The organism is Rahnella sp. PCH160 (assembly GCF_047784855.1).
In the GTDB taxonomy this organism is placed as follows: Bacteria; Pseudomonadota; Gammaproteobacteria; order Enterobacterales; family Enterobacteriaceae; genus Rahnella.
Genome location: NZ_JBLOGT010000003.1, coordinates 1 through 57671 on the forward strand (window position 1 = coordinate 1; position 57671 = coordinate 57671).

The 57671-nt window shown below is 44.9% G+C and carries 46 protein-coding genes and 19 pseudogenes; 39 read left to right on the top strand and 26 right to left on the bottom strand.

Going from position 1 to position 57671, the window contains the following annotated elements:
* The coding region (locus ACM5QY_RS25475; protein WP_416123440.1) for a hypothetical protein at nt 1-183 on the top strand (183 nt) is incomplete at its 5' end.
* Nucleotides 184-250: 67 nt separating this feature from the next.
* Nucleotides 251-802: a hypothetical protein gene (locus ACM5QY_RS25480; RefSeq protein ID WP_416123441.1), complete on the top strand. Its 552-nt coding sequence runs from the start codon at nt 251-253 to the stop codon at nt 800-802.
* Nucleotides 803-909: 107 nt separating this feature from the next.
* On the opposite strand, the pseudogene ACM5QY_RS25485 reads toward ACM5QY_RS25480, so the two are convergent.
* Nucleotides 910-1873 (bottom strand): annotated as a pseudogene (locus tag ACM5QY_RS25485) (ParB family protein).
* A gap of 8 nt (nt 1874-1881) precedes the next feature.
* Nucleotides 1882-3072: pseudogene (locus ACM5QY_RS25490) on the bottom strand (AAA family ATPase).
* Nucleotides 3073-3352: 280 nt separating this feature from the next.
* Between ACM5QY_RS25490 and ACM5QY_RS25495 the strand changes: the two are divergent.
* Nucleotides 3353-4958: pseudogene (locus ACM5QY_RS25495) on the top strand (ISL3 family transposase).
* 209 nt (nt 4959-5167) lie between these two features.
* Here ACM5QY_RS25495 and ACM5QY_RS25500 read toward each other — a convergent pair.
* The 4 genes and pseudogenes from ACM5QY_RS25500 to ACM5QY_RS25515 form a co-directional block, all read right to left on the bottom strand.
* Nucleotides 5168-5428, bottom strand: a complete 261-nt coding sequence (locus ACM5QY_RS25500) for a Txe/YoeB family addiction module toxin (RefSeq protein ID WP_416123442.1) — start codon at nt 5426-5428, stop codon at nt 5168-5170.
* Nucleotides 5425-5670: a type II toxin-antitoxin system Phd/YefM family antitoxin gene (locus tag ACM5QY_RS25505; RefSeq protein ID WP_416123443.1), complete on the bottom strand. Its 246-nt coding sequence runs from the start codon at nt 5668-5670 to the stop codon at nt 5425-5427. The genes ACM5QY_RS25500 and ACM5QY_RS25505 overlap by 4 nt, the downstream gene beginning before the upstream one ends.
* Before the next feature lie 257 nt (nt 5671-5927).
* Nucleotides 5928-6398, bottom strand: a complete 471-nt coding sequence (locus ACM5QY_RS25510; protein ID WP_416123575.1) for a hypothetical protein — start codon at nt 6396-6398, stop codon at nt 5928-5930.
* Nucleotides 6399-6533: 135 nt separating this feature from the next.
* Nucleotides 6534-6952 (bottom strand): annotated as a pseudogene (locus tag ACM5QY_RS25515) (replication initiation protein); the annotation flags it as partial.
* Nucleotides 6953-7875: 923 nt separating this feature from the next.
* Here ACM5QY_RS25515 and ACM5QY_RS25520 point away from each other — a divergent pair.
* Together ACM5QY_RS25520 and ACM5QY_RS25525 are read left to right on the top strand one after the other, a co-directional pair.
* Nucleotides 7876-8511: an AAA family ATPase gene (locus ACM5QY_RS25520; protein ID WP_416123444.1), complete on the top strand. Its 636-nt coding sequence runs from the start codon at nt 7876-7878 to the stop codon at nt 8509-8511.
* Entirely contained in the window at nt 8505-8771 is a 267-nt protein-coding gene (locus tag ACM5QY_RS25525) for a ribbon-helix-helix domain-containing protein (RefSeq protein WP_416123445.1), read from the top strand. Before ACM5QY_RS25520 ends, ACM5QY_RS25525 begins: the two co-directional genes overlap by 7 nt.
* Before the next feature lie 238 nt (nt 8772-9009).
* On the opposite strand, the gene ACM5QY_RS25530 is transcribed toward ACM5QY_RS25525, so the two are convergent.
* The 4 genes from ACM5QY_RS25530 to ACM5QY_RS25545 form a co-directional block, all read right to left on the bottom strand.
* The gene (locus ACM5QY_RS25530) at nt 9010-9801 is read right to left on the bottom strand and encodes a tyrosine-type recombinase/integrase (protein ID WP_416123446.1); all 792 of its coding nucleotides are present in this window, start codon (nt 9799-9801) and stop codon (nt 9010-9012) included.
* Between the two features lie 1036 nt (nt 9802-10837).
* The gene (locus tag ACM5QY_RS25535) at nt 10838-11293 is read right to left on the bottom strand and encodes a hypothetical protein (protein ID WP_416123447.1); all 456 of its coding nucleotides are present in this window, start codon (nt 11291-11293) and stop codon (nt 10838-10840) included.
* A protein-coding gene (locus ACM5QY_RS25540) for an IS3 family transposase (protein WP_416120170.1) occupies nt 11280-12391 on the bottom strand; the annotation gives its coding sequence in 2 pieces (ribosomal slippage) (nt 11280-12130 and nt 12130-12391; 1113 coding nt in all). The genes ACM5QY_RS25535 and ACM5QY_RS25540 overlap by 14 nt, the downstream gene beginning before the upstream one ends.
* Complete coding sequence (locus ACM5QY_RS25545) at nt 12318-15401, bottom strand: YobI family P-loop NTPase (protein ID WP_416123448.1); 3084 nt, start codon at nt 15399-15401, stop codon at nt 12318-12320. Before ACM5QY_RS25545 ends, ACM5QY_RS25540 begins: the two co-directional genes overlap by 74 nt.
* 149 nt (nt 15402-15550) lie before the next feature.
* Between ACM5QY_RS25545 and ACM5QY_RS25550 the strand changes: the two are divergent.
* From ACM5QY_RS25550 to ACM5QY_RS25600, 11 genes and pseudogenes are all read left to right on the top strand, one after another.
* Nucleotides 15551-15646 (top strand): annotated as a pseudogene (locus ACM5QY_RS25550) (Rpn family recombination-promoting nuclease/putative transposase); the annotation flags it as partial.
* 270 nt (nt 15647-15916) lie between these two features.
* Entirely contained in the window at nt 15917-16138 is a 222-nt protein-coding gene (locus ACM5QY_RS25555) for a hypothetical protein (protein ID WP_416123449.1), read from the top strand.
* Nucleotides 16139-16415: 277 nt separating this feature from the next.
* Nucleotides 16416-16985 (top strand): transposase, encoded by a 570-nt coding sequence (locus ACM5QY_RS25560; protein WP_416123450.1) that lies wholly within the window; start codon nt 16416-16418, stop codon nt 16983-16985.
* A gap of 7 nt (nt 16986-16992) precedes the next feature.
* Nucleotides 16993-17178 (top strand): annotated as a pseudogene (locus ACM5QY_RS25565) (IS3 family transposase); the annotation flags it as partial.
* A gap of 35 nt (nt 17179-17213) precedes the next feature.
* Nucleotides 17214-17321 (top strand): annotated as a pseudogene (locus tag ACM5QY_RS25570) (hypothetical protein); the annotation flags it as partial.
* Between the two features lie 496 nt (nt 17322-17817).
* The gene (locus ACM5QY_RS25575) at nt 17818-18546 is read left to right on the top strand and encodes an SDR family oxidoreductase (RefSeq protein ID WP_416123451.1); all 729 of its coding nucleotides are present in this window, start codon (nt 17818-17820) and stop codon (nt 18544-18546) included.
* A gap of 100 nt (nt 18547-18646) precedes the next feature.
* A pseudogene (locus tag ACM5QY_RS25580) lies at nt 18647-19766 on the top strand (IS3 family transposase).
* A 279-nt stretch (nt 19767-20045) separates the two neighbouring features.
* Nucleotides 20046-20432 carry a helix-turn-helix domain-containing protein gene (locus tag ACM5QY_RS25585; protein ID WP_416123452.1) on the top strand — a complete coding sequence of 129 codons (387 nt, stop codon included), beginning with the start codon at nt 20046-20048 and terminating at the stop codon, nt 20430-20432.
* A gap of 19 nt (nt 20433-20451) precedes the next feature.
* Nucleotides 20452-21621, top strand: coding sequence for an efflux RND transporter periplasmic adaptor subunit (locus ACM5QY_RS25590; RefSeq protein ID WP_416123453.1), 1170 nt, complete (start codon nt 20452-20454; stop codon nt 21619-21621).
* 22 nt (nt 21622-21643) lie between these two features.
* Nucleotides 21644-24771 (top strand): annotated as a pseudogene (locus tag ACM5QY_RS25595) (efflux RND transporter permease subunit).
* Between the two features lie 210 nt (nt 24772-24981).
* Entirely contained in the window at nt 24982-25743 is a 762-nt protein-coding gene (locus ACM5QY_RS25600; RefSeq protein WP_416123454.1) for an NADPH-dependent F420 reductase, read from the top strand.
* A gap of 145 nt (nt 25744-25888) precedes the next feature.
* On the opposite strand, the gene ACM5QY_RS25605 is transcribed toward ACM5QY_RS25600, so the two are convergent.
* The gene (locus ACM5QY_RS25605; RefSeq protein WP_416123455.1) at nt 25889-26800 is read right to left on the bottom strand and encodes a LysR family transcriptional regulator; all 912 of its coding nucleotides are present in this window, start codon (nt 26798-26800) and stop codon (nt 25889-25891) included.
* A gap of 269 nt (nt 26801-27069) precedes the next feature.
* On the opposite strand from ACM5QY_RS25605, the pseudogene ACM5QY_RS25610 reads away from it, so the two are divergent.
* The 9 genes and pseudogenes from ACM5QY_RS25610 to ACM5QY_RS25650 form a co-directional block, all read left to right on the top strand.
* Nucleotides 27070-27440, top strand: a pseudogene (locus tag ACM5QY_RS25610) (GlcG/HbpS family heme-binding protein).
* A 501-nt stretch (nt 27441-27941) separates the two neighbouring features.
* The gene (locus ACM5QY_RS25615) at nt 27942-28055 is read left to right on the top strand and encodes a YdgH/BhsA/McbA family protein (protein WP_416123456.1); all 114 of its coding nucleotides are present in this window, start codon (nt 27942-27944) and stop codon (nt 28053-28055) included.
* A 427-nt stretch (nt 28056-28482) separates the two neighbouring features.
* The gene (locus ACM5QY_RS25620; protein ID WP_416123457.1) at nt 28483-29139 is read left to right on the top strand and encodes an SDR family NAD(P)-dependent oxidoreductase; all 657 of its coding nucleotides are present in this window, start codon (nt 28483-28485) and stop codon (nt 29137-29139) included.
* A 32-nt stretch (nt 29140-29171) separates the two neighbouring features.
* A complete protein-coding gene (locus tag ACM5QY_RS25625; protein ID WP_416123458.1) occupies nt 29172-29627 on the top strand; it encodes an SDR family NAD(P)-dependent oxidoreductase in 456 nt (151 codons plus the stop codon).
* Nucleotides 29627-29938 carry a muconolactone Delta-isomerase family protein gene (locus ACM5QY_RS25630; RefSeq protein WP_416123459.1) on the top strand — a complete coding sequence of 104 codons (312 nt, stop codon included), beginning with the start codon at nt 29627-29629 and terminating at the stop codon, nt 29936-29938. Before ACM5QY_RS25625 ends, ACM5QY_RS25630 begins: the two co-directional genes overlap by 1 nt.
* 43 nt (nt 29939-29981) lie before the next feature.
* Complete coding sequence (locus ACM5QY_RS25635) at nt 29982-30404, top strand: MBL fold metallo-hydrolase (RefSeq protein WP_416123460.1); 423 nt, start codon at nt 29982-29984, stop codon at nt 30402-30404.
* Between the two features lie 372 nt (nt 30405-30776).
* Entirely contained in the window at nt 30777-31679 is a 903-nt protein-coding gene (locus tag ACM5QY_RS25640; RefSeq protein WP_416123461.1) for an alpha/beta hydrolase, read from the top strand.
* A 391-nt stretch (nt 31680-32070) separates the two neighbouring features.
* Nucleotides 32071-32232, top strand: coding sequence for a hypothetical protein (locus ACM5QY_RS25645; RefSeq protein WP_416123462.1), 162 nt, complete (start codon nt 32071-32073; stop codon nt 32230-32232).
* Nucleotides 32233-32297: 65 nt separating this feature from the next.
* Nucleotides 32298-32634 (top strand): annotated as a pseudogene (locus ACM5QY_RS25650) (integrase core domain-containing protein); the annotation flags it as partial.
* A gap of 265 nt (nt 32635-32899) precedes the next feature.
* On the opposite strand, the pseudogene ACM5QY_RS25655 reads toward ACM5QY_RS25650, so the two are convergent.
* A pseudogene (locus ACM5QY_RS25655) lies at nt 32900-33183 on the bottom strand (helix-turn-helix domain-containing protein).
* Nucleotides 33184-33292: 109 nt separating this feature from the next.
* A complete protein-coding gene (locus ACM5QY_RS25660; RefSeq protein WP_416123463.1) occupies nt 33293-33544 on the bottom strand; it encodes a YdgH/BhsA/McbA family protein in 252 nt (83 codons plus the stop codon).
* Nucleotides 33545-34087: 543 nt separating this feature from the next.
* Here ACM5QY_RS25660 and ACM5QY_RS25665 point away from each other — a divergent pair.
* The 3 genes from ACM5QY_RS25665 (at nt 34088) to ACM5QY_RS25675 (ending at nt 36706) form a co-directional block, all read left to right on the top strand.
* Nucleotides 34088-34795: a heavy metal response regulator transcription factor gene (locus ACM5QY_RS25665; RefSeq protein WP_416123464.1), complete on the top strand. Its 708-nt coding sequence runs from the start codon at nt 34088-34090 to the stop codon at nt 34793-34795.
* A complete protein-coding gene (locus ACM5QY_RS25670) occupies nt 34788-36164 on the top strand; it encodes a heavy metal sensor histidine kinase (RefSeq protein WP_416123576.1) in 1377 nt (458 codons plus the stop codon). The genes ACM5QY_RS25665 and ACM5QY_RS25670 overlap by 8 nt, the downstream gene beginning before the upstream one ends.
* 152 nt (nt 36165-36316) lie before the next feature.
* Nucleotides 36317-36706, top strand: coding sequence for a DoxX family protein (locus tag ACM5QY_RS25675; RefSeq protein ID WP_416123465.1), 390 nt, complete (start codon nt 36317-36319; stop codon nt 36704-36706).
* Nucleotides 36707-37022: 316 nt separating this feature from the next.
* Here the strand turns inward: ACM5QY_RS25675 and ACM5QY_RS25680 are convergent, their stop codons facing one another.
* Entirely contained in the window at nt 37023-37865 is an 843-nt protein-coding gene (locus tag ACM5QY_RS25680; RefSeq protein WP_416123466.1) for an IS3 family transposase, read from the bottom strand.
* A complete protein-coding gene (locus tag ACM5QY_RS25685) occupies nt 37862-38194 on the bottom strand; it encodes a transposase (protein ID WP_416123467.1) in 333 nt (110 codons plus the stop codon). The genes ACM5QY_RS25680 and ACM5QY_RS25685 overlap by 4 nt, the downstream gene beginning before the upstream one ends.
* Before the next feature lie 43 nt (nt 38195-38237).
* Between ACM5QY_RS25685 and ACM5QY_RS25690 the strand changes: the two are divergent.
* Nucleotides 38238-38723: pseudogene (locus ACM5QY_RS25690) on the top strand (recombinase family protein); the annotation flags it as partial.
* 182 nt (nt 38724-38905) lie between these two features.
* Here the strand turns inward: ACM5QY_RS25690 and ACM5QY_RS25695 are convergent.
* Both ACM5QY_RS25695 and ACM5QY_RS25700 read right to left on the bottom strand, forming a co-directional pair.
* Nucleotides 38906-39151, bottom strand: a pseudogene (locus ACM5QY_RS25695) (transposase); the annotation flags it as partial.
* Between the two features lie 667 nt (nt 39152-39818).
* Nucleotides 39819-41099 carry a colicin-like pore-forming protein gene (locus tag ACM5QY_RS25700; protein WP_416123468.1) on the bottom strand — a complete coding sequence of 427 codons (1281 nt, stop codon included), beginning with the start codon at nt 41097-41099 and terminating at the stop codon, nt 39819-39821.
* A gap of 307 nt (nt 41100-41406) precedes the next feature.
* Here ACM5QY_RS25700 and ACM5QY_RS25705 point away from each other — a divergent pair.
* Nucleotides 41407-42438, top strand: a pseudogene (locus ACM5QY_RS25705) (IS630 family transposase).
* A gap of 828 nt (nt 42439-43266) precedes the next feature.
* Here the strand turns inward: ACM5QY_RS25705 and ACM5QY_RS25710 are convergent.
* From ACM5QY_RS25710 to ACM5QY_RS25720, 3 genes and pseudogenes are all read right to left on the bottom strand, one after another.
* The gene (locus ACM5QY_RS25710) at nt 43267-43557 is read right to left on the bottom strand and encodes a hypothetical protein (protein ID WP_416123469.1); all 291 of its coding nucleotides are present in this window, start codon (nt 43555-43557) and stop codon (nt 43267-43269) included.
* 9 nt (nt 43558-43566) lie between these two features.
* Entirely contained in the window at nt 43567-44604 is a 1038-nt protein-coding gene (locus ACM5QY_RS25715; protein ID WP_416123470.1) for a hypothetical protein, read from the bottom strand.
* Nucleotides 44605-44869: 265 nt separating this feature from the next.
* Nucleotides 44870-46217, bottom strand: a pseudogene (locus ACM5QY_RS25720) (ISNCY family transposase).
* Between the two features lie 292 nt (nt 46218-46509).
* On the opposite strand from ACM5QY_RS25720, the gene ACM5QY_RS25725 reads away from it, so the two are divergent.
* The gene (locus tag ACM5QY_RS25725) at nt 46510-47127 is read left to right on the top strand and encodes a hypothetical protein (RefSeq protein ID WP_416123471.1); all 618 of its coding nucleotides are present in this window, start codon (nt 46510-46512) and stop codon (nt 47125-47127) included.
* Between the two features lie 84 nt (nt 47128-47211).
* Here ACM5QY_RS25725 and ACM5QY_RS25730 read toward each other — a convergent pair.
* Nucleotides 47212-47526: pseudogene (locus tag ACM5QY_RS25730) on the bottom strand (integrase core domain-containing protein); the annotation flags it as partial.
* A gap of 8 nt (nt 47527-47534) precedes the next feature.
* Between ACM5QY_RS25730 and ACM5QY_RS25735 the strand changes: the two are divergent.
* A pseudogene (locus tag ACM5QY_RS25735) lies at nt 47535-47804 on the top strand (GNAT family protein); the annotation flags it as partial.
* A 58-nt stretch (nt 47805-47862) separates the two neighbouring features.
* Here ACM5QY_RS25735 and ACM5QY_RS25740 read toward each other — a convergent pair.
* Nucleotides 47863-48031, bottom strand: a pseudogene (locus ACM5QY_RS25740) (IS3 family transposase); the annotation flags it as partial.
* A gap of 114 nt (nt 48032-48145) precedes the next feature.
* Here ACM5QY_RS25740 and ACM5QY_RS25745 point away from each other — a divergent pair.
* Nucleotides 48146-48772: a recombinase family protein gene (locus ACM5QY_RS25745; RefSeq protein ID WP_208952507.1), complete on the top strand. Its 627-nt coding sequence runs from the start codon at nt 48146-48148 to the stop codon at nt 48770-48772.
* 60 nt (nt 48773-48832) lie between these two features.
* Nucleotides 48833-49540 (top strand): TraX family protein, encoded by a 708-nt coding sequence (locus ACM5QY_RS25750; protein ID WP_416123472.1) that lies wholly within the window; start codon nt 48833-48835, stop codon nt 49538-49540.
* A gap of 275 nt (nt 49541-49815) precedes the next feature.
* Here ACM5QY_RS25750 and ACM5QY_RS25755 read toward each other — a convergent pair whose 3' ends face one another.
* The gene (locus tag ACM5QY_RS25755) at nt 49816-50937 is read right to left on the bottom strand and encodes a hypothetical protein (RefSeq protein WP_416123473.1); all 1122 of its coding nucleotides are present in this window, start codon (nt 50935-50937) and stop codon (nt 49816-49818) included.
* Nucleotides 50938-51317: 380 nt separating this feature from the next.
* Between ACM5QY_RS25755 and ACM5QY_RS25760 the strand changes: the two genes are divergently transcribed.
* Complete coding sequence (locus ACM5QY_RS25760) at nt 51318-51458, top strand: hypothetical protein (protein WP_416123474.1); 141 nt, start codon at nt 51318-51320, stop codon at nt 51456-51458.
* Between the two features lie 29 nt (nt 51459-51487).
* On the opposite strand, the gene ACM5QY_RS25765 is transcribed toward ACM5QY_RS25760, so the two are convergent.
* Nucleotides 51488-51817 (bottom strand): hypothetical protein, encoded by a 330-nt coding sequence (locus tag ACM5QY_RS25765; RefSeq protein WP_416123475.1) that lies wholly within the window; start codon nt 51815-51817, stop codon nt 51488-51490.
* A gap of 778 nt (nt 51818-52595) precedes the next feature.
* Here ACM5QY_RS25765 and istA point away from each other — a divergent pair.
* From istA to ACM5QY_RS25785, 4 genes are all read left to right on the top strand, one after another.
* Nucleotides 52596-54140, top strand: a complete 1545-nt coding sequence (gene istA, locus ACM5QY_RS25770; RefSeq protein ID WP_416121155.1) for an IS21 family transposase — start codon at nt 52596-52598, stop codon at nt 54138-54140.
* Nucleotides 54141-54153: 13 nt separating this feature from the next.
* Complete coding sequence (istB, locus tag ACM5QY_RS25775; RefSeq protein WP_416122809.1) at nt 54154-54894, top strand: IS21-like element helper ATPase IstB; 741 nt, start codon at nt 54154-54156, stop codon at nt 54892-54894.
* Nucleotides 54895-55031: 137 nt separating this feature from the next.
* The gene (locus tag ACM5QY_RS25780) at nt 55032-55421 is read left to right on the top strand and encodes a phosphoribosyltransferase (RefSeq protein ID WP_416123476.1); all 390 of its coding nucleotides are present in this window, start codon (nt 55032-55034) and stop codon (nt 55419-55421) included.
* Nucleotides 55421-55975 carry a hypothetical protein gene (locus ACM5QY_RS25785; protein WP_416123477.1) on the top strand — a complete coding sequence of 185 codons (555 nt, stop codon included), beginning with the start codon at nt 55421-55423 and terminating at the stop codon, nt 55973-55975. Before ACM5QY_RS25780 ends, ACM5QY_RS25785 begins: the two co-directional genes overlap by 1 nt.
* A gap of 25 nt (nt 55976-56000) precedes the next feature.
* On the opposite strand, the gene ACM5QY_RS25790 is transcribed toward ACM5QY_RS25785, so the two are convergent.
* Both ACM5QY_RS25790 and ACM5QY_RS25795 read right to left on the bottom strand, forming a co-directional pair.
* Nucleotides 56001-56645, bottom strand: a complete 645-nt coding sequence (locus ACM5QY_RS25790) for a hypothetical protein (protein ID WP_416123478.1) — start codon at nt 56643-56645, stop codon at nt 56001-56003.
* A gap of 43 nt (nt 56646-56688) precedes the next feature.
* Entirely contained in the window at nt 56689-57321 is a 633-nt protein-coding gene (locus ACM5QY_RS25795; RefSeq protein ID WP_416123479.1) for a hypothetical protein, read from the bottom strand.
* Nucleotides 57322-57671 lie beyond the last annotated feature (350 nt).

The window sequence follows — 57671 nt, forward strand, 5'->3', positions numbered from 1 at the left end:
CTCTCTGGGAAAACGGGAATTAATGACCATTTCATGTCTCCGGCGGAGTTAAACGCTCCCCTTATCATGCGTCCGGGTTCTGATGCCGTCCAGCACGACCGGGCAGTCGTCTTGAGAATGTCGAAAAAGGGTAAAAAAATCCATCCCGTAAAAACCCGCAACGCTCGCCGCAGACTCGGCTGAGGCGTACCGCAGCACCGCGAGGAACTAACAGCCGCGACGAGGAAGCGTCATATCGTCTGCAGCCGATGTGAAAACCGCACACTCCCGGCCTGATGTAGCCATAAAAAAACCGGCACGCAGGCCGGCGGAAAGCGATGATCGGTTTTACTTACGGTTTTTCTTCCAGGTTTCAGACGCCAGAAACGCCGAGCGTACTACCACGATCGCCCAGCACAACTGCAGGAGTATCTTCAGGGGCACACTAAATCCGTCAAATATCAGCAGCGGCACGATAAACAGGCAGCTGATGAGAAAACACCACTCCGCCGCGCTTTTGCGTGCCCTGCCCGTCAACGTCTCCAGTCCGATTATCCCTTTGCATAACAGCATAAATGATATGGTTCTCTCCACAAATCTTCCGGCACGCCGGAGGGCTTCAGTCTTTTTTCAGCATGCGTTTGAAGCATCGTACTTAACGATTTCCGCAACCGGTTCGGATAAATATTTTCATATTTATGGGAAATGGTCGCCAACGGCCTTATCGTCTATTCACTCCGCTAAAAGGCCTGAAACGCTTGGCGATTTCAGGGTGAAATTCAACAAAAAAAATAATAATTATTCTTTAAAATCAAATCATTAAACTTTAAATTGCTGTGGAGAAATATACTAAGTACCATGGCAACTATCTGTTGCTAATTGTCCTCTCCCTTGGGAAATTTCAGGATGAAATCGCCAAAGGGAGAACTTTTAGACTTTGAAGTGCTTTTCGATTGTGTTTTGGATAACCAAATCAAGTTCATCTTGCACCTCTTTAGGTAGCCGGTTGAACTCGTAGCTGAGTAGTCGCCCTTTTGTTTTTCTCCGGGCAAACTTATCCTTAACCCCAAAGTTCCAAAGGGATGTAGTGATGATTTTTTGTTTTTCTGGGTTCTCTAACATCATGGTTGTTACAGACTTGAAGAGCTGAATTATCGCAGACTTCACTTCATCGGTGGCTAAACTGTCAGACAAAGTGGCTTTTGATTCGTTAATTTTTTCAACCACATCATCCACACTAATTTGCTTCGTCATCAGTTGCTGATATATATCCAGCAACAGCTTAAAATCAGGATAGGCGAGTTCCGACTGAACGGGGAAGGGAGCTAACATTCTGGTGGAACGGAGGCCGCCTGTATTGCACGTGTGACTTTCGCCTCAGACAACATTTCCGATTGAGCAATTTCCTTTTGAGTCATACCATTTTCACGCAGGATTAGTAAGCGCAGGCCTATCTCTCGCAGGTTATGCTCTTTAGCTGTTTGTAAATCGGCAGCAAGTTGCCGGCATCGGATGCACTGATATCTGACTCAGTCACCAGAACATTAAAACCCACTTTCTCAATGATAGCTCCGGCACGGCGACGCGAGCCGTCGAGGATCTCAATCCCCTGAGGTAAGCGTCTGCCAATTGCAGGGAAAAACTGCTGCAACTTAAGAGTTCTGGTTATGTCTCTTAAAGATTCAGGAGTAAGCGCAGACTGATCGCGCCCGTTCGTTTCAAGCGTAACGAAAGTACCAGTTTCTACGTTATCAGCTTCAACTCTTAACAATTTAAAGGATGCCGTTTTTCCTGACGCCAGCGTAAAGCGCTGCGTATAGCCTTCAACCTCAGTGTTGTCTTTATGCAATGACTGAGTAAATGTTCTGCCGATGGTGGTTCTTTTGGAGCTCATGATTTTCCTCAGTTCATTCTGATAAATTCAATACGATCAAATACGGCTTTGGAAAAATCTTCTGCCGCTGTGCGCGCATTTTTCAATGCTTCGCTACTTCCAACATACGTGGGTTTGCCGAAATGACCGTGTCGAAGGACTCACCACAGCGCTCAAAACCATCCAGGCGAGGCAAAGCCACATCAAGCATGTCACCGCCGAAAATTTCTTTAGCCAGACTGTGACACAGCTTGTGGTCGGCTTTGTTAAGTAGCTTGGACATAAAACCAATATTGCCAAGCAGGCGTGTTTTCATCCCTGAGTCTTCAATCAGGCTGATAAGCTCGGGCAAGCGGGTGAGGTACTTCAATGTCGAATGGAAGTCGACCTGCGCGGCGGCACCGGAGTCATTAGTAAATCAGCAGCAGCAATGGCATTTGTTAAGAAAGAATCCAGGTGGGGTCCGCTATCAATGAAAATAAAATCGTAGTCCCCGGAAATTTTATCAATGACATTTTCTCTCAGGACAGCAAAAGGGTTTTGTCCTGGAAGATGTTCAGCGCAAAGACTCTCCCATTTCGAGGCAATGAAGGCATCTTCAATAGAAGCGGGTAAAACATCCACCAGGGACGATGGAAGAAACGATAAATTCTTCCAATAATTCTTCTCTGGTGACATTTTGCAACATGGCCTGCGCTGCTGTGGTATCCACGGATCCGACAGAGCGCGTGTGGTTAAGGAACATTGTCGCTGATGACTGAGGATCGAGATCAATGACTAACACACGCAAGTCTTCCAGTAACAGATGCGGGTGTGCCGCAGACCATGAGCCAGAGAGACTGAGCTGACCGTTTTGGAGACTCCACCTTTGAGGTTACCCAAAAAAACAGTAAAGGCTTTGTTATGACGATCTCGATACTTAGGTACGCCACGGTAGTGATAAATATCAATGATATTCTGAATGCTCATGGCATATTTGGTAGAAAGTGCCGGCGGGTTTCTTTTCGAAGTTATAACCGGACTGCTCCATTTCACTTACAGCATAATCAACGCTGGCTCTGGTTAGTTTAGGTAGTTTAGCCAGTGCGGCTTTTGCATAAACCTGATAAAAAGAGGTTTCTTCAAGCTCTTCCTTCTGTGCTTTTATCTGTTGAGTAAGAGACACGAGCATTCTTTCTGACGCTCAGCGATTTTATCACCTGCTTGATATCTCTGGACATATCCCACCATATGCTGCATTTAATTAAAAAAAGCAATAATGCAACACAAAAGCCCTAATGTAAACATATCCAGAACTTATGATGCAGATCGGCGGACATGCTAACTTTTTTCGATAAATACTGAGTAAGTATTGAAAAGAATGGTTACATAGAACGGGGGGGCATCTATTTATATGTCAATGCCGATTGAATTGTGGATCTTCCGCAACTTGGGTGGAAGAAAATAAATGAAACTTATTAGTTAACAAGGATCTAAGTTGTTTTAAGTTAGGGACAACAAATGACTTCACTTCAGTCTCTGTTACAGTTGCCGCGCGGATGGCAGGTCGTCAACAAATCACTAGCCCACTCGGGGTGAGTATCAATCTCCGGGCAACCCGGAAATCAGCCAATTGCCCTGAATGCCTGAAGCGCAGTAGTTCCGTACATAGTTGCCGACGGCGGCGTATACAGCATCTTCCGTGCTCAGGACAAACGCTTTATCTAACCTTTGCTGTCCGCCATTGGTACTTTGCCGTAACCCGGCGTGCCCGCGTAAAATCTTCACTGAATCTCTGGTCCCTTTCGCTGGTTCTAGGCAGCAATCCTCAGAGGCTCTGCAGAATTTACAGCATCAACTGGGGCTAATCGCCGGTGGCGAGGCCGGAAGCGGCCGCAACAGCCACCGGTATCCAAACCAGCGCTGATACTCTGTTGCGCAGAGTGGTTCAGGCGTCTGAACCCGTACAAACTGTAACCCCGCATGTAGGGATCGATGAGTGGGCATGGCATCGTGGTCATCGATATGGCACGTTGATCGTCAATCTTGATACTCATCGCCCTCTGGTACTTCTTCCAGGACGTGAACAACGTGCCTTGGCGGCCTGGTTCAGAAAATATCCGGAAATACAGGTTGTCTCACGCGATCGCGGTGGCATCTATGCGATGGCCGCACGTGATGGTGCTCCGCAGGCCAGGCAGGTCGCCGATCGTTGGCACCTCCTGAAGAATATTGGTGACGCATTGGAACGGATGATGTACCGGCATATGTCGCTGATACGGCTGGTTGCCACTAAACTGTCGCCCAAAAAGAATGATCCTGAAGTTCAATCAGCAACCTCACCAGTACTTTCCTTCCGGAACGGATCAAGCAGCAAAGACGTGAAAAGCGGCATGAACGTTGGGTGGAAGTGAACTCACTCCATACAAATGGGCGAGGGATCAGGGAAATATCTCGTATCACCGGGTTATCGCGGGTGACTGTTCGCCGATGGATACAGTCGGTTACGTTCCCTGAGATGTCAATCAGGCCACCGAAGGCCAGCCTTCTTGACTCATGGCGCGCCTGGTTGGAACAACAACGGGAAAATGGTAACCATAATGCCAGCCAGATATGGCGGGAAATGGTTACTATGGGCTTCACGGGCAGTGAAACAACGGTCAGAGATGCCATTACCAAATGGCGGAAGGGGGTGACAGACCCGAGCATTGCTTCAGTCCGTCTTCCCTCAGCCTCAAGGGTCAGCCGTTGGTTGATGCCCTGGAGAATAATCAGAGGGGAAGAAAGCTACGCATCACGGTTCATCGGGTTGATGTGCGAAAAAGAGCCTCAACTGAAAATGGCACGGCAGCTGGCACTCGACTTCTACGGAATGCTGAAAACGAGAAATAAAACACTGTTAAACCCGTGGTTCATCAAAGTAACCGAAAGCGGGCTTATTGATCTGCAACGGGTTGCTGCAGGAATGGAATCTGATGCAGCCGCAATAGTTGAAGCTATCTGTTCCAGGTGGAGTAACGGCGTTGTTGAGGGGCATGTAAACCGACTGAAGATGTTGAAACGCCAAATGTATGGTCGTGCCGGGTTCGAGTTGCTGAGACGGCGAGTAATGAGTCCTCTTGCATGATCAGAACCACCCAAGTTGCGGAAGACCCATTTTTACATCGGTACTAACATTTATAAGGCACGTAACCCATGGAAAATCATACCGGCATGGCAATACCAGAACGACTGCCCGAATACAGCCAATCTGACTGAACAGCGGATCAATTCCGCCCTCGTTATCCACATATTGCCCCCTTTCAGGCAAAAAAAAAACCGCTCAATGCGGGCTGATTAGATTCCGGTGTAGTGGAAACGGCATGCAATAATAATAACTTCCCCATCCTTTACGTAGTAGACAAGCCTATGTTCCCGATCGATACGCCGCGACCATAGTGGCCTTTTATGCTTCAATGGCTCGGGTTTGCCTATCCCAACAAACGCATCAGCATGCACAGCTTTAATCAACTGCCGAACGCGCTCAAACTTTTTTGGGTCATTTTCCTGCCAATATCGATAATCCTCAGCTGCGCGCTGCGTGAATACGGTTTTCATACATCAATTTCTACCGTATCTCCACTATCCAACTGGGTTAACGATGCCTCTATATGTGAAGCGTTCGCAGGATTACTGAAAAGATAAAGCGTCTCGACCATGCTGCTGTATTCATCTGCGTCGAGCATCACGACGTCACGACTACCGCGACGGGTAATGACTACTGTATCCGCGTCATCGCTGACCTGATTCAGTACATTTGCAAAATTGGTACGGGCTTCTGTAAAAGTGATATGTCGCATGGAATAACCTCCTTAAGACGATTGTCAGGCATAATAGCAATGTACTTATTTAAGTACAAGTATGCCGTGCATAGTTAATATTAGCGTCATGGTATTCAGAGGAGGACAAGAAGGGAGGCGTTAAGTACCGATCATATACAAGAAATAAAACTCTTTGTTTTATCACTTCTTTCTCGCGATCAAAGCTTCAACCTCTTCGCAATACAGAACCTTAAAGGAATTGAAAAACGGATCAGACAAAGGATCAGGGTCGACTCTTAAACCGTAGCGTTTACCTTTAGCCCACCATTATTTCTTTTTGACCTTCCCGAAATTTCGCTCCTCATGCGTTTGACTGACACTTCATCACCAATAATCTCATACCAATGCAGCCATCTTTTTAAGTCAGCCAAGGGTAATTTCTCTTTCGGATCATACTCTTCCAGCTTGGCTCTAAAATCTTGCATTACCCCTATACATTTTCTCGCCCAGGCGCCTTCCTTGTCAGACCCTGTAATAGCATGGGGTCTTCTCGGCAGACGTGGCCGTAAAGGTTTGGCAGAAGCGGTCCCTGTCTCAGTAATGTAAAAAAACTTTATCGCTTTAACGGATCTTCCCATTTTTACCGGTTCCCAGGTGACAGAAATATCCGTATTGGCGTTAATACGTTCCACAGCAGGAACCAGCACATCACGTTTGAAAAATCGGTATTCTTCGTATTTCCCCACCAGACCCGTTCGCTCTTTCATCCAGTCAATTTCTAAGGCATCGGTCTCGATAATGCCGTTATTGCGGGCATTTTTTGTGAGTTTCCGAAACTTTACCAGCCAACTGTAAAGGCGGAATGCAAAGGGAGTATCCAGTTTTGACACATGCTGAAAATCGACCTGTGTAAACTCGCGCTTCAGGTCATAAAGATAGGGCACCACGTCAGGAGAAAAACGGATCGTCACATCGGCGCTGTTGTCGGATGCGTCATAGCGGATAGAAGAAAACCAGAACCGTTTGACTTTATCAAGGCGCTGCTTTTTTTCGTTCCATTCAAACGTGACAATCGGCTTGCTACCCAGTGAATCCGCGGCCTTTTTAAGCTGTTGATGAGTATGGGATGGATTGACCCGAACATTTTTTCAAAGTCAGCAGGAAACAAAGTATAAATACCATCGGGCTGAGGCTTTTTGCTGTCAATTTGTACCAATGCAAGATAAAGCAGGCGCATTTCATCAAGGGTCGCGCTGTAAGCACCTTCCAGAAGTTTATTGTCCTGAGTGACATACAGTTTTTTGACGCTTTGCTTGTCCATGTCTCAACCCAAAGGTGATATTTTTTCTGAATATATCACGTTAAAAATGGATTTATCAACAGATGATCGGATCACGTCTTGCCGCAGATCCGATCACGTGGCACCGCTAAAATTATCACCTTTCACCACAAATGTTATCACCTTTTACCGCAAATGATATCACGCAGTGGTTTTTAACTTACTGTTAGTAAACATTAATATCCTTCCTAGAAACAAGAAAAGAGAAATAAGAAACAAGAAATAAAACGAGCTAACGCAGCTTCGATTTGTTTTTTTATTTTGATCTCCACAGGAAGAATGATCGTCATACAATATTTACTATTTCGCTAAGATTAACCCCACACTTATACCCATAAAAATGGTATCACGATGATTTAAATGGATAAAAGCCAATAATTAACCGCAAAACTTATCACCTAAAAAATCTAAAGCACTCAGATCCTGACATCTAGATCTGTCTGAAAGGATCCGCACCCGTGTATTTACCATAACGAAACACATATCTTATGAAAAATTGGTGCGACGTTACCGCAAAAATTATCACGTATAGCGGCTATCCGTTCTAGATACCAGAACCTGGCAGAAATACACCGCAAATCGTATCACGTCCGGTTGATCATTTAAGCTGGGAAGAAAAACCATGGACGTACCGCAAAACTTATCACGTTTGGCAAAAAAGTAATTTTTTAACTATATGAATTACATATATTAATTTAATGATTTTCTATTACCGCAATTTATATCACGTTAGACTCAGACTTTTTTTCTTCTTCGTGGTCGGAAATCTATCCCCCCTGAAATGTGTTCCTTTCTTCAAAGCATCCATGAAAGCAATGGATAACAATGTGTAGTCAGTTGTACATTATGAAAGTAAGGACTAAAGTAGTACCACTTTGATATCAATATAACACTGGAAAGGTGCCATGATTATACTTATAGGGAGTCAAAAAGGGGGGTGTGGAAAGTCCACAACTGCTGCGAATATCAGCGCTGAACTTGCCAGACAGGGAAAAGACGTGATGTTGGTTGACGCAGATAGACAGGGAACAGCGTCGAACTGGATCAGCGATCGTAATCAAAATACGGATCTTCCAAAAATCCACAGTATCCAGAAATTCGACAATATCCATGAAACGCTTTCCGACCTGGCTAAACGTTATGAATATGTGGTTGTCGATTCTGCAGGACGTGACAGCCGCGAACTTCGCACTGGCATGAGTGCCGCTGATGTGCTGATCGTACCGTTTCGTCCATCACAACCCGATTTGGATACGTTACCTGCATTGCACGACATCATCACGATGGCGCTCGATTTGAATCCCAAGCTTCAGGTCAAAGCGCTGCTGACCATGGCACCTACCAACCCTGTGGTCAACGAAACGCAGGACGCGAAAATTTACCTGGCAGATTATCCGGTGCTGAGTCTGATGCAGACAATCATTCGTGACAGAAAGATTTACCGCGACTGTATGTCAGAAGGGAAAGGTGTAGTGGAGATGGATAACGGCAAAGCCCGCGGTGAAATACAGTGTCTGGTACAGGAGATCGTGAAATGGTAAAGCGCAGAGAGAGAGCTGTTCAGATAGCTGACGCCGAAAAAATTGAAGCTTTCGCGGCCCAGGCTGAAAGCAAGCCAACACAGAGACAGGAGCCTGTCCTTTCAAAGGATGCAAAACGCGACTTTAAGGCAATCAGGGTTCCCTTTAATGAATATGAGTTTACCCAGCTGGAGGGGCTGTGTGAGAAGACCCAGCGATCAAAGCTGAATATGATCCGTCATGCATTGTCCTTCTATGCTGAAAACGGGTTTGGTGAGTAAGAAATTAGACACTATTTTGGTACCAATAAGGAGCTTTTTAGGTATAAAAATAGCTCCTTAATTACACTGAATTAACGTTATAAAATGTCGGCATGCGGAACAGCCCAATCACCCATACATCCTGCCTGTAAGCCTGGCTGATACTGTACAAGCAATCGTTATCTGTGATGCACATATTACATACTAAAATGATGCCAATTTAGTGCTATTTTGATGCTGTAATGATGTTTAAATGGCATCATTTATGTATCAGTAATGCACTATTTCGATGTGTTTCTTTCAGTAATGTAACGGCCTGGGATTCGGGCATGCTGAAGGTGATCTGCTGACTGGCCGCAATATCTAAAGCAAAAACGCGCGTATACACTTCCGTACTTTCCGCTTTCTCATGGCCGAGCAGTGCCTGGAGCACCTTCAGTGGCGTATGCTGATAGCAGTGGTGCATGGCATAGCTGTGCCGAAAAACGTGCGGCGTCACCGGTACCGAAAACGTCACGCCGTCACGTCTTGCATCATCGACCGCCCGGGTTAACCAGTTTCGCACGGTCCTGTCGGTCGCTGTCCAGATGGGAAGCGGACGACGCTCACCGGTCTGCGCATCGGTCTCAATCCTCTCACGCGTACTGGCGAACAGCCGGCGCAGTTCGTCGACAAACCCCGGATCCGACAAAGGCACCACGCGGTTTGCCGATTTACCCTTGGCGGGACGGCCGGTACCGGCGCGGCGCTGCTTGGCGGTTCGGATCACCACGTGCGGGTAATCGCCGTTAAGCCTGAAGTCGCGCCTTTTCAACGCCAGCACTTCATTGATCCGCCCGCCGGTATTCCACAGCGTGGAGACCAGGGCGTGCTGTGACCAGTCAGGTAAGTAGTGCAGCAGGGCGCTGACCTCCGGCAATAAAAGGTATCTTGGCAAGTCGGCATAGGCTATCGCCATCTGGCGGAGGGCGAGCGCGCGCCGGTGATCTTCCGGACGCACCATTAACATGGGGCGACGCTCCGGTCCCGGCAGCGTAGTCATATCAGTCATAGGTCATCCTCCCGTTAAAACATAACCGCAAATTTCATCACGTTTGGTAAAAAAAGACGCAGATCGCGCTACGTAAAAAATAGCGCCCACAACCCTTGCCCGTTTCCCAGAATTCACACAGCGCGATCTGCACAAAATCATCCGCCAGCGGCGGCTAAGGTGACCATTTTCGCCCAGCGGGGGGGCGGATACCACGGCAAAAACTCGTGGGCGTGATCGGTCATCCTTTCCGACTTATGGAATTATGCCATAAAACGGAATCAAATAATTTAGCCCGTTGTACAGGGTGGATCCGAAAAGGATCCTTTCGGCGCTGTATTTAGTGGCTAGATATAGGTGTAAGCACAAGATTGTGGGGTTTAGGCCAAAATCCCGCCTGGCGGTCGCGGTTGCCGGTAATAGCAGAAAATGGAATGTGATCGTCTGGAGTAACAAAGTAGCAAGCGGCTAGATTTTACAGAAGAGGGGGCTATTTGGGCCAGCGGGAATTTGCTCATAATTATTCAGGCAGAATTGAGGTAGGTGAATTCTGAAAACTTTCGTGGGGTATAAGGCTCAATTTTTTAATCTCCGCAATCTGTGTCGCAGAGCCGGCTACCGGCGGCGATTATCCTGTGATTAAACACAGTGTGCCGAAAATCCGCGTCGCAATCGAGCGGAATAAATACCAAAATGGTGATCGGTCTTTTTGGGGAGTTATCCGGTATACCGGAAAAAGCCCAACGTGCGGAGGGGGATAGGGCGGTCAGCAACGCCCCCGTCGCTGCCGCCCGACCGGACCAGACGGTATGCAAGCCCATGAATCCTCAGCAATTATAACCTATACGTCGGAAAAGGTAACCCGCAGGCGGCAGGATGAAAAAAAACAAAAAAAAACGCCATAAACCCAAGATATGGTGTTCATGACGTTAAAATAGATACAGATGATGTGGTTAGGACCGTTTTCCCCGAGGGTGGCCTGAGAACGTTGGGCAGTCTGGCGGAAAACCGCAATCTGACGAAAATGGTAAAAGAGAAGTCCGCTCCTTACCTGAACTCAGTCTAAGTAGTCCTCCTGGCCGAAACCCGATAGACATACAATCTGATATTTTCCATCATCACGTACTGACCATTTTCTGATAATTCCGGCTCTCTGCAAAGCGGGAAGTAATAAATCTGCGCCTTCATCATCACTGAAGGTCAAAAGGGCAGTTTTCTGCCTGAACAGTTTGATAAATTCTTTCTCTTGTAACTTATTTACCAGATTAGAAATAGCCATTTTTTCATTATAACCTCCATCTATAAGTCTGATGATTAAGTTAATTTTGAAACTATCTTCATCGGATAATTCAATCAAAGAAATCATGACTTCGTTGGATAAGTTTAGGCTCACAAAGAATGCTTCATTATAGTTCCCATAATAGTTAAGCAGCAGCGTGGACTTCTCATTAACAGTAAAGTCAGGTGAACTATTTATTGCAACTGTAAGTAACCCAGCTTTAGTTCCACACACTTTTTGAGATTTCCGGTTTCTCAGCCATCAGCCGGTATTCTTCCGGTGTCAGGTTATTCAGGGATTCATGGGGCCGCTCACTGTTATATTCATTCAGCCAGCGCTCCGTTATTTCCCGTGCTTCATTCAGTGTTCTGAACAGATAAAAATCCAGTATTTCGGTCCGGTATGTTCGGTTAAACCGTTCTATAAACGCATTCTGTGTTGGCTTACCCGGCTTGATAAATTCCAGCATCACGCCATGCTCTTCGGCCCATTGCGCCAGAGCCAGTGATATCAGTTCCGGTCCGTTATCCATCCGCATCTTCAGCGGATATCCACGGTTTGCCACGACCCTGTCCAGCACTCTCACGACCCTCTGCGCCGGGATATTCAGGTCAATTTCGATCGCCAGTGCTTCGCGGTTAAAATCATCCACCACGTTGAAGGTCCGGAAGCGCCTGCCGCACACCAGAGCATCGTGCATAAAATCGATGGACCAGCTCTGGTTCATCGCCTCTGGCGTCGCCAGCGGAGCCGGATTACGCAGCGGCAGGCGCTTTTTTCCCTTACGGCGAAAATTCAGTTTCAGCAGGCAGTAAATACGGTGAACCCTTTTATGGTTCCATGTATTGCCCTGCCTGCGCAGCACCTGAAAAAGCTTTTTAAATCCGTATCGCGGATAGCGTTCAGCCGCCACGGTCAGCGCCATAATCACCGGCTCATCACGTCGCGTATCCGGCTGATAACGAAATACCGTCCTGCTCAGCGACAATGTCCTGCATGCCTGGCGTAAGCTCATGGCAAACTGCGCGGTCAGATAGCTGACCAGCTCACGCTTTATCGCTGGTTTTAAAGCTTTTTTTCAATAACGTCTTTCAGGGCGCGGCACTCGAGACTCAGGTCCGCAAACATCTGTTTCAGCCGGCGGTTTTCATCCTCAAGATCCTTCATCTTTTTGATATCAGAGGCTTCCATGCCGCCGAACTTCGCTTTCCAGTTGTAGTACGAGGCCTCAGAGATCCCGGCCTCGCGGCAGACATCCTTAACGGTGCGTCCGGCTTCGACGGACTTCAGAACGGCGATGATCTGGTGTTCGGTGAATCGTGCTTTGCGCATGGCGATCTCCTCCGGGGACATAATCAGTATGCCGGAAGATCTCTAAAAGTGAATGGTCCGGTTTACCGGGATACTTACAGCGGTATGAGTAATCAGCTTCATCAACTTCTACATCATCTGTAAATGATTGGAGATTATCAACGGTAAACTGCATTTTTTTGAGGATTTCAATTCTGAGTTCATGACTAAGAACTGAGTATTTTAGAAGGCTGACGATAGTAGTACTGTCTTCTTTTGAATCAATGAATACGTCACGAACAAAGATATCAATATGGCTGTCAATATAGGATTTAATTTTTGTTAGGTTATATTCATTAATCAAGGACAATGGAGTTTCGTCTACCAACTCACAGGTAATATTGTCATCCTGCAATACACCTGCAACAACTACACGATAATTTTCACGTGTGAAATCATACAAGTTATTATCTGTGACAATAATCAACGCTTTTGTTTCAATATCGGTAACAGGAAAAGTGATAGTGCTGTATATCACATCCAGCTTGATAATATTGTTCATAAAAGGCGTTAGCGTTTCCTCATCAAGATGAGAAACAAGCTTATAATCCCGCCCCTGAATAAATTCTCTATAACTGTCAATATCTTTCGAAACATCAGGGTTAACGTAAGCGATCATATTTATCGATAGCTTAATTAAATTTTCGACATATTCACTTTCACTAAGGGCTGAAAGGGCTGACACCATCCGGTCAAGAAAGCTATTATTCTCTAAAGAATACACAACAAATTTAGAATATGACCGGGGGTTGATAAATTTATTATCCAATACGTCATATACACTTAAAATTGAATAAAAGTTATTTTCGAAAATTTTGTATACCATACCAGACAAATAACTATTATTGGCGGTATTTTGGTTATCCATAAAAAATTCAATTAATTGATAGTGAAGGGCGCCTTCTCGATAGATGTAGTTTTGCGCCACAAGTTCCCCCAACACATCCTTCTCATTATCCAGTGAGAAGTTTTCATTGGTATCTTTACAGCTTACATGACGTCCCACAGCTTTAATGTAATCATTATCATTTCCGGAAATGGTGCCTTCATGAAAAATTGATCGAAACATCATGAAGTCTTGCATGATGTAGCCATTTGCCATGAGAAAATAAAGGACCTCATAGCCACCGAGGCGTAGTCCAGAGCGAAGTGCTTCGAATTGTTTTTTATCAATAATATCGCGATCATCGATTTTCTCTAGATACCGGTCAGTAATTTCCCTAAACTTTATCTCGCCAATATTAATTATCAAATCAGCCAGCGTAATAGAATTTCTTATTCTGATTTCATCTTTGATAACATTTAACTCATCATGCGCCAATTTAAGTGCTCTTGCTCTATCAGTTGAGACAAGTTGGCTACGTTGTTCATATTCTTCAATAATAGATGAGGCGTCTATTTTGATATAGTTAACATTGCTTGAATTTACTTGACCAATCCCATAACCTATATAAAGCGGTACCGACTGATTAAAGAAAAGATTAAATTCACCTTCATATTCGTGTAACTGCTGCGGTTCAATTTGAGTATAATAATATGGGTAGTTAGTCTCTCTAGTAGCAAACTTCATAATACCCCATGATTGAAACGAGATGAATTTGCAAATTAATTCCTTCCTTACATCTTCCTTTGAATTTGCGGACTCAGAATTTAACCTAGTTATTTTCTCAGATAACAATTTTGATTGTTCTTCTAAGGATTCAAAGTATTCCTTATGTAATTTCCTGAGCCGATACTCATTTATAAATGAGTACAGAACACCAGATTTTTTGTCAGCTAGGTTATAATCCTGAGCGTAATTATTTTTATAAAACATCAGTGCATAAATTTTGGCTACATCCTTCCCCCCATCAACTAACTGTTTAAATATGTTAAATTCATTAGTTATATTTTGAAGTGAACGCATATCACTGATATAAAGGGAAGTTTGCTTGAGCAGTGTAGTATGATTTTCTGGGAAGCCTATTAATTTATTTTTTAAATGCGTATAGGCATTCCTGGAGTCCATGACAGGGATAATAGGCAATATAAAGTCGAAGAATTTAGTTCGGATATCAGCGCCAAGGAAGATGTCATCTCTACAGGCATAGACAAACCTGACTGGTTCACCCTGCACATTATTGTTTACGATTTGATTAATTTCACGTAATTTAATAAAAACCTCTGTATTACCCAATCTATCCAGATCTTCAAAAACCACGATTTTGTAATTTGATCTTGAGAAGAAATAGACTATCTCATCAAGGCAATTATTCAGCAATGAGGCGCCTTCCTGGGAAGCCATTTCTGCACTACCTTCAAGAAATGCTAGCTTACTAAGCTTAATTTTCTTATCAAAGAGGCCTGCTTTAGATGCAACCCTAACAATGAAAAAGAGTGTTGTAAGTGCGAAGACACCACTTAATGCTAAGCGTAAATAGAATTCATCATTAAATGATGAAATATTTTCTTTGCTAGCACCGAATGCAGAAATAATTTTATTTGGGAATGTTGAGGTTAATAATAGCACACCAGGTACTATTATACTTAAACAAGACCAGAAAAGTGCGATTATATGCTTTTTATTCCTATTTTGGATCCTGTCAATGCGTGAATCTGGCAAGTTGTCTTTATTTTCTTTATATAGAATTTGTTGAAGAATACTCAGTTCAATCTCTGCGTTGCTCGGTGGGTTAATGTCATGCCTACCGGACATTGAAAAATCAGCCAGAGAAACGTTGATATACCCCTTTTTAAGTTGAGTTTCTAGATATGAAAGAATAACAGTGCTCTTACCAGCACCATATGGACCCGTAACAGCAATATTTTTGACATCTTTTTTTGAGAATGCAAAGTTGAGGGCTTTGAAATACTCCCTGACGCTATCATTAGATATAACTTTAGGTGTTAGCGTATCATAACCGCCTTCATCATGACTTTCTGTCGGCTCCTGGTCTTGGGAGTCAGTACCCGAATTCATGAAGTATTTTTTTATTTTTTCCAGAATTGCCATTCTTATTCCTTAAATTTGACAGATATCCCGCGCAGTTCAACATGTTATTTTTCGACTCACTGATACTCATATTCGAGGCTATAGCTAATATATACCAGCAACTGGCTGTAATAATATAGATCCATGCAATATACTTAAGCGGTCGGCTAATGAAAAAATCCAACAGTACCCCCCATGATGCCACATTTCGCCAGTTTTTAACGCAACCGGACATTGCCCGCGATTTCATGGACATCCATCTTCCGTATGTGGAGTGCCCCCGAGCTCGTAGACAAATCTGGCCTATATTTTGAGCATAGGAGGAGTCACTCAGTCTACTATATACCTGAATACCGGATCGGACTGACCCGTGCTGGGATTGGCTGAACTGCCTTTGTGTTGACCTGTCGTCCGGTTCAGGTATTTCCCGTGCATAGCCGGGCCCAGAGTTTGTGACCTGATAGGAGCCTTGTGCTGCAACTTGAGTGTCCTGTCCTGCAATGGGGATGGCTATTCCATGCTGACAGGGGGAAACCATGAAAAATCATCATTCATTCAATGACTCTGTAATTTTAGGTGTCGATACGCATCTGGATATTCACGTTGGTGCGGTTCTCAGCTACGAGGGAAAGTTGCTCGGAACGAAAGTCATACAGACTAACCAGGTAGGATATGAAGAAGTGTTCGACTGGGTACTCACTTTTGGCTCGGTGGAACGTGCAGGGATAGAAGGAACCGGAAGTACGGCGCAGGACTGACGCGATTTCTCATTAAAAAAGGGCTCGATGTTCTTGAAATCAATCGTCCTGATCGTTCTAAACGTCGCCTTGAAGGAAAATCTGATCCACTTGATGGGAGAATGCCGCCAGAACGGTTCTTTCCGGGAGTGCCAAAGCCGTTCCCAAATTGCAATCCGGTGCCTGCGAGGCATTGCGGATCATCAGCGTTGCCCGCCGGAGTGCCGTAAAGGCGAAAACTCAGGAAATCAATCAGCTCCGTGCGCTATCAGTCAGCGCCCTCCAGGATATCCGCGACATGCTGTGGAAATCAAAACCGCACGGATGCGTTACTGCGTGTATGCGTTTTGAATGTGCTGAGAAATCACCATTACTCCTGGAACTTTGTTGCACACTTCGAAGCCTGGCTAAACGGTGGCAGGCGCTCGCGGAAGAACTCACGCGACTGGATGAGCTACTGGATAATTTAACCCAAGAATATGCCGGAAGCTTACGGAGACAGTTTGGTGTAGGTCCTCAAACTGCAGCCATCTTGCTGGCAGTTGCTGGTGATAATCCTGAACGATTAAAAAATGAAGCTGCACTTGCGTCACTTTGTGGTGTAAATCCGTTGCCGGCATCCTCAGGTAAAACCATCAGGCATCGCCTGAATCGCGGTGGTTCACGTGAGGCGAATAATGCGCTATGGACAATCGCCCTGGTACGCATGCGCAGCGATCCGCGAACAAAAGTCTATGTGCAACGTCGAACAGGAGAAGAACTGTCGACAAAAGAAATTTTACGTTGCCTTAAACGCTACATCGTACGAGAGCTTTATCCGCATATTCTAACTGATTTGGGGCGAGCCCAACTGCGGCCGTTGACATAGGAGTGTCAATGCTGTGGCAGAATCGTTCTTCAGTTCGCTAAAAAAAGAGCGTGTCAGAAAGCGAATATATAAAACCCGGGACATGGACCGGGCGGATATCTTCGATTACATTGAAGTGTTCTACAACCGAACCCGACGCCACAGTCATCTTGGTGGTGTCAGCCCTGAGGCCTTCGAAAAGGCCTCACCGTGAGGACAGGAACTGTCTACGGAATCGAGGGCACTCCAGAAGACAAGGACCAGGTCGCAGAGCAATTAAACAACAGGCCGAGGAAAACATTGAAATTTAGGACGCCAAAACAGGTTTTTGAAAAGCGTGTTGCGTTGACAAGTTGAATCTACAACCATCAATTTTAAAATTTTCCAATCTTGCACCACACGCATTTATATAATGCATTTTTATGGGGTTACTTACTGCTCTGCAAACATTATTATCTTTAACAGCGGTACTGTACTGAAGGCTAGCAAGTGGCTGGGTTAAAAAATATCAATCGGTTGTAATCGCACTATCTCCATTCATTTGGGTGAGTTAGCTCAGGTATGGCTGCATTGTCAAGTATAACCATAGCCTAGAAGAGCCGAAGTTCAGCGCTATGATTAACAGCTTAAAAGTGCTTACTGCTCAAAGCGGATTTACTCAATTTTAGCCACAGATATATGGATGTGTTCAGGTACCAGAAATAATCTTGGCAAGTGAGTTAAGACTATTTCTATGCAATTTCTAATTATGCGCCTGGACATACCAAGCTCATGTGCTCGTCATTGCATTACGGGCATGACATTAGATAGGTCGAATTGTTTGGCTATGATGACTATTTAGGGGTTGATTAAGATGATAACCGAAAAAAATGCGCTTATTACAGGTGGTAATAAGGGGATAGGATTTGAGGTCGCACGTAGACTATGTGAACTTGGATTTAGCGTATGGCTAGGGTGCCGCAATGCGGAGCGAGGCGAAGAAGCGGCCGCTAACCTACGAGCTATGGGCTATATTGCTCACGCCTTACTGCTAGACGTAGCAGATCCAGCATCTGTAACCACCGCAGTTGGAGTTTTCCACGAGCAGGCGGGTAGACTTGACGTACTGGTAAATAATGCTGGCATTATTCTCGATCACGAAAAAAAACCAAGTGAAGAAAGCATCGATAATATCAAGGCGGTATTTGAAACAAATGTTTTTGGCCCAATTCGGGTAACACAAGCATTCATGCCTCTGTTACTTGAGGCACCAGCAGCTCGGATCGTGATGACGAGCAGTAGCGTCGGCTCACTGTCTATAATGTCTGATCGGAATCATCCATTCTATTCAATAAAAGAAATTGGCTACTGCTCTTCAAAATCAGCACTGAATGCCGCAGTAATTGCTTTTGCTAAAGAGTTAGAGGGGACAAATATGAAGATAAACGCCGGTGATCCTGGTCACACCTCTACTGATTTTAACAATCATGCAGGTCCTCGTAGTGTCGAACAAGCGGCGACGGTGCTTGTCCAGTTGGCAACACTTGATGCCAATGGGCCGAATGGTGGTTTCTTTAGCGAAGATGAAGCCCGCCCATGGTAGGCAGCGGTACTGAGTGTGCAGATAGCTAGTGACCTGCTCCCCGTTGATTAGTACACCCCGATATTAGTAATGTCTTCATAAGCCACATGAGGACATCCCCATGAAGAAGCGTTTTTCCGACCAACAGATCATCAGTATTCTCCGCGAGGCTGAAGCCGGGGTATCCGCCCGTGAACTCTGCCGCAAGCACGCCATTTCCGATGCCACGTTTTACACCTGGCGTAAGAAGTATGGCGGTATGGAGGTGCCTGAGGTTAAGCGCCTGAAGTCGCTTGAGGAAGAGAACGCCAGACTCAAGAAGCTGCTTGCCGAAGCCATGATGGATAAAGAGGCGCTTCAGGTGGCTCTTGGGCGGAAGTACTGACGACAGACCAGAAGCGGGAAGCCGTGATGTTGATGTGTGATGCGACCGGTCTGTCGCAACGTCGTGCCTGCAGGCTAACAGGTTTATCCCTGTCGACCTGCCGCTATGAGGCTCAGCGTCCGGCTGCTGATGCGCATTTATCAGGGCGAATCACTGAGCTGGCACTGGAGCGCAGGCGTTTGGGCTACCGTCGCATCTGGCAGTTGCTGCACCGTGAAGGGCTTCATGTTAATCATAAGCGCGTGTACCGGCTTTATCACCTCAGTGGCCTGGGCGTAAAACGCAGAAGACGTCGTAAAGGGCTGGCAACAGAACGTCTGCCGCTGCTCCGTCCGGCGGCGCCCAATCTGACCTGGTCGATGATTTCGTCATGGACGCATTGGCCACCGGTCGCAGGATCAAGTGCCTGACCTGCGTGGACGACTTCACGAAGGAATGCCTGACGGTCACTGTTGCCTTTGGGATTTCAGGCGTGCAGGTCACGCGTATTCTGAACAGCATTGCGCTGTTTCGCAGCTATCCGGCGACGATAAGAACTGTTCAGGGCCCGGAATTTACCTGCCGCGCGCTCGATCAATGGGCCTTTGAGCATGGCGTGGAGCTGCGACTTATCCAGCCCGGCAAGCCGACACAGAAAGGATTTATTGAGAGTTTTAACGGACGCTTTCGCGATGAATGCCTGAATGAACACTGGTTCAGTGACGTCAGTAATGCCAGGAAAACCATCAGTGAATGGCGTCAGGATTATAATGAGTGCCGCCCGCACTCCGCGCTGAATTATCAGACGCCGTCTGAATTTGCGGCGGCCTGGAGAAAGGGTAATTCTGATAGTGAAGGATCCGACATTACTAACTGAGCGTTGTATCTAATCCTGGGGGCAGGTCAGTTCGCTTAAGTTATTTCTATATTTTTATATTATAAACAACACTTCGTGTTGTTTATATGTTGTGATCTGTAATTCGTGCAAGACATTATTAATGTGCTGCGTGCATTTATATCGTGCGTTTAATGGTGATTGTTTTTATTTCTGCATTTAATAGAATTAGCACCCAATGCGGTCTGGCGAGAATTGCAGTAAGCACGACACATGACGTGGTTACGGCTCTGAATGATGATTCTCTCAGGTGTATGGCTGATGAAAATAATGCAAAGGTGCGATATGCTAAAACTTGAAGGCATGATTAATGAAATAACTCTCTGGATTGCTGATAATATCAATCAGCGGATCACAATTGCTGATGTTGCAGCTCGGGCTGGTTATTCAAAATGGCATTTACAACGTATATTTACGAAAGAAAAAAAAACAACTATCGCAACATGGATAAGAGATAAAAAACTGTCATCTGCTGCTCATGATTTAATCTACACGGCAGACACCATAATCGATATATCACTACGTTATGGCTATGACTCCCAACAGTCATTTACCAGAAGTTTTTCTAAAAAATTTAATGTATCGCCATGTCGATTCAGAACAATTAATTCAGTACATAAACTGACTGAAATCTACGAAGATTATTAATTCGACAAAGAGAATTTTTATGTTTTATCGTAAAAAAATACCTGCTTTTATTTTATTTCTTTCTATAATCTTCAGCTTGACTGGATGTGATAAATCAGATGAGTCTGCGACAAACTCGGTAAATCAACCTAATTCAGTGGTGACTGTTGCTGAAGTTAATCAAGCTCCTCTTGTTATGACCGTCGATCTACCCGGTCGGACTGTACCTTCCCGAATTGCGGAGATTAGACCGCAGGTATCAGGAATTATTTTAAGCCGGGATTTTACGGAGGGCAGTGAAGTACAGGAAGGGCAGCCACTTTATCACATTGATGCTGCATCTCTTAGGGCCGCTGTGGCTAATGCGCAAGCTCATATATCTCAGGCCAGTGCCCAACAAAGACTTTCGTCAGCAAAACTGAGCCGTTATCGCCCTCTGGTCACATCCCAACTGGTTAGCCGCCAGGAATATGATGAGGTCGCTTCTGCTGCAGCACAGTCACGGTCAGAAGTTGATGCCGCAAAAGCGGAGTTAGCGGCAGCACAAATCGACTTATCACATGCCACCATCAAATCACCTATTTCCGGCAGAATTGGGTTATCAACCGTTACGGAAGGGGCGCTTATTCAGAAAGAGCAGGCGAGCGCTATGGCAACGGTTCAGCAACTTGACCCTATTTATATTGATATCACCCAGCCTGGTGAATCTTATTTACAGCTTAAAAAAGCTATTAGCCGTGGTGAACTTAGGCAAGTGAATGGCAAAACAGCGGTAAGTTTAATATTGCAGGACAACTCTCTATATCCTTTAGAAGGAACGATTGCATTTTCTGATCCGACTGTTGACGAAACAACAGGAGCGGTCACTCTGCGTGCTGTTATTCCAAATCCACACGGGGAGCTGCTGCCTGGGATGTTTGTCAGAGCAAGGTTAACTGAAGGTAGTGACGATCATGCCATCCTCATTCCGCAACAGGCGGTGACTCGCTCGCCGCGTGGAGAAGCAACAACCCTGGTGGTTGATAAGGATAATATTGTGCATCAAAAAATAATTTCAATCGCTACCGGGAGGGGAACTTTCTGGCAAGTGACGTCAGGTCTCACATCTGGCGATCGCATCATTATTGAAGGAGTGCAACGCGTGAAACCTGGTGATTATGTCACTCCAAAATTACAGACACATCACTCAGAAACTGATTCTAAGCGTTAACCATCCTTCAAGGATTAAAATAATGTCGAAGTTTTTTATTGATCGCCCGGTATTTGCCTGGGTGATGGCAATAATCATAATGATATCTGGTGCCATTGCTATATTAATGCTTCCAGTAGAACAATATCCAGATGTTGCTCCAACAGCTGTTCAGGTGAGTGTTAACTATCCAGGTGCCGATGCCGCAACATTACAAAATACGGTAACTCAGGTCATTGAGCAAAATATGACGGGGCTGGATGGACTGTTGTATATCTCTTCGAATAGTGATTCAGCAGGTGCACTGCAGCTCACACTTTCATTTAAAAATGGTACTGATCCGGATATTGCCCAGGTACAGGTCCAGAATAAATTACAGCAAGCATTGCCCCAGTTACCCCAGGAAGTTCAACAGCAAGGGGTTACGGTTATGAAATCTTCCAGCTCCTTCTTCCTTGTCCCTGCTTTCGTTGATGAATCAGGACGGATGAGCATGGAAGATATTGCTGACTTTACATCTTCTACGGTTAAAGATCCTGTAAGTCGGATTAGTGGTGTCGGTGATACCCTGCTGTTTGGGTCCCAATATGCAATGCGGATATGGCTTGATCCGAATAAACTCAACAATTATCAATTAACACCAGTTGATATTACGCGAAAAATTCAGAGTCAGAATGCCCAAATTGCAGCAGGCCAGTTAGGTGGTTCCCCATCTGTTGAAGATCAGCAGTTAAATGCCTCAATTATTGCGCAGACCCGTCTGACTTCACCTGAAGAATTTGGCAATATTCTCCTTAAAGTGAACAGCGATGGTTCTCAGGTACGTCTGCACGATGTAGCCAGAATAACCCGTGGTGGTGAAAACTACCGCTATATTGTTAAGTACAATGGCAAACCGGCATCTGCTCTGGCGATCAAGTTGGCGACCGGTGCAAATGCGATGGATACCGCGAAATCGGTTCGTGCCAAACTCGCGCAGCTTGAGCCGCTTTTTCCGCAAGGGCTGAAGGTTGTGTATCCGTATGACACCACGCCATTTATTAGTATTTCTATCCATGAAGTGGTCAAGACCCTCTTAGAAGCGATTTTGCTGGTGTTTCTCGTTATGTTTATGTTTTTGCAAAACTTTCGGGCAACACTTATCCCGACAATCGCGGTACCTGTTGTTCTACTGGGGACGTTTGGGGTATTGAGTATTTTCGGTTATTCCATCAACACCTTAACGATGTTTGGCATGGTGCTGGCGATTGGTTTGCTTGTCGATGATGCCATCGTGGTGGTGGAAAACGTTGAGCGTGTAATGGCTGAAGATGGGCTTAAACCACGAGCAGCAACACGAAAATCGATGGAGCAGATTCAGGGCGCACTTGTTGGTATTGCGCTCGTGTTATCAGCAGTATTCGTCCCGATGGCCTTTTTTGGTGGCAGTACCGGTGTTATCTATCGGCAATTCTCAATAACAATCGTTTCATCAATGGTCCTTTCTGTGCTGGTTGCTTTAACACTGACGCCTGCATTGTGTGGCACGATTCTGAAACCAGTGAAACCCGGCAAGCATGTTCATCATCGGGGCATTTTTGGCTGGTTCAACAGGAAGTTTGAGCAAAGTAATAACCATTATTCGCGAGTAGTGGGGAAAATACTTGACCGCACAGGACGTATTCTGGTGATTTATGGAGTCATCCTTGTTGCGATGGTCTGGCTTTTTATGCATTTGCCTAAAGCATTTCTGCCAACCGAAGATCAGGGTGTACTTGCAGCACAGGCAATGTTACCTCCAGGAGCAACACTCCAGCGCACGCAGCACGTTCTGGATCAGATCAATGACTATTATCTCAAAGAAGAGAAGAATAATGTTCGGAGTGTTTTGACCGTTGGGGGATATGGCTTCGCAGGTCAGGGGCAAAATATTGGTATGGCATGGATAGGATTAAAAGACTGGAGTGTACGTGAAGGTATAGAAAATACGGTTGATGCAATTGCTGCCAGAGCTAATATTTCATTGCAATCTATTTTAGATGCCCAAATCGCTTCATTCAACTTGCCGCCAATCATTGCACTGGGTAATGCCAGCGGGTTTGATTTTGAGCTTATAGATGAGTCAGGCTTAGGACACGAAGCCTTGATGAAAGCGCGTGATCAACTATTGCAAATGGCGAGCCAGCACCCGGATGTACTGATGGCTGTTCGTCCAAACGGAATGAATGATACGCCGCAATTTAGAATTAATATTGACCAGGAAAAAGCCAGTGCGTTGGGATTATCTTTAGATGATATTAATCAAACACTCAGTGCAGCATGGGGGGGGTCTACGTTAACGACTTCATTGACCGCGGCCGTGTGAAGAAAGTTTATGTTATGAGTGATGCGCATTTCCGTATGATGCCTGAAGATCTGAATGACTGGTTTGTAAGGGCGGATAATGGAAAAATGGTTCCGTTTGCCAGTTTCGCCACAACCAACTGGATATATGGATCGCCTCGACTTGAACGATATAATGGGCTGTCATCTACAGAAATACTGGGCCAACCCACGCCTGGCAAGAGCTCCGGGGAAGCGATGGCGCTTATGGAACAACTCGCATCTCAGTTACCTGAAGGGATCGGTTTTGACTGGACTGGTATGTCATACCAGGAAAGAATGAGTGGGCAGCAAGCTCCTGCCCTGTATGCACTTTCACTGGTTGTGGTGTTTCTTTGTCTGGCCGCGCTTTATGAGAGTTGGTCCATTCCATTTGCTGTTATGTTAGTTGTTCCATTAGGGGTGATCGGTGCGATATTTGCTACCAGCATCCGCGGTCTTAATAATGATGTCTATTTTGTCGTTGGTTTACTGACAACCATCGGACTTTCGGCAAAAAATGCCATACTGATCGTCGAATTTGCTAATGATATGATGATAAAAGAAGGGAGAGGGTTAATTGAGGCAACCATTGAAGCTGCCAGGATGCGTCTCCGTCCGATACTAATGACCTCTCTGGCATTTATTTTAGGTGTATTACCTCTTGCTCTCAGTAATGGAGCCGGGTCTGGTGCACAAAATGCTGTTGGTACCGGGGTCATTGGCGGCATGGCTGCTGCAACCTTACTGGCTATCTATTTTGTACCCGTTTTCTTTGTTGTTGTGCGTCAGCGTTTTCCGCTCAAAAGAAAGAGTGAAGAAGACGAGTAAGTAGCATCTTGATTTCATTTAATATAATAAAACAGGCCTGATTCTGGCCTGTTTTATTTGCTTAAAATAAACCGCGTGAGCAGGTATCGCGATTTGGTGATTAGTGGAATTTATGCATTTATGAAATGCAGGGAAAGGGAATTGAAAACATTTACGCATTACAGCAAAATTTAACTCCTGCTTAACATCCAGAATATTGAGGTATTATCCATGAGCAAAATTGTTGGTATCATTGGCAGCGGTATGATTGGTAGCCAGGTTGCACGACTCGCTATTTCCGCCGGTTTTAATGTTGTAATCTGCAATACCCGGGGCCCTGAGTCTTTAGCCGACTTGGTTGCTGAATTAGGTTCGAAAGCTGAAGCCGCTGTATTTGATGAGGTTGTCCAGGCAACGAATTTGCTTGTTCTGGCTGTTCCATTTGCGGCATATTCTAATCTCTCAGCTGAGAAACTTGCTGGCAAAATACTCATCGATACGTTGAACTATTATCCTGAACGCGATGGTGTCATGGCTGAAGTTCACACTGATAAAATTGCAACCAGTGAGTTGGTACAGAATCATCTGTCTAAATCACTCGTAGTCCGGGCTATCAATAACATGGATTTTGTTCGTTTGCTTAGCAGAGCGCGTCCGGCTGGGGATAAAGAACGTAGCGCACTTCCTGTGGCCAGTAATGACGCGGAAGCGAAAAAGGTTGTAATTGAGTTCCTGGATGCCATCGGCTATGACGCGGTTGATATGGGGAGTTTGTCCGACAGCTGGCGTAGCGAGCCGACCATGCCTGTATATGTTAACCCTTACTGGGGACAGGATACGGTATACGAATCTGGCCCACGTGACGTTCAGTCATTTATGACTGCCTCTGGGCGTGTTGTGGATAAAAATGAAGTGAGTGAACTACTGTCAAAAGCGGTTCGCCATGACAAAATGTTTGGATTATTGGGTAATTTTGCGGTGGAAAAATCCTGATCTAACGTCATCCTTCGGTGACAGATAACCATCCACGCAACTGTGGATGGTTATCTGTCACCGAATTTAATTAATCAAATTCGAATAATCATTACGCGCTTATAACCAAAAATCTTTAAAAGAATTACTCCTGATATCACAAGCATCAATCTTTTTTAATGAATCCACCGGCTGAAAATTTATCACGTAACGCATCGACAAAAATTCGTGTCTTTACCGGAATAAGCGCACCCGGCGGCATTAAAGCGTGAACTTCAATGTCTCTGATACTCCTCCAGCCCGGGAGTACATGCACGAGTTTGCCAGCATTGATATAAGATGCAGCCATCCAGTCTGGCGTCAGTGTTATACCTGTACCCTGCATGGCAGACACGAGTATTGCCTCGCTATTGTCAGCAACTAAAGAACAGTTCGGTTGTATGGTGACTTCTTCACCCTCTTTTTCCAGTGTCCAGGAAGGCCATCCGGGAGCTTTTGTAAAACCAAGGCAGGCATGATTTTCCATTTGTGCAGGACTGGACAGTGTTTCATGTGAAGCGACATATTCTGGAGACGCAACAAGCATGCTGCGAAATGAGCCTAATTTCCGGGAAATAAGGGTACTGCTGGGTAACAACCCTACACGTAGCACTACATCATAGCCTTCTCCGACAACATCGACAGCCCGGTCTTCAAAGTGGGCATCAATTTTAATTTTAGGATAATCTGCAAGAATTGATGAAAAGAGAGGGGCAACCATTTCACGACCAAACGTGACGGGTACTGAAACGCGAAGTGTACCTTGCGGTGTCGCGGCAAAGTCACCCACTTCTCTGGTTGCGGTATCTACCTCTTCCAGCGCAGCTCTCAGCCGATTGTAATAGAGACTGCCCGCCTCAGTTAACATCAGACTGCGGGTCGTACGGATAAGAAGCTTGACGCCAAGCTGTTTCTCAAGCTGGCTTATTCGGCGAGATATGACGGAAGCATCTCGCATAAGCAGTACTGCAGCTGATTTGAAGCTACCTGTGCGAGCAACAGTAATGAAAGTCACAAGATCATCGAGTTTGTAGTCCAAGATAATTGCACCATGCGCATTTATGTTATGCGTTTATAGTCTATTGTGTGAATTTACACAATAAATATCATAGTAACCTGTCATTGGCAGGCTGATGTGTCGGGGATGAGCTATCAGCATCCTTTGTACCCGCTATCGATAGTCAGTGAACAAGTGGTTCGAAATCACTTCAATTTCTATTCATCAAACATTCCCTGGAGTTAAAAATGGCTGAACATCAGAGTCTTTTTATCGAAACAGCAACGGTATCACTTTCCGCTGCTGAAATAATGGCTAATGCTGCTATAGATGCTGCAAAATCTGCAGGAGTGGAGATCTCTGTCGCGGTAGTCGATGCTGGCGGGGCATTGAAAACCTTCAAACGTACAGATATGGCTCCTTTTCTGACTGTCGAAGCCGCAATCAATAAAGCATGGACTGCCAGCTCTTTTGGCTATCCGACCCATGTCTGGAATGCATATCTGATGGATCCTAAACTGGCACCACTTGCTCAGCTGCCAAGGATGTTGGCTGTGGGGGCGGCTTTCCAATAACCGTGGAGGCGAAAATGATTGGTGCTATTGGTATTTCTGGTGGTACGTATGAGCAGGATCAACTGTTTGCGGAGGAAGGGCTGAAAGCAGCGGGCATAAAATTCTGAATGACTGTTGCTCAGTGATTTTTATATCTATTAGCCATAATTAATCATGCAGGAGCGGAGCAATGAGTCATGCGCATATCCAATCCTGCACGATACCTGGAACTTCTATCCTGATGAATTCTGCGGAGTATATCAAGAAATGTACAACACGCCTGCTGTGCAGCTTTCTGCAAACATCTGGATGTGATTTAAAATTATATTGATGCACTGTATGCAAGAGAGTTATGTACTTTTTATATAACATCTACTGATTCAGCATTGGTATAATTCAGTCATCAGGATGTGATGCCAGATAGTGCAGTTAACATTTGTTGCTGTTTTATTCATGGCAATTACCTCTCTTGGAATTTAACTTAAAAGTTATATGGTTAATATATTATTTACAGGATAAATTATGAATACGTTTAAAAAATTATCGCTATCACCGCTTTTGCATTTATGACAACAAATGCGTATGCCGCAGATCAAGCGGCCTCTTGTGCCAGCTAAGAAATAATCGGGGTGGTTTCTGCATCTCATGTAAAAACACTGGATGAACTTAATGCTGAATTAAACCAGAATGTTGAGAAAGCCGGTGCTACGTGCTACCACATTACCTCTGCTAGCGGAAAATAACTATCTGCACGGTAGTGCTGAAATTTACAAATAATTTTTAAATACTTTAGTTTGTAAGATAAATTGTGTTTTTCTTGTTTGTCCACGAACTTTAGTAGTGTTGCAGTACAGATTTTCGTTTTATTATAACTCTATCTGTGAATTTTTCTGCAATCATTTGCTAATTTTGCAGATGGTAGTATATCTACGCGCCACTGTTAATATGTTCTCCAGCCAGTATTGCGGCGGCCTGCTGGTTTGAGAACATTTATTTTTCCTTCCTGTAATTCAAATCCAGGAAGATCCAGATGACCTTACCTGCAGGATACCATGTAGATAGATGATCCATGCAGCTGGAGCATTATTAATATGCATTTTTAGCTGATTATCATTAAGCAAATCGAGCGGTAATCTTGTCCCACTAAATCTCTTTGGTAAAGATATCTTTATGAAAATTTTTCTTAGTATAGGCTCAGGGCCGGGAATAGGGATTGCGACAGCAGTGCGTTTTGCCCGTGAAGGATACCGTGTGATATTGACGTCGCGTAATCAGGACTATTTGCACGCTCAGGTTAAAGAACTCACCGATGCAGGATATCAGGCCGAAGGCCGCTTTGTAGACGCGGGTGATATCAGTAGTGTAGTAAGTCTGGTGAATTCGGTCGAATCAGAGACAGGTCCCGTCGAGGTGTTGCACTTCAATTCAGCGGCACTCCATGCTGGAACCATTGTCGATCAGTCGGTCGAGAGTTTCATTCAAGATCTGGTCATCAATATTGGTGCATGCTTCGCTGCTGTAAAAGAGGCTTCACGTGCAATGGCAGAGAGAAAGAGCGGTTCCATTCTGTTGGCTGGCGGGATTTTCGCGCACACGCCAAACTATGATTACCTTTCACTGAGTATCGGCAAAGCGGGTCTACTGAATATGTCTAACGGCTTATTTGAGGACTTCAGGGAAAAAAATATTCATATTGCCACAATTACTGTGAACACCCTTGTCACTGCGGGATCTGCTGAATCAATAGGCATTGCTGAAGCTTTTTGGAGGCTTCATACCCAGGAAAAATCAGATTGGCTCGCTGAAATCAGTTATCCAATTAAATAATTTTATAAATTCCTTATTTGATGGTGAAAACAATGGCTGATAAAAAACATGCGCTGGTGACTGGTGCCATCGGAGGTATTCGGGAAACCTATGAAGTAAATGTGTTTGGTCCAATCAGTGTTACCCAGGCATTTCTGCCACTCTTAAAAGCAGCACCCGCTGCAAGAATTGTCATGCTCAGCAGTAGTGTTGGTTCGCTGAATATCATGTCTGATAAGTCACATCCATTCTATGCAATCAATGAATTAGGCTACTGTAGTTCAAAAACAGCCTTAAATGCGGTAGTGCTGGCATTTGCCAAAGAGCTGGAAGGTACGCCGGTCAAAGTAAACACCGCTGACCCCGGTTATACCGCAACTGATTTGAACGGACATACCATGCCTAGTACAGTCGAGCAGGCTGCTGAAATTGCGTTTAGACTCGCGACATTGCCTCCTGAAGGCCCTACCGCGGGTTACTTCAATGAGGATGGTCTTCTCCCCTGGTAATGAAATCCACCGCACAAGATGATCAACATATTAATTTTAAAAGAGCGACAAATATGAATCGAGTCCTGGTTATTACCTACCCTAAAAAAAATGTCAGCCTTGCTGAAGTTATGGAATCTGAATATGCGATGACAAATGCACTGCGCGATAAAGGTGTTATTGAGCATCTGTTTTCCAAAGAAAATGATGGTGGTGGCATTGTTGTATTCAATGCTGAGAGTATTGATGAAGTGAAAGAACTTGTGGCGGCCTTGCCATTATTCCCTTATTTTGAAAAAGTTGAATACTTTCCATTGAATAAGATTTATTAAACTTTATGTCCAGGGTGCGGAAAAATTACTGGAGGATAGTGTGATGCCAGATATTAATGCACAAATAATGCGCCAGCCTCAGCCTGGTTACCAGCGAGTCATGTTTAGTGGTGTAGAAATCACTGCATTATCTGACGGCACGATGGGACTGGGGAGTGATACTCTGACCGGCGCGCCAATATCGATAATTGAAGATTACCTCCGGCAGGCCCACGTAACGGAAGTTCACCTGACAACATCTGTTAATATTTTCCTCATTAACAAAAACGTGGAAATCTTGCGCGTTTCTCTGGTGTTAGGGAGTTATTGCCCGATATTATCAGCCAACCAGTGCCTGGACATACGTCAGGTCATTGTGGCTTCGTTTTGGATGTTAATGGCCAGAAACTTCTGTTTTGGGGTGACCTTATGCATATTGAAGAAGTTCAATTTCCGGCACCACACGTCAACTCCATCTTTGACATGAGTCCTTCAATGGCGGCAGCTCAGCGCAAAAAAAATTTGCCGAGGCGGCAGAGCAAGGATATCTGATCGCTGGATCACATATCACTTATCCCGGAATTGGACGACTGGCCAGCGAGGGAATTGGATATCGTTGGTGGCCACTACGATTTAGAAATGATGCAGTAATCTCCTGAATGAATATTTGTAGTTATATATTTAATTTTACAGAAGATTATCCTTCATAAACACCAATCTCTTCGTGGTTAAATTTTACTCAATTGAAATTAAATTTTAGAATATCTGTAATGTGCGAAAAATAAATCACATTGCATATGGGATACCGAATTTTTACTATTTCGGTAGTACGCATTAATCTTTCTGATAAGAGCCAATTATGCAAAAAGTTCATTTTGAAAACAACAGCATCACAATGGTTGGAAATTTATGGCTACCGCATGATACTGAGGACGGAACACAATATCCGGCGGTCATTGTTGTACACCCAGCAGGCGGAGTTAAAGAGCAAACGGCCGGAGCGTATGCGAAAAAACTCGCCGATGCGGGTTATGTTGCGCTCGCATTTGATGCTTCCTTTCAGGGAGAGAGCGGCGGCGAACCACGCTTTCTTGACCTGCCGATGAATCGTGTTGGTGATATCTTCAGTGCTGTAGATTACCTGACTACCTTGCCATTTGTTGATCCTGAGCGAATTGGCATTCTGGGTGTTTGTGCTGGGGGCGGATATTCGGTCCAAGCATCAACGCTTGATCGCCGAATCAAAGCTGTAGCCACTGCCAGTGCCGCAAATGTGGGTAATGCCGCTCGCAAAGGCTGGGATGGTAAGAGCCCGGCAACTGCAATACCTGAAACGCTAGATATGCTTGTCAAACAGCGTTCACTTGAAGCGAATGGTGCTGATATTGCGTATGCCCCATATGTTCCTAATACTGGAGAAAGTAGCCCTTTCCGGGATTTATGTGAAGGAACGGATTATTATTTAACCTCTCGCGGGATGCATCCTAACGCACCAAATAAAATGCTGATGTCATCGCTTATCTACTGGATGGCATTCGATGCATTCGATCTGGTTGATCCTTTGCTTACTCAACCCTTGGCAATCATTGCTGGCAGCGCAGCGGATTCTTTATGGCAGAGCCAGGAACTCTATGCAAAAGCACCAGGCAATTCGAAAGAACTGTGTATCATTGAGGGAGCATCGCACATGGATTTATATGATGGTGAAGGACAAGAAAAGGCCTTAGAGAAGATAATACCATTCTTTATAAAGTATCTCTGATTTCCAACCACCATGAGGTTAAGAAAATAGTTTATTAATCTTTTCAAGGCATGGATTCATGCCTGTTAGTAATTTTAATATCTCATTGGATTAATGATAACCACTCAGAGATAAACGTTAATCTTTATATACATACTATTTCCTATTTTTTCTTTAATTCCGCAAGCAGATATTTTCAATAAGAAAAAACCGGTATTTTCAATAATAAAAAACACCGGAGAACATATTATTTACTAGATTCCTAATTACTCAAGTCTACTGCTTTTTGGTAGTAGCTTTGACCTGCTCCCCGATGTTAGTAATGTCTTCATATGGCCCTATCCCAAAATCCTGCTCTATTTAGAAACAGAATTCCGGCATGATAAACACTCCTTGAACGGAGCTGGTACCGATGAAAAAGTCACGATTCACCGAAGAGCAGATTGTCTTTGCCCTCAAGCAGTGTAGTGGTCAAGCAAAACTGGCCACGGCTTTAGAGTTTTCCCAAAACAATCGCTCTGATTCATTGGGTGTTAACCCACCATTATATTGGTGGGGTCTGAGCTGGCTGTAATAACCGATGATATAGGGGGCCGCTTGGGATTCGGAAATTATACCACATTAAGAGTTTTGTGCTTGCTGGACAGGTGGGTGTATGAAAGAGGCATCAAGATCGACTTCTCACTCCCCGGAACGCCGACGGACAACTCTACGGTGGAGTCCTTCAACGGCAGGCTGCGACAGGGAATGTCTGAACGAGAGCTGGTTCATGTCTCTGGAGGATGCCCGGTGCAAAATCGAAGCCTGGTGCATACACTATAACCAGAGTCGTCCTCATTCTGGGCTGGGCTGGATGACACCCTCCGAATTTGCCGAAAAATCTGCCGGTTGCCAGAATATGCAGCAAGAAAGAAGCCGGTTATTCCTGATTATGAATGGATCACTTACGGGGAGCGAGTCAAAACCTTACAGTTAGATGCGATACCCCGTCGATCATCCTGACTCAAACCTGAAAGACAGATTTAGCTAGAGCGATACCGATGAAATTTTATCGTTCATGATATAGTACCTTTGTTAATAAGATCACTCAGCATAAAGATCGTAGGAGTTATGCTGTACTATGGATGTCCATCAGATCACTACATTAACTTTTAAATAATAGACAACCTTCGATGCTCTAGGGATTTAACTCATTTATTTTAAGATATTATAAATTGACATGCGCAATAACTTAATGAATATTAATCTCGCATTCTCTTTATTGCGCGGTACTTTGAAGGTGGTGATTTGTAAGTGTTTGAGAATACCCTTGTAAAGGTTTGTTGAGAATCGAAACTATATTTGTAGGCTATATCTGCAATTGAATCATTTGTTTCAATTAAGTCTTTTTCGGCCATTTCCAGTTTTTTCTCTCTTATATATCTCCCTAGAGTAACTTTCTTCACGATAAAAAAATGCGCTGAAAATGCCATTTTGAATAACCTGCCCTAGCAGCAATATCCACAATTTTCAGAGGCTTACCTATATTTTAATCAATCCATAGGGTTATCTCATCGATGATAGACTCTTTGTTGAACATACAGTGGCCTCTATTGTAAGGGGATTTGACACTTTCTTAGGAAGGTAATAGAAAATTATTTGTATATATCCGCATCGCCATGGAGTAAGTTATTACCACTTGTAGACAGTATTTTGTAGGATGTAGCTCCTTTTTCATCTGCTTTACGAGAGAGTTCATCTGATAAGTCTTCAAGTGTCCAGGCATTACTAGCAGAAACAGTGCCAATTTTCTCTTTCCCATATGTGTTATTGATTTGTTGCGAAGCGGATGCGGCATCTGCCATAGCTAAGCAAATAAACAGGGTTGTAATAAGTAATTTTTTCATGACGACTACCTCGTTGATATACATGTTTAAGCCAGGATTTTTCATCATGTCAAATACCCATGACTTTAAATTCAAATATACAGATTCAAACTGTCATAACGCTGACGGATTTATGACAATGTTGTCAGGATTATTAAATATAAGCAGTGACACCTACAAATAAATTCAACTTAATTGTGTCGTTTTTTTCTTAAGATTGATTTTCATTAAATAAATCAGCGCAATGGAAAAAATTTAGATGACAGTTGCAAAGCTTCACACAGTTACAGTGGCGTTCTTTGTAGTCATCCCCACTCAGCTCCTGCGCGATTTGGCTTTCTTAGAAGAAGAAAAATGCGTATGTAAGATGATATCCTCATCAAGAAACTCACTGTTTAAAGGTAAAACTCGGCGTCGCGTATGAAAATTGTACATATCTCCGGAATGAAGTCGTGGGGAAGAATACCGCGGTTACTTACAAAATTGTCAGTTAACGGTCAGACTATTGTTAGATATAAACCTTTATAATGTGGGATGGGACAGAGGTTAGAAGGCATAAAAATTATGAAACTCCTGTTAATCGAAGATGAACAGAAAATCTCTTCATACATTAACACCGCTTTAAGAGAGCTAGGTTACAACATAGACATCACCTACGACGGCCGTGAAGGCTTGTACCTTGCAACTGAAATGGATTACGACGCCATTATCCTTGACGTGATGTTACCGTCAATGGATGGATATTCTGTTATTGCCAATCTCAGGAAAATTAAGCAAACACCCGTACTGATGTTATCAGCTCGCGGCTCTCTCGACGAACGAGTCAAGGGTCTGAGACTGGGGGCAGATGATTACCTTACAAAACCCTTCTCATTGATTGAACTGGTGGCCAGGATCCAGGCAATACTTCGCCGTCGTCCGAGCGATGGTGTTGATATTTCACAACTCCAAGTTCATAACCTTCAGCTTGATTTATTATCCAGAAAAGTAAATCGCGATGGCATCAGAATAGATCTTACACAAAAGGAATTTGCTTTACTGAGTCTACTTGCAAGGCATCAGGGGGAAGTTCTTTCGAAGATGATGATTGCCGAACAAATTTGGGATATGAATTTTGAAAGCGATGCAAATATTGTTGAAGTTGCTATAAAGCGGTTACGTGCAAAGATGGATACCCCATTCAAAGAAAAACTCTTATACACCGTAAGGGGGATGGGTTACGTCCTTGAATATCGTGAGGAAATCAGCGGATCTACCAATGAAAATACCTAGAAAATCGATTTCACATAAACTGGCTGTAAGTTTCGCAGTTTTGATGTTCTGCATTGCACTTGCCTACGCTTTGTGTTTAAGAGTCTCTCTGCGTGAGTCGCTGCATAAACAGATGTATAATGAACTTCAGTTCCGATATTCATTAATAGAGCCGTTGTTCAGTACGGAACAAAATTTATCGAACTGGGATGAGCTTAAATCTAAACTCCTTAGCCTCACGAACGCCGAGGGAAGTCGGGTTAGGTACTGGGTTCTGAGCGACAATCCAGAGTTTCAGATTGGTGGCATACCACCCGAACATGTAGATCTTTTTGCGTTAAAAGATGGCTTCAGCCAGATTAGCAGAGAAGAAAAGGACAAGTGCCCGCTATTCCTCCTCACAAAGACCATTCAATATAACAATGGTAAGATACCTCTTCATCTCATAGTTTCCATTGATTCTACACCCTATATGGGTACGCTTAATGAATTCACGCGTATTCTGATATTTATAACAGGCTTTGGCATAGTATTCGTCACGCTTCTAGGATTCATTATTTCTCGAAAGGGAATGAAACCTATTGAGCTATTAAGTCAACAAGCCCATAAGCTTGCACCCGGAATTAGTGGTCAACGTTTGGATGCAGCGTTATTACCAGAGGAATTGCGTGGTCTGGCTGAAGCGTTTAATGGCGTATTAGCTCGTCAGGAGAAAGCATGGCTGCAGCTTGAAAGTTTCAATGCGGATGTTGCACACGAACTTAGAACGCCTTTAGCAAGTATTATTGGTCAAACTCAGCTTGCGCTCTCTCGTAAAAGAAAAAATGTCGAGCTGGAAGATTGTCTAGCATCGAATTTGGAAGAAGTGGAAAGAATGGCATCTATTGTCAACGACATGCTCTTTTTGTCATATGCCCAAACTGGAAAACAGTCTCCAAAATTAACTGATGTATCACTTCGCGAAGAGGCGATTAAAACCGCCGAATATACAGAACCCTCTTTCACCGATCGTAATATTCGACTGGTTATTCATGGCGATGTTCAGGCTTGCGTAGATAAGAGACTATTTACACGCTCTCTTGCAAATCTATTAGAAAATAGTGCAAGACATGCCCATGAAGATACTCAGGTTATTGTGGATTTATCTTGCGATGAAGATCTAGCCACGGTAGAAGTTAGAAACTATGGTGATCAAATTGAATCTCTCCATCTGGAGAGGCTGTTTGAACGATTTTATCGCGTTGATAACTCAAGATCCCAAAGTGTTACAAATCACGGCTTAGGTCTATCGATTGTTAAGGCTGTTGCCCATATGCATGGAGGCGATACATTTGCTACCAGTTCAAATGGAATAAATTCATTCGGGTTCACGTTAAAGCTTAAAAAATAATTATTTTATTTTTATCATTCGCGCTGGGCATTCCCCACGGTACTGACAAAAAAGACAGGATGAAGTCATCATTTTGTCAGGATGAATCAAATATAATAACTGCGCCATAACGAATTTTTTATGCTGAACCAAATCGAGAGAAAGGATATGTAATGAACACAAAAATCATCATGGTTATTGCACGCGTTTTAATAACACCTCTATTTTTATATAGCGGCACAGGGAAAATTATAAATTTCACCGATAATGTTTTGAAAACTCCGTTTGGTGACACATTGATAGGGCGATTAATGATTGTTTTCGCAACTATAATAGAGGTTGGCGGGAGTATTGCATTTATCTTTGGATACAAAATAAAAGAAATGTCCCTTATTTGGATATTTTACACTTTCCTTACTAGCGTAATGTTCCATCAGTTCTGGACATTCAGCGGCACACAGCAAGCGGGTCAAATTGTTCAGTTCACAAAAAATATGAGCATTTGTGCTGGCCTGTTAATGTTCTATCTTTTCAGTCTCAATAAACCCTCAGCAATAAAATGATAAAGAATGGCACCTAGACGGTGCCATCACTTTATAAAAAAAACTGATTTTTGGGGTTTTTCCGCCTTGTAGAAGGGGCGCTGGGAAAACGAATATATAGTCACTCCCGTTTTTCCAACACCGATTCAACGATAAGTTGGCTTGCTTGAATCTATCCGGCGTCTGAATGGGATTTTATTCCCGTGCCACAATGAGTTCCGCGCCTGATAAACCTCCAGAAAATATAAGGCTTCAACGAGCCTTTCTGTGTTACAGGTTCCTTTGTATATGTTTCTGGTTGATGTTATGTAATGGTCAACTAAAACCGGACACAGATTTAGGCACATTGTTGTAATCGGCGTTCATATTCATTCGGCGATATATTGCCCAGCCGGTAGTGACGACGCTTCAGATTATAAAAACTGTCGATATAATCGATAACGTCTGCAATACCCTGACTTCGGGTTTCATAGCGACGATAATTAACTCGCTCTGCTTTCAGGCTGCGGAAGAACCTCTCCGTAACGGCATTATCCAGACAGTTACCCCGGCGGCTCATACTGCCCGTCACATCAAGTTCCTGCTGGCAGGACTGGAACTGGGCGCTGGTATATTGCGCACCTTGATCACTATGGAATACGACTGGGCCTGTTGGCCGCCGTTTATTAACCGCCAGTCGTAATGCCCGGATAGTCAGGGCGCTGTCCGGTTTGTCCGAGAAAGCCCAACTCACTATTTTTCTTGAACATAAGTCCATGACGATAGCCAGATATAACCAGCCCTGAGCGGTGCGAAGGTAGGTGATATCACCTGACCACCAGGTATTTAATGTCTCAGGGTTAAATTGTCGATTCAACAAATTAGCCGCCACTACAGCTGGTTTACCACCTCGAGGATAGCGATGACGTCCGGGACGCTTCGCAACCAGCATCAGGGTCTTCATTATCTGACGGACACGGTATCGGCCAACGTTAAAACCCTGTTCACGCAGCTCAATACACATGCGCCGACTGCCATACGTCGCATCCATTTCAGCATGAACATGCTTAGCCGCCGCATGAAGCATCAGAACATCTGCTCTGAGGGCTGGCCGCCTGCTCCGGGCGTAAAATACACTGCGCGTGAGCGACAGGCATCGACAGACTTGCTGGATGTTTGCCCCGGCCTTCTTCAGCTTCACCGCGACTTTTTGTCGTTGTTAATTTCCATGGCGAAGAAAGCTGAAGCCTTTTTTAACGGGTCATTGTCGCTTTGCAACTGACGTACCTGCTTTTCAAGTTCCTGTATTCGTCGTTGTTCAGACGTAATCGCGGTGGCGATAGGAGTATCTCCCCTGACTTCTCCGCGATATTGGCGTAACCAGCGTTGTAATGTTGAAAGGCCTATATTCATCGTTTCAGCAGCCTGGGTCACCGGGTACTTGTGCTGCAGAACCAAGTTGACACATTCCTGTTTGAACTCATGGGTAAACGTTTTTTTTCGCATTCTCACCTCGTTAGCATTGCTCATTATATCTCTAACAAAGTGTCCGGTTTGATTAGACCATTACATTATCAGTGGGTCGAAAAGCGAACGCCCTGGACTGGATGCAGCGTTGGCCTATTTACGCGAAGGAGACATTCTCGTCGTGTGGAAACTGGATCGGTTAGGCCGTTCTATGGCTCACCTGGTCAATACAGTGCAAGAACTGGCCGGTCATGGTGTTGGCCTCAAAGTGCTAACGGGACAAGGTGCAGCCATCGATACCACAACAGCTCCGGGTAAACTGGTTTTTGGGATATTTGCAGCACTAGCAGAATTTGAGCGTGACCTTATCCGTGAACGAACTAAGGCGGGTCTTACTGCTGCAGCTGCCAGGGGAAGAAAGGGCGGACGTAAGCCAGTCGTCACGAATGAAAGTTTGCAGAAGGCGCGGAGTTTAATGGCGCAAGGATTGAGTGTTCGGGAGGCAGCTGGAAGACTGAAAATAGGTAAGACAGCGCTTTATGATGCCTTACGTGCATTCAATAACAAAGATGATGAAATATCTCCGGTGTAAGCATCTAGCATAGAACCATACCGACCCTATATTATCGACGGAATATAAATACGGAGAAAGAATGGATGACACGGAAGACTTGGCTCATATTAATCACATTGCTGCTGATAGCCTGTGCGTCAAAGGGAAAAGTAGAAGCGAATGGTCATGTTATACCCTCAGACCGCGTTTCTTCGGCTGATAAAGATGGAGTCAATGAATCCCTGAGCGGCGCGTAGTGTGAGGCGAAAAACGCGTTTGAGCATCAGAACGGTGGAAATGGCCAGCTCAGAATAACGTTGCGGACGACCACGCGAAGACGTTTTGGGTTCGTCATACCAGGCCTGAATGGCCGACTCATCGAGCCAGAATATCAGTGAGCCCCGATTGACGAGCGCTTTGTTGTAGGTGGCCCAGTTGGTGATTTTGAACTTTTTTTGCCATGGGATACCTCCGAAGGGTCAGGAATGTGATGATCTGTTCCTGATCACGGCCAAAAGTTCTATTTATTCAACAAAGCCCCGATGAGTATTAAAAAAACAACGGCAATCTCACTTAAAAGAATTCTGCATTTATGTTAATATCCTAAAATAGCCAATAATTTATAACCTTAAAAATCATAATTTTAATGAGATAAGGCTATAGCACTGAAAGCAAGCGCCATTAGAGCGGGTGGTTGATAGGTTTAGAAGACAAAATTTGCACACTTTAAAATGTGAGTAACAAACAAATTTTCGAAAATTAAAGGGAAGGAGCCTTCACTTGGATAAGAAATTCTACTTCAAAAATTTTCTTACATGCCTGTTCTACTTAGGAGTAGCAGTGTCGATATTTGTGTCCCAGACGGGAGCTACACCGTTCTTATTCGCGTATACGATAATTATATCCGCAATGTTTCCACTTGCTCGCAAAGCTCTAGAAACGCTAGTGCTGAAGGTATCTAGTGAAGAATTTTGGACCACTGGGTTCTTTCAACCCAGTTCAGCCAAAAACACACTATGGGTAATATACTATGCGGTGATTATTGTTCTCGTCGTTCCCTTATCACTCATTTATGTCATCTTATATTTCAGTACAAAAAAGGCCACTTAAGTGGCCTTGCTTATCTCCTAATTTTTAGAGTGAGGAAATAAAGCTGTTCAGTTCTTCAAGCGCGGACTCATCAATAGCAGCACTGGCACTCGCAAGTAAAACTGCAAACAATAAAACCCCCATTGGCGATACGATCAGTGCTGCAAAATAATAGGCAAGAAGTTGGCTAGCAAGAGCACCGGCTAACAAGGTTTCAAATTTGATAAAAACAGGATGCCAGTTCCCGGTTTGTACCGCCTTAGAAATCTCATTTGTAAGTGTCGCTACATCAACAAACTTGGACGCGACGCCGAAGCCTCTCTGCATCACAGACAGTTTCTGCACTACTTCAGCTTGATCCATTGCTTGGAGAGCATTTGAAATTGCTGCTCGGTCTGATGCGCTAAATTTGGCATTAATGGCAGTGCCATATCGATCCCAAGCCGCGATGGCTTGAGCTGCATTCTTAATTGTTTTTCCTTTTGCTACATTGGCAAGCTGTGTCGCTTTGTTTGAAGCAATAATACCGTAACGCTGTGTGATATCAGTGTAGAAGTCGGAAACCTGTTGGATTGCATCCAATGTCTTCTGTGTTTCACTAGAGTACTGATACTTAGCAGGCACAGAGCCATTCTGAATAGATTTAATATCTTTATTAGTTTGAGCAATAGCTGCATTGGTAGTAGATAAAGCTTGTTGCCAATTGCTGACAGATGTTTTAAAAGGAATTATATCTTTTGATCTGTTTGCAACATAGGCCTCACCCTGAGTCCTTTCTGCATCATTAGCAGGCCACCAAATTTTCGAATTGTTATACATAACATCTGTTTCAATAAATAGTATTGTGGAATTCGCATATGCAATATTACGGTTCAATTCTAAAGAATATGCATTTTGTAACGCCAATGTTGTTTGTGCATAATTAATTGGCGATACAGTATTAGCTTTCGAATAATTTCGCTCTGCTGACAATCTCTGGTTTTGTGAATCAGTCAAACTATTTAATGCTACTTGTTGAGCCTGAAGTGCCTCCCCAATTTGAGCAGCAAGCTCTTGCTCATGAAATTCACGAATCTCTCTCGGGGTTTGTGGGCTACGAAATGTAGTACCCGCACGAAAAGCGGATGAATTAAACTCAAGAGATATCGAGTCTGCTACTGAAGTGATAGTATTCATTAAACCTGCTTTAACAGCACTAACACTCCCCCCGCCGTAAGCTTGCGTTTCCATATAATCATAAGTTTCAGCACTTTTCCGCTGCCATACAGTATCGCTCGTTTTATGGTATCCCGCTGCAATCAAACCCGCTTCATTCATAGTAGACATAAATATTTCCTTTTTCATATGCACACAACACTGTGTTTCAAAACAGTACCACATGCCATTTTTATATCTATGCGATTCAGATTAGCTGTCTACCACACAACATGAACACAACTATCACATTAATTAACAATCAAATATTTAAGGTTGCGTAAGAAATACAAGTCAGCGACCACTAAACAGCAAGATTATAAAATGAGGTGAAACCTAAATAACTTTTCCAAATAGTAGATCACCAGAAGGGAACTCAGTCCGATTTAAGCGATCTGATCAATCGCTGAATATCCCAAATCACCAACCGGACTGAGTCATGCAGATCATAGCACCGATACCCGACGCCGAAAGGCGTCTGATGCAAAAAACCATCCATAAAACATGTGATAAAAACCATGCCCGCAGACTTACCGCGATGTTGATGCTTCATCGTGGGGACAAGATAAGTGACGTTGCCAAAACGCTTTGCTGCGCACGTTCATCGCTGGGACGCTGGATTAAGTGGTTCACACTTTACGGGCTGGAAGGCCTGAAATCATTACCCTCAGGCCGTGGGCGACGCTGGCCGTTTGAGCACATTTGTGTGCTGTTGCGTCAACTGTGATTAAGCATTCGCCGGAAGATTTTGGTTATCAGCGTTCTCGCTGGAGTACTGAACTGTTAGCAATAAAAATCAACGAAATAACCGGGTGCCGTTTGCATGCTTCAATCGTTCGCCGCTGGCTTCCCTCTGCCGGACTTGTCTGGCGAAGAGCGGCCCCCACGCTGCGTATTCGCGACCCGCATAAAGAAGAGAAAATGGCCGCTATCGCAGAGGCGCTAAGCGAGTGTAGCGTCGTACATCCCGTGTTTTACGAGGATGAGGTCGATATCCATCTCAACCCCAAAATAGGTGCTGACTGGCAGCTACGTGGTCAACAAAAGCGAGTTATTACGCCAGGGATATTATCTGGCTGGCACGTTGCACAGCGGCACAGGAAAAGTCAGTTACGTCGGCAATAGCAGTAAAAACTCTGGGTTATTTATCAGCTTGTTAAAACATCTAAAAAGCACGTACCGGCGGGCAAAAACGATCACGCTGATCGTTGATAACTACATCATCCATAAAAGTCGTGAAACGCTTCGTTGGCTGAAGAAGAACCCAAAATTTATTGTTATTTATCAACCAATCTACTCACCGTGGGTGAATCACGTAGAACGGTTATGGCAGGCATTACACGACACAATAACCAGAAATCATAGCTGTCGATCGATGTGGCAATTACTGAACAAAGTACGGCACTTTATGAAAACGGTAAGCCCATTCCCTGGCAGGAAGCACGGTCAGGCAAAAGTGCAGCGATATTAGGAGCCGCTATTTAGATGAAAAGTATTATTTTTACTCTATCATCGCGCTCCAGGGCGAACCCGGGGTTTGAAGTTCAATGGACCGTAAACGTACGTTAATGACGTAACTATATGATTTTAAATCTGTAAAGTCGTGACGTTGTCGCTCAGAGTTACGTTTATTTGATTACCGGGTTTATTAACGCTGGAAGCGCCGAAAACCGCATGACTACTGGCATCAGCGGAATAAGTAAACAAAACCTTCGTTTTCTTTACCCGCCTATTCTGATCAAAAAAAACACTTAAGGGGTTTGAGGGCCATTGATGTAAAAAACCACGCTAAAAGCTTTCATATTGCGGATATTTCCCGATATACCCACTTCTTATGATCCACATTACATATTGACCCAATTCCATTGGTGATTGGCTGTCTCCAAAAGTGACATTATCAAATGGTTCTAACATATTCTGTCAATGCAGTTTTAAAGTGTCACCTCTTTATGCAAGTTAGAAGTGGCACTTCGCTAAAGATTGGAAATCGTCTATTCACAAATCACTGTCTATAAGTGTTATTTATTGGTTGTTAAATATTATTAGCTTATATGATTAATACTCTATCATCTTGTGAATAACAAATTGGAGATATTGTCATATTATCAAACAAACCAGTCATTGTGGGATCCGTCGTTCTGGATAAATTCACCCAAACAATCACGCCGATGTCGGGGTTGATAAATTAGTGACATGTCTACATGTTCTTCTAATTGGATGCATTACAAAAAAAAGATAACATGCAATATAAATAATAAATTCATATCACATGTTATCATCTATTACAGTGCATAAAACGTTATCCAATTAGCGACCAGAGCACATTAACCAACCCATTAAGCCCATTTATCACATTTTGATTATCGCTCGTAGCCACAGCACTTTTGGCATCTAACGTTTTCTGCGTAAGCTGGTTCAACTCATTGTCATCACGCAATGCCATGTCACGTTCTGCAATTTGTTGGGCCAAATAGTTAAATACAAATTGAAAATGTGAAAAAGCATCGCCATTATCCCTTCCAACCCATCGATTACACTCTCCAGCAAGATCGCTGATTGCGTTCACTAATCTTTTCTGAGCCTCTTTCATAAACACTCCTCACATGGCTATCGCCAACGCAGAAATTAAAGGTTTAGCCACTTCACCCACATACTTAAGACCAATCAACAAATTATCTCTTGCCATTTTCGACTGTTCTTTGCGCTCTTCATCTGTTAAGTTCCCGTCGACTATTTTAAGAAGGTGTTCATGGTACTGTATAAATTGCGATATTGCCTCTGACGCCGGAGGCGTATTTTTCTTACTATATTGAATTTCATTGGCTACGATATCATTCTCTCTAAAAAATGACTGACGCTGATTCAGTGTTGAAAACTCATCTGACTTTACATTTTTTCTGTAATAATTCACCAGAAGACCAGTATTTGTTCGCTTCATCGAATCAACGTAAAGTTGATTCATGTTATCGATATCTTTTTTAATGGCATTCATATTTTCAATCTGTTCGGCACCATGGCTTTTAACTAAAGTAGTAATTTCCTTGCCCTGTTTTTCGACTTTAATGAGATGTTCCAGAAAATTAGATAGATTGTGAATCGCTGTAAGTTGCTCCTTACCTAAATCGGCTTTAGTACTCAACATTGAAGCAACTTTTGCATTCGCTAAAGCTTTGTCCAGCAGATCGGATACGGGGGTTTTCGGATCGGAAAGCTTAGCTGAAAGCGCATCTAAATAATCAGAAAAAGACTTCATCATTAGCTCATCGGCGGAGAAATGCGATTTATTAAGAGGCGTTAACGACAAGGGAATGAACTTATCATTACCCGACGCACACAGGTCTGACCTCCCAGTTGTCTGATCTAATTTGTAATGAATGATATTGTCTTCATTAGGAATGCAATCTGGTTGCGTTATATAAACAAGCTCTGCATTTTTTTCTTGCAACAAAAGCAGTCCGTCGAAATACTGACTGGATAGATCAATCGCTTTGTGTCCTGCGCTCACAGTCTCACTGGCATTATTTTTTATCAACTCGCCTGAAGTACACCCAGACAATAGCAACAGCGAGAATAGAAATATATATGAACGGATTATCATTCTCATAAGCTTCACTCCAGATAAAATAACAACATTCATTGTAGATTTTCATCGGCCGCATAACTTATCTTCATCATTAACGATAAGACTATTCACTCGTTTATCTAAAACATCACTCTACGTCTGGACTAACCGTGCTAATACCGGAAATTTTAATCAGTATGGCCTACGTTATCGCATCAGGCATCATCCATTTATACGATTTTCATAAATCGACGCGCTTTTTGGTCAGGAATTTAATCATCTCAAATATCCTTTTGGGTGTTCACCGTTACCCGGTACTTTGCAGCACTGATGGCCGATCCTATCGCTTTGAACTTGCCACAAACAAGCTTGGGTCTGCCAGAACAGGATTGATAGCCCGTAGTTGCTCCTGGATGCGCACCTGCGCCTTACGGCTGGGAGACTTTTTACTTCGCTCCCGTTTGCCTTCACTTTCCCGCTCATCCTGTTTTACTTGTGCCAGTCTGAGTACCGTCCCAAGTCGTTTGTTATCGACAATTTGCCCCTGGTCGACACAGGCGAGTTTATCGAACACCTGGCACTCAAGGCTTCGGTGTCCATAATGGAAGGCGAGGGTGCCATCGGGATAATCCAGCACTTTAATTTTCTCCCCGGCAAGACGGCTGTTTTCTTCTGTTGGGTCCATCAGATAAAGGATCTTATCGTACTGGAAGGTCAGTGATTTCGACACGGTACGAACATCATGCCAGGCAAAGATATCTCTTAACTCAACGAGGCTTTCCTGCACCGGGCGATGCAAATCTTTAGGGAACTTGGCCGGTCGTGAAAACCGGCTGTTAAAGTCAGCAATGAAAGTTGCAAGCCAGGCATTTGCGGCCTCAATGCCGGTTATACCTTCCAGACGCATTTCTTTGATCAGCCGATCCTGAAGTGTCTGATTCGCACGTTCCACGCGGCCTTTAGCTTCAGAGCTGTTGGCACAAATAAGCTCGATTGCCAGGTCATAAAGCACACGTCCGAACTGGGTAACGGTGGTATTGCGTTTCTCCGGACCACTGACGCGAAATATTGCGTGTTTATCACTGTACAGCGATACCGGCTTCCCATGCTGCTCGATGTATTCCCGGGTTGCCAGCATGTAGTCAAAGGCTGTTTCTGACTCGCTGAACCGTAAATGCATCAGACGGCCGGTGGCATCATCAATAAATACCAGCAGGCAGCATTTTGGCGCACGGCCTTCAAACCAGTCATGGTGGGAGCCGTCGATCTGGATAAGCTCACCCAGGCAATCACGCCGATGTCGGGGTTGATAAACCCGTGACTTGCGGCGAGCATGCGGAACCCAGAGCCCGTCAGATGTCATCCAGTTGCGGACGGTCTCGATTGAAAGACGGATATCATGGCGCTCTCTGAGCTTTTCTGCGGCCAGTGTGGGTCCAAAAGTCACTGTAGTTTTCACGTATCAGCGTGAGGACCCGCAGTTTAAGTGATTCGGTCAGCCGGTGGTTGCTGGGCTGGCCGCGTTTGCGGCTGACAAGTCCTTCAGCACCAGAAACCCGATAACGATTGACAAGCCGTTGAGCCTGACGCTCTGAAATGCCAAGCTGTGATGCTGCATCGCGACGGCGTAGACGCTTTTCACAAACTGCCTGTATCACAGGTAAACGGTGGAGTTCTTTATCTGACATGGTCACCAACATGCGTTGAGTCCCTTAGAATTGCATTCAGTTTAGCTTACTCTAAGGTTACGTTTCTATCTGGATAAAAAGTGACATTACTAAATGGTTCCAACAAATTAAGTGCGCATAATGCTATTTATGTTAAATGTGATATCCGCTCATACCCCGGAACGCACCTCCCCCGCAGCTGAGCGATAAATCGCAGCGAATCATTCAGGTGGATTGTCATCTGAAGTTGGGCCCTAAATTATTCAAAACTACTGCCGATGATAGTCAATCAGACTATCAAAAGGAGATGTTTATGAATTATCTTGTCGTCATTCTTCCCATTTTAATTTCAGTCCTGACCTATTTGCAGACGCTTAGAAAGGACAACTCTGGGCTTGTCTCTGAGCTGTCTAAAGAACTTGCGTTACGAACACCTAACCCTTACATCATAGAATGTTTAGTCAGTAAAATTCATTCAATGCGCCCCATTTCCTACAAGCATATCAGGAAAATACTAGCATCCAACAATGCATATCCATCTCTTTTATACATCGCAAAATGCCGTCGGCTGCTTTGTTTAGCAGAACCGGTCATTAAGGGAAATACTGTGAGTTTTGATTTCACGCATCCTTTTAATAAAAAGGTTTTCCGTATTATGATCATGGTGTTATTTGTTTGTATTATTGTATTCATGTATTACGAATTCATTCAGATGCTCAATGCAGCAATTGATGTGTATTATCGGCTTCAATCTTTAGCAGTGGCATTTGAATGGAAAAAACCTGAGCTACGTTTTACATTAGTTGCCTACTCATCTGCAGTGATTGCTACTCTTATCATTTATTTTCTTTTTGCCAGGCTGTTTATCAACATTTTCCAGGCTAAAAAAATGATTATTAGGGCTAACGAGGTGCTGCACCAATCAGCTTAATATTAGCAATTTCCATTCCTGGTACCAAATAAACAGTGGGCTTGGTGCTTGATGATTTCTTCCCAATATCGGTGCCAGGATAAATCAGAGATCCGGGCCTGTTTGCAGGCTTCGGATAAATTCTGCCGGAGTCTGGTAATTTAACGAGGAATGTGGCCGGTACTGGTTATATTCCTACCGCCAGTGCTCGATCTTCTCCTGAGCATCTTCCAGTGACACGAACCCGTGTACGTTCAGACATTCATCACGCAGGCTGCCATTAAATGAATCAACTAGGGCGTTATCTGTGGGCTTCCCGGGGCGTGAGAAGTCCATCGTTACCCGGTTTTCATACGCCCAGCGATCCAGCGTTTTCGAGATAAATTCGCTGCCGTTGTCCGTCTGTAGCCGCTGTGGTACACGCTACTGTGCCTAGCGTCACGTTAGGTAGGTTGGCCATGGATAAATCTCTGCATAACCAGGGTTATGGTTCTACCTTAGTTGCACATGCGATGAAAGTTGTTTTCCAGGTCTCCCTTGCCGTTGGGATTCATGGACTTTTTGTTGAAGCGCTCAGTGGCAAAGCTGAAAGTTTTTATCTCGATATAGGATTTATTGCTTCAGATGGCACGAATGAGCACGCCCTCTTCTACCCGATCAAAGCGATAGAAACCTTGTTTGTTCAAGAGCGAGAATGACCCGATTTGCTATTAGTAGTTTCCGAGAGACTATCTAGCAGACAATTACGTTGATGATGCCATCCAAGGCAGCAATTGTGGCGACGCACCTTGCTCCAGCGGGGCCATGGCTGATGTTGTGCAGCTCCAGCACTTGGCTTCGTAATAAAGCCCGTCTGCCAGTATTTGTAGCTACTGCGATGAACCCCGAACACGTCGCAGAGAGAGGCCACTGAATAACGCGCCCTCCGCTCGGTATACCCAAAAAGAACAATCAAATTATAGCTAAATTCAGCTAAAGAAACTATCTAAATGACACTATATATTGTGATATAACCTTAATGACATTTTAAGGGGCATTTATGTACATTTTCGGATATCTCAGGGCTTCAACAAAAAGTCAGGATGCTAAAAGAGCACAAAAACGGATGAAGGCATTCGCGGAGGACAATGGACACCGAGTTGCCGCCTGGTATATCGAGAATGAGTCCGGTGCCTCGCTTCAGCGCCCCGAACTCATGCGGATGTTGGATGACGCAGATACAGGTGACGTTATCCTGATTGAACAGGTCGATCGATTATCCCGTTTATCAGAGGATGACTGGGGCGCGCTTAAAACAATCATTAACGCGAAGCAGCTGGCTGTCGTGAGCTTAGATTTGCCTACCAGCCAAATGGCGTTAACCGACAAGAGCGGAAATGATTTTCAGGGGGCGATGCTCCGGGCTATCAACGGCATGATGTTAGACATGCTTGCCGCGATATCACGTAAAGACTATGAAGACCGCCGCCGCCGGCAACGCGAGGGCATTGACAAAGCCAAAGCCGAGGGGAAGTTTCACGGACGCAGGGCTGACGAAGATTTGCATATGGTGATCATGACGCTACGAAAGAGCGGAAAGAGCCTAGCCGATGTATCCCGAATCAGCGGCGCGTCGCTGAGTACAGTTAACCGGGTCTGCAAGAAACTACGTGAAGAGGCTGAGTAGATGCTCATAGGGCAGGTGAGGGCGGTTACAGGCTACTTTGACAGAATGTCCCCGTTTAGCATGGACGTGGTTAAATGCGTGGCCTTGGTCGCCATGCTTATCGACCATGTGAATGACATTCTGTTGTCACCCTCTAGCCCACTGCTTTACGCCGTTGGCCGCATGGCAATGCCACTGTTCGCGCTTATCTTCGCATTCAACATGGCAAAACAGCCAGGCCGTGCCCAGGAACTGGCTAAACGGCAATGGAAGTGGGCGATCATAACCCAGCCTTTCTTTGCCTTTGCCTTTTATGACCATCAGCCCTGGTACGCGTTGAACATTTTGTTTGTCTTCGCCGTGTGCAGCCAACTGGTCGCGTGGATCTATCCCAGGACGCGGTATTGCTGGATAAAGAGCGTACTGATTATCGCCATTTTCGCGTGGCCACTGTCACTGGCCAGTTATGGGTTAGCGGGCATTGCCTTTGTGTTGATCTCAGTTCTGATGCTAGCCAGCATCACACCAGACAAGGTAGTTCTATTACTTTGGGTTGTATCACTGATCAGTTTAAATGCTGCTTCATTGATGACTGCGCCAATAATTGAAGTGATCGCTTTCGCCATTATACCCACGCTGTTTTTACCGCTATTCATGCTCACTTTAACAGATAGCGCGAAAGCAACAGGGAAACGCTTCTTACCGCGGCAAACTTTTTACTGGCTGTACTGCGGGCATTTGATGGTATTAGGAATAGTTTCAGCTTTACTCAGAACGTGGGGTATTTGACAAAATTCCAAACGGATGCCGGTATTTTGTCATAAAAACGATTTATGAGGTCCGCTTGGGAAAGGGAAAATATCCTACGTTTGCATGTTTCTTAAGCAGACATGATAGTCCGCTGTGTGCCAAAAGCAGAAGTTGCTAATAACAGTTTGTGTGGATTACGGGGGGCAGGTCATAGCGATGTAAATTGGCTAGTGGATTATTGGCTAATCAAATTAGCCAGAGGAGCAATACCCTGGCTGACTCCGCGTAGAGGTTCGCCAGGGATTGAGGCGATATCACTGTGCGGCTGCAACCTCGGTCACTGGGTTCTCATTAAGAGCATCGTTCATCTGAACCAGGATACCCTTTCTTTTGGATTCAATATCGCGGCGGGCTTTGACATATTGAGTTAGCAACTGGTGTTTCGCATCTACCAGCTTCGCTGTCGATGCAGAGAGAGCGTCCAGGGCTTCTTTCGATGCATGCATTGCTGTGGCGCGATCTACAGATGCCTTTGCACCTTCCTGCATTGCATTCAGATCGTCATAGGCCTTTCTGATTTGTGATGACAGCACCTTTTTCTGGCAATCAAAACCTTTATTTACGCTGGTCATTGATGCCAGTGTCATCTCTGATTTCATCGCTGCACTAATTCCGTTTAATGTGTCCTTTGATTTAGACGCAAGTGCTTCCGCTTTAGTACCAATAACTTTGCTTTTTTTTTCTATGTTATCAACCACCAGTGCAGGATAAGTAAACGATATTTTCTGTGTCTCCATTTTCGTCTCAGGCATGGCCATAACCCAGTCTTGCCGTTTCATCGTGAATTCTGGAACATCGAGCTTAATCTCATTGCGGACCATTTTAATTACAGGAATATGAGTACACATCTCTTTACCCGGCCTTATTTCGACTTTAGGACAGTCGAATTTAATGCCAAACGCCTCACACGTACCAGTCGATACGACAGTTTCCGGTATTCCTGGAACGCACTGAAGCTCCATCCTCGTTTCAGGAAAATCCCATGACCACGTTTGAGTTTTCATTGTGGTCTCTGGTAAATCCATAGACATATTTTGGTCGACCATTGTCACCGTTGGCAGGTCTAAAATGATTTCCGCAACTTCATCCCTGAAGTGAAAGGTTACGCCCAGAATTCCCTCTCCTGCGTTCGGATCTGAGGCTTCAGATTTAAGCTGCTTAATACCGTCTTCAATCTTGATTTTTTCCGTATTCATGATGCCTTCATATTTCATCTTCACGGCATCAGTATCCACATTCGAGATATTAGCGCATGTTGCGGGGGCAGCAACCTGAGCATTGCTTATGTCGGTGCTAAGGGATTGTGTTTCTTGTTCGGCAGCATAGAGAGGCGTGGATACTAGGGACAGCATGATTAACGAAGATTTTATTCTCATTTTTATTCTCCAGAGGTAAATGCGGCGTTATGCCGACACATCTTGTATAGCTTAATTTTTGTACAGAATTTGTGATGCAGGCTACTTGCTTTGAAGTGGTTCGCGCTGGCGGGTTTCATCCCTGCTTGTGCGAAGTGCTCGCGCTAAAAAGTAGAGCTAAATGCGTAATAGGGGTCTGAAGTCCAATGGAACGAAAACGTACGTTAGTGAAGTAACTAGCTGATATATAACAACATAACAGACATAGAAAAATACCCTCAAAACGGTATTTTTTTAATCAAAATAGGCATTTAACGGAAGGTTTTGTCTTCTAATCAAATTTTCAGACGATAATTTCCCTCTTACCGTACAGTTGGACCTCAAACCCCGAGAACTGCAACATGCGCAAAAAAGGTCAATCAGCGATTGTCGGCTTAGCCGTAACGCTGTTCCTTGCGATGCTGAAACCACACCGTGCAGGGGGTGATATGAATTTTAACACCACCATTAACGCTCCGGTGACAGTGATCCTGGCTCGCTGACATACCGTCCTCCGGGGCGGTTTTTTGCTTTAGTTGCCGACCTTTCGCCCGGCCCAACACACGCGTTTGCAGATCCATGTGCATCCGTTTATCACCGCGCTGGACAATCCCATTTTCATCGGTGTAATAGCATAGACCCATGCCCCAGCGACGTGCTGAACAGCAAGTCCGGCAAGCCATGGGAGCAAGAATTTGCACACCAGTAGGGCGATGATTACCAGTGCCACGATGATAAACAGGCGGGCACCAAATCCAGGCTCATTACTCTGGTAAAGGTTCAAGAGAACCTTTACAACATCACCGATGAACCACAACAGGCCAAGGTTGGCCCACTCAACATTTTTAATCTTATCGAGCATTTTTATTTCTCCATTTTGGATTTTTGAATTCCCTTAAAACCCTTCTTCAGACGTGCAGCATCGCCCCGGCTATTCAGCCAGGCTGGGTTACTCGCGTTTCAGGTGCCAGATAGCGACAACAGCTCACGCGCAGAATCATGGATCCTGTGGTTCGTTGTTGTGTCTGGGAGTTTAGGGAGGGGGTGCGGACAGGTTTTAGCTGCCCTTAACTATAGTATAGCACATATTGGTAAATCGTTCCACTTATTTTTGTTGTTTTGATACTCCATTTATGTTAAAGCGGTTCAGGTACTGTATATTTTCATCTTTCGGAATGTTCTTAATCACGCTAAGTTGTTCTCTTACTCAATCATTGCGGTAAGGGAATACATATGAATGTGAATATCAAACCAATCTATGGCAACTGGGATACAGGGTATGCTATGGATAAACATATGATTAGAAGTACATATTTAGGGGATAACGAGTATGGTCGCGCACAGTTTCACAATGAGCGCACAGAGGTTGGCGAGGCGCTTTATCAGCTGAAATACCAGTACTGCATATTCTGGCCTATCGTGAACACTCATTCTGGCAGAACGTGAACGCACTTTCTGGTTTCGCGTGAACGCGTATTCCGACGGAAAATACCACGATTTTGCACCATGGCCAGAATCACTGTTCATTTTGCCAGAATCGGTGTTCACCTGACCGGAATTGCTGTTCACGTTTCCAGAATCATTCTTAACGCATTGATTTTTGCTGCTATATCTATCCCTTTCATTACAGGGGGTGATATATGCCAAACAAGAGAATCGCAATGCGTAAAATCCATGAAATTTTAAGGCTGCGTTTTGAGGTCGGCCTGTCATTCCGTCAGATAAGCCAGTGCGCCGATGTCAGCACAGGTGCCATCCAGAAAATGCTCAAACGCCTTGAGGCCTCCGGGATCTCCTGGCCGTTACCAGAGGGGATGTCAGAGCCCAGGCTTGCCAGCATGCTGTATCCGGACTCTGACAGTCGTCCCGGTGCGCTGGAAGATCCTGACTGGGCTAAAATCCATATGGAGTTGCGTAAGAAAGGCGTCACCCGCCACCTTCTGTGGGAAGAGTATTGTCAGCGGATGCCGATCCGGGCGTACAGCTACTCACAGTTCTGCTGCCGCTACCAGACCTGGTCCCAGTCACAGAAGCGCTCCATGCGCCAACAGCATCTCGCTGGTGAAAAATGCTTTATCGACTACTGTGGGCCCACGGTGGCGGTTATCTCACCCGAAACCGGTGAGTGCCGGCAGGCTCAGATCTTTGTGGCGGTGTTGGGGGCATCAAACTATACCTTCGCGGAGGCCACGTATACACAGTCGCTACCGGACTGGCTTCTCAGCCACGTCAGGATGCTGGAGTTCTTCGGCGGCGTTCCCGAAATCCTGGTCCCTGATAACCTCAAAAGCGGGGTTAATAAAGCCTGTCGCTACGATCCCGAACTGAATCCGTCCTACCAGCAACTGGCGGAGCACTATCAGGTCGCGGTAATACCGGCCCGCCCCCGAAAACCCAGAGACAAGCCGAAGGTGGAAGTTGGCGTTCAGATCGTTGAGCGCTGGATCCTGGCCCGACTGCGGCATCAGGTCTTCTTCTCGCTGGCAGAACTGAACCACTGTATCCGTACGCTGGTTACGGATCTCAACGAACGCCCCTTTAAAAAACTGCCCGGCAACCGCCGGGAAGCCTTCGACAGGCTGGACAAACCTGCGCTCAGGCCGTTACCGGTACAGCCGTGGCGCTACCGGCACATCAAAAAAGCGAAAGTGAATATCGATTATCACGTTGAATATGAACAGCACCATTACTCTGTGCCGCATCAGTACGTCGGCAAAACGGTGGAACTTCATGCCTTCGACAACCTGCTGGAGGTCTGGGCTGAGGGCCTGATGATCACCAGTCACCCGCGGCGTCTTCATCCCGGTAACAGCACCGCAGCAGAGCATATGCCGGAGCGTCATCGCCACCATCAGCAGTGGACGCCAGAGCGGTTGAAAAACTGGGCGGCAGGCGTGGGCTCCGACACGCTCAAGTGGGTCAGTGAGCGTCTGGTGGAAAAAGCGCATTCGGAGCAGGCCTACCGCCTGTGTCTGGGGTTACTGAGCCTGACGCGCGAGTATCCTTCTGAGCGCGTCAACAACAGCTGCCGGCTGGCTAATGCTGAGGGGCTAACCCGACTGAAGCAGATAAAATCGATACTGAAAAATAATCGCGACCTTGTTCCGGCGGACGGCGATCTGCATCCGTCTCAGGAACTTCCTCAGGAACATGAAAACATCCGTGGCTCACGCCACTTCCACTGAAACAGGGAACTCGATAATGCCACATACGCTGATGAAACAGCTGACTGAAATGAAACTGATGGGAATGGCAGCCGCGCTGTCCTCACAGATGGAACAACCCGGCACTTACGAAGAGCTCTCCTTCAGGGAAAGGCTGGCGTTGCTGGTGACGCGTGAATCTCTGGAAAGGGATCAGCGCAAACAGAAACGCCTGTTGCAAAAGGCCCGGCTGAGGCTTGAAGCCTCGGTTCACGACATCGACTATCAGCCGGTGAGAAACCTGGAGCGTTCGCGGATCGCTCAGTTAAGCCAGAACGAGTGGGTGGTCAGGGGGCAGAACCTGCTGATAACGGGTCCCTGCGGCTGCGGTAAAACCTATGTAGGCTGTGCGCTGGGCAACAACGCCTGCCAGCAGGGTTACAGCGTACAGTACTGGCGACTGAGCCGGTTGCTGGTTGAACTGACCCACAGCCGGGCAGACGGCAGTTACCGGAAACAACTTGCTCAACTGTCCAAAACGCAGTTGCTTATCCTGGATGACTGGGGTCTCGAACCGTTACTACCAGCGCAACGTAACGATCTGCTGGAACTGATGGACGACAGGTACGGTAAGAACGCCACGGTCATGATAAGCCAGCTGCCAACGGATGAGTGGTACGGTTGCGTTGGAGATAACACATTGGCGGACGCGATCCTTGATCGTCTGATGCATAACTCGCACCGTCTGGAAATGAAAGGTGAATCGATGAGAAAACGACTGGCACAGGTTGACTAAAAGTGAACGGTCGGTGTAATAAAAAGAAGTTAGGGCGCGTTAGGAAATAACGCATTCACGTTCAGCCGGAACGACCGTTCATCTTCGCCAGAATACGCAAGTACGACTGGAACCAGGTTGAACCTCTCGCGCAGTGCTTGTATGACAACGCATTCCCCCTGTTTCAGGGCGTGCAGCTCATCATCCCGATGGCAGCATCTAATCCAAGAACCCGACAACCCGTTTCCGCTATAGCTGAATCTCTGGCCGAGAAAATTGATCCCAGCATGAACAGTTTTGACGGCTTGATTGTGAAACAGTCTGGCGGGCCTTCACTTAAAAATCTTCATACCAGAGAGGAAAAACTGGAGGCCGTGGCTGACATGTTCTCATATCAGCCCCTGATATCTTCTGAAGGGTCTTACAATGCGCTCATCATTGATGACCTTTACCATACGGGCGTGTCGATGGAGGCGGCAGTTGCGGCGCTCCGTGGCTATAGTAAAATAAACAAAATCTATGTCGCTGCTCTGACCTGGAAACCCTAATGAAAACTGTTTTTGTCGCTGGTTCGATAACGATCAAAAAATTAGACCCTCAGATAGTTGAGAGGCTAAAAAAAATTGTCGATCAACAATTCCGTGTTGTGGTTGGTGATGCTACAGGCGTGGATTCCTCTGTGCAGCAGGAGTTATTGCAGATGGGGTGCAGCGAAGCAACGGTCTTCAGCAGCTCGCCTAAACCGCGTAATAATCTCGGTTCATGGCCTGTTCACGTGGTTCATACGGATCACGCACCGGGAACCCGCGCCTTTTTCACCGCAAAAGACATTAAAATGGCGGAAGCCGCCGACTATGGTCTGATGGTGTGGGATACAAAAAGCCCGGGTACGTTAAGTAACGTCATTGAGCTTTTATCACGAAAAAAATATTCTGTAGTCTTTATCAATAAGACAAAAGAATTTGTTGTTATCAAAGAACCGACTGATATTGATTATCTGGTAAACCGCATGTCAGCTTCTGCACTTGAAAAAGTGGAAGAAAAAATAAAACTATCGGAAAGACTTTCTCGACTTAAAAATCAGCAAATGACGCTTATCTGAATTTAATTTTTTAAAAATAAAAACACTAAGGGCGGTTATCAACTGCTCTCCTGTGTTTATCCGCAACACGTTTCGCGCGGATTTCCATACGGCGTAGTGCTGCTTCAGATTTAAAAATCCGAATCTGTTTCACTCGTTCTCTGATGGACTTCGACGGATTAAACCCACCTTCCCATGAGGTATGCCTGATCTTGAACTCGCGGCAGATGTCTTCTGAAAGTTCGACAACGTAAAGACCGTGTGCTGCGTACAGTTCCTGTCGCTTTGCGTAATAGCCCTGAAAATCGGGCGCATCCTCAAAGTAGCTGTCATCAAGACTGGCAAGTTCGGTGGTCACCTGGGCGCGTTTGGACTCAATACTGTGAAGCCTGTAAAGCATATCAGTATCAAGGTATTTATAATCGCCTTTCACCGATGAAAGCTTCAGCTCAGGTTTTTCATAAGCCATACTCATTTCTTTCTCTGTCTGGTCGTATATTCCCTCATTGCCTGAAAGAAATTCACATTCAGCGATATACTTATCAAGGATGAAAATCAGCTGAACGATAATGTACCGTTCCTCTCTTCTGCGTTTCTTTTCTTCCAGCACGGCTTCTTTAACCGTGTTAAAAATCAGAGGAGCAGCAACTGCCGCCGCCGCCCCTAGTAAAGCCCACGTTTCTTTTTCCATCCGGTTGTCCTTGTGACGCTGATCCGGTTGCTTAAGCATTACCCTATGCATTAGACGACTGAATCACAGGATTGAAAACGCTGTGCAGTATTCGAAGGAAATTATTATCATCTAAAGGTAGAACGGAGTTTTTGATAATACCTATAGGTTTATTGTTATTGAACTCGGTGATGATTATCGTCCAGCCTTTCTCTTCAGAATACTGCAACGTATACTGCTCATTGAGCGACCATTTGTAATCATTGCCCGGTAAAATTGACATCGTACCGTTGTCAAAAACACTTCTTTGAGAAACATTAGTTTTCAGAACAAAACTAATCATCTGTTCATCAGGTCGACAGTGATTAGACCGAATAGAATCGGATGGGGGAAGTGTCAGTGACACATGTTCTTTTACAAACGTCATTGAAGCGATGCTGCATTCAATCGGCTTGTTTTTGCTGAAATACTCATCAGTGATAATTTTGCCATCAATAGTCGTTGACTCCATATCAATAAGACACTCAAGCCCGTTTGATATAAATATTGACTGTACCAACACTGATAAATCGTTAAAAGCAGACTCAATTATCTGTCTTTTATTTTCAGTTGCTTTTTTGTTCGAGTTAAAAGTCTCAACTTCTTTTTTTAGAAAGTTTGCATAATCTTCGCTTGTTGCTTCGCGTGAGGTAATCATTACAGCTCCTGTGAAATCCCGTTCTGACCTTTAGCGGTTATAAGCCATATCGCTGACGCTTATCAAGCATAAAGTAACTGCGCTCAAACAATAACCACCCCTCCCGCGCCCCTGCGTCACAACATGCTGTGGCCTTCCCTGCCCTCTGATACGACATACAGTGAACGCGGCGCGGCCACGTGCGGCTTTCCGGGGCGCTTCGCGCTGACAGTCACATTTTGCGATTCGGGTTTACTCCGGTATAAGGAAGTTTAACCGAATGACCGATCACCTTTTGCCGGGGTTTTTGTTCTGCCCTTGTCATCGGGGGCGGATTACACTGAAAGCCGGTCACACCACAGGAGAACGAT

Excerpts from the sequence above, each read along its gene's own strand:
- ACM5QY_RS25500 (WP_416123442.1), bottom strand. The coding sequence starts at position 5,428 with ATGAAAACCGTATTCACGCAGCGCGCAGCTGAGGATTATCGATATTGG.
- ACM5QY_RS25505 (WP_416123443.1), bottom strand. The coding sequence starts at position 5,670 with ATGCGACATATCACTTTTACAGAAGCCCGTACCAATTTTGCAAATGTA.
- ACM5QY_RS25510 (WP_416123575.1), bottom strand. The coding sequence starts at position 6,398 with ATGAAAGAGCGAACGGGTCTGGTGGGGAAATACGAAGAATACCGATTT.
- ACM5QY_RS25520 (WP_416123444.1), top strand. The coding sequence starts at position 7,876 with ATGATTATACTTATAGGGAGTCAAAAAGGGGGGTGTGGAAAGTCCACA.
- ACM5QY_RS25525 (WP_416123445.1), top strand. The coding sequence starts at position 8,505 with ATGGTAAAGCGCAGAGAGAGAGCTGTTCAGATAGCTGACGCCGAAAAA.
- ACM5QY_RS25530 (WP_416123446.1), bottom strand. The coding sequence starts at position 9,801 with ATGACTGATATGACTACGCTGCCGGGACCGGAGCGTCGCCCCATGTTA.
- ACM5QY_RS25545 (WP_416123448.1), bottom strand. The coding sequence starts at position 15,401 with ATGGCAATTCTGGAAAAAATAAAAAAATACTTCATGAATTCGGGTACT.
- ACM5QY_RS25555 (WP_416123449.1), top strand. The coding sequence starts at position 15,917 with ATGAAAAATCATCATTCATTCAATGACTCTGTAATTTTAGGTGTCGAT.
- ACM5QY_RS25560 (WP_416123450.1), top strand. The coding sequence starts at position 16,416 with ATGCTGTGGAAATCAAAACCGCACGGATGCGTTACTGCGTGTATGCGT.
- ACM5QY_RS25575 (WP_416123451.1), top strand. The coding sequence starts at position 17,818 with ATGATAACCGAAAAAAATGCGCTTATTACAGGTGGTAATAAGGGGATA.
- ACM5QY_RS25585 (WP_416123452.1), top strand. The coding sequence starts at position 20,046 with ATGAAAATAATGCAAAGGTGCGATATGCTAAAACTTGAAGGCATGATT.
- ACM5QY_RS25590 (WP_416123453.1), top strand. The coding sequence starts at position 20,452 with ATGTTTTATCGTAAAAAAATACCTGCTTTTATTTTATTTCTTTCTATA.
- ACM5QY_RS25600 (WP_416123454.1), top strand. The coding sequence starts at position 24,982 with ATGAGCAAAATTGTTGGTATCATTGGCAGCGGTATGATTGGTAGCCAG.
- ACM5QY_RS25620 (WP_416123457.1), top strand. The coding sequence starts at position 28,483 with ATGAAAATTTTTCTTAGTATAGGCTCAGGGCCGGGAATAGGGATTGCG.
- ACM5QY_RS25625 (WP_416123458.1), top strand. The coding sequence starts at position 29,172 with ATGGCTGATAAAAAACATGCGCTGGTGACTGGTGCCATCGGAGGTATT.
- ACM5QY_RS25630 (WP_416123459.1), top strand. The coding sequence starts at position 29,627 with ATGAAATCCACCGCACAAGATGATCAACATATTAATTTTAAAAGAGCG.
- ACM5QY_RS25635 (WP_416123460.1), top strand. The coding sequence starts at position 29,982 with ATGCCAGATATTAATGCACAAATAATGCGCCAGCCTCAGCCTGGTTAC.
- ACM5QY_RS25640 (WP_416123461.1), top strand. The coding sequence starts at position 30,777 with ATGCAAAAAGTTCATTTTGAAAACAACAGCATCACAATGGTTGGAAAT.
- ACM5QY_RS25645 (WP_416123462.1), top strand. The coding sequence starts at position 32,071 with ATGAAAAAGTCACGATTCACCGAAGAGCAGATTGTCTTTGCCCTCAAG.
- ACM5QY_RS25660 (WP_416123463.1), bottom strand. The coding sequence starts at position 33,544 with ATGAAAAAATTACTTATTACAACCCTGTTTATTTGCTTAGCTATGGCA.
- ACM5QY_RS25665 (WP_416123464.1), top strand. The coding sequence starts at position 34,088 with ATGAAACTCCTGTTAATCGAAGATGAACAGAAAATCTCTTCATACATT.
- ACM5QY_RS25675 (WP_416123465.1), top strand. The coding sequence starts at position 36,317 with ATGAACACAAAAATCATCATGGTTATTGCACGCGTTTTAATAACACCT.
- ACM5QY_RS25685 (WP_416123467.1), bottom strand. The coding sequence starts at position 38,194 with ATGAGCAATGCTAACGAGGTGAGAATGCGAAAAAAAACGTTTACCCAT.
- ACM5QY_RS25700 (WP_416123468.1), bottom strand. The coding sequence starts at position 41,099 with ATGTCTACTATGAATGAAGCGGGTTTGATTGCAGCGGGATACCATAAA.
- ACM5QY_RS25710 (WP_416123469.1), bottom strand. The coding sequence starts at position 43,557 with ATGAAAGAGGCTCAGAAAAGATTAGTGAACGCAATCAGCGATCTTGCT.
- ACM5QY_RS25715 (WP_416123470.1), bottom strand. The coding sequence starts at position 44,604 with ATGAATGTTGTTATTTTATCTGGAGTGAAGCTTATGAGAATGATAATC.
- ACM5QY_RS25725 (WP_416123471.1), top strand. The coding sequence starts at position 46,510 with ATGAATTATCTTGTCGTCATTCTTCCCATTTTAATTTCAGTCCTGACC.
- ACM5QY_RS25745 (WP_208952507.1), top strand. The coding sequence starts at position 48,146 with ATGTACATTTTCGGATATCTCAGGGCTTCAACAAAAAGTCAGGATGCT.
- ACM5QY_RS25750 (WP_416123472.1), top strand. The coding sequence starts at position 48,833 with ATGGACGTGGTTAAATGCGTGGCCTTGGTCGCCATGCTTATCGACCAT.
- ACM5QY_RS25755 (WP_416123473.1), bottom strand. The coding sequence starts at position 50,937 with ATGAGAATAAAATCTTCGTTAATCATGCTGTCCCTAGTATCCACGCCT.
- ACM5QY_RS25760 (WP_416123474.1), top strand. The coding sequence starts at position 51,318 with ATGCGCAAAAAAGGTCAATCAGCGATTGTCGGCTTAGCCGTAACGCTG.
- ACM5QY_RS25765 (WP_416123475.1), bottom strand. The coding sequence starts at position 51,817 with ATGCTCGATAAGATTAAAAATGTTGAGTGGGCCAACCTTGGCCTGTTG.
- istA (WP_416121155.1), top strand. The coding sequence starts at position 52,596 with ATGCCAAACAAGAGAATCGCAATGCGTAAAATCCATGAAATTTTAAGG.
- ACM5QY_RS25785 (WP_416123477.1), top strand. The coding sequence starts at position 55,421 with ATGAAAACTGTTTTTGTCGCTGGTTCGATAACGATCAAAAAATTAGAC.
- ACM5QY_RS25790 (WP_416123478.1), bottom strand. The coding sequence starts at position 56,645 with ATGGAAAAAGAAACGTGGGCTTTACTAGGGGCGGCGGCGGCAGTTGCT.
- ACM5QY_RS25795 (WP_416123479.1), bottom strand. The coding sequence starts at position 57,321 with ATGATTACCTCACGCGAAGCAACAAGCGAAGATTATGCAAACTTTCTA.